A 57,671-nucleotide genomic window follows, 5' to 3' on the forward strand; every position below is an offset into this window, starting at 1 on the left:
TCGAGTACCGAGCCAGCTTTGACATAGCGCGGATGGGCTAATTGCTCAGGCGTTACGCCTGCGGCCAGCAGTTGCTCATCATCAAAAAAGCTAATGCCCTCGGCTCCAGCACAAAGCTGCTGCCAAAAACGATCAGGATCGGCAGCGCCAGCCCAGCGCCCCGCTAAGCCCACCACAGCAATATCAAAATTGCCATCGGTTTCATCATAACTCATCGACATATTCCTCTCTGCTAGCGGCGGCGACGTTGGCGTTGCATGGCTTGGCGCTGCTGCTGTGCTCGATTATCGCGATCAACAAAGGTTGAAGCTTGGGTCGATTGTTCGCTGCTCAAGTAAACCGCTAAACTTTGAATAGTTGGATATTTGAACAAATCTAAGAGCACCAACTCGCGGCCTAAAAGCTCTTGCAAGCGGCTATGCACCTGCACCATTGCCAGCGAATTGCCACCAAGATCGAAGAAATTGGCTTGGGTGCTCAGCGCTGGCACGTTTAATACTTCTTGCCAGAGTGTGGTTAATGTTTGTTCAAGGTTGGTTTGGGGTGCAGCATTAGCACTCGTGGCTGGATTTAGGTTGGGCGTATGCTCGGCTAATTTGCGCTGATCGATCTTACCGTTGGGCGTTAGCGGCATGCTTGGCAAGACCACGAAGGCACTAGGTACGGCAAATGCTGGCAGTTTTTGCTTGGCATAGGCTTGTAAATCTGCCGCTAAATCGTAGCTTGCTGGGGCTTGGCTGGTGGCTGCGGCGATTTGCAGTTCGCTTAGGGCATTGCTGCTGGTGCTATTTGCCACAACATAAGCAATCAGCCGCGCCGTGCTGCTGGCTTGATCGTGCACCAACACCACGCTTTGCTCAACTGCTGGATGCGTATTCAGCAGGCTACTAATTTCGCCTAGCTCAATCCGATGGCCGCGTAGTTTGATTTGCTGATCGATCCGTCCAACGAACTCTATTTGACCATCAATGCGATAGCGGCCTAGATCGCCAGTGCGATACAGGCGTTGGCCTAGAGTTGAGCTAAATTGGTTGGGGATAAAGTGCTCAGCGGTCAGATCAGGCCGTTTGAGATAGCCGCGGGCCACGCCAACCCCGCCAACATAGATTTCGCCAATCACGCCAACTGGCACAATTTGCTGCTGTTGATCGAGCAAATAGACCTGTAAATTGGCTAGTGGGCGACCAATCGGTGGCGTACCTGTCAAATGTGGCTCAAGCTGAGTTAGGCTCGCGCAAACTGTGGTTTCGCTTGGCCCATAGGCATTGATCAAGTTGCGATCAACCGCCCAGCGTTGTACCACCTCGTTGCTCGAAGCCTCGCCAGCGGCAATGACCGTGGTCAAGCTAGGGGCTTGATCAGCTGATAAGACTGCCAATAACGATGGAGGCAAGGTTGCCACACTAATATTGTGTTGGCGAATTAGCGCTAATACATCGGTACCGGCGGCTAGACCACCTGCGGGCATCAGTACTAAGCTTGCGCCTGAAGCCAAAGCCATGCCAATTTCCGAGATTGCTGCATCGAAGCTGAACGAAGCAAATTGCAACACTCGGCTTTGCGCCGTTACCCCAAAACCAGCAATTTGGGCTGTTACCAAGTTGGTTAGGCCTTGCTGGCTGACCATCACGCCTTTGGGCTGGCCAGTTGAGCCAGAGGTATAGACGACATAGGCCAAGTTGCTGAGCTGAACGGTACTGGTAAGATTTTGGCTTGGCTCACTGCCATCGCACATTGTTGCCAGATCAAGCACGGTTAAATCGGCATGCTTGAGTTGTTGCACTTTTTCAAGCAAATGGCTTTGGGTCAAAACCAGTGCTGCTTGTGAATCGTTGAGCATCCAAGCCAAGCGCTCGTTGGGATAGGCTGGATCAAGCGGGATATACGCGCCGCCTGCTTTGAGTGTGGCCAACAACCCAATAACCATCGCAATTGAGCGATCGCAGCAGATGCCAACCAAACTTTCAGGACCAACGCCTTGGGCTTGCAACCGATAGGCCAATTGATTGGCACGGCGATTAAGTTCGTAATAGCTGAGTGCCTGATCTTCGCCAATCAGGGCAATTGCCTCAGGTGTTTTGGCAACTTGGGCCTCAAATAGTTGGGCAAATGTAAGCTGATCAGGGTAGGCTTGGCTGGTATTGTTCCAAGCGTTGATAATTTGGGTTTGCTCAGCCGCTGTGAGCATAGCCAATTGTGAGATTTTGGTTTGCGGTTGTTGATTGATGCTGTTGAGTAATGTGACATAATGTTGGCTCATACGCTCAATCGTGCTGGCATCGAACAGATCAACGTTGTATTCAATCGTCGCGCGTAAGCCCTGCTCAAACTCAAACATCGACAGTGTGAGATCGAACTTTGAAGGGCTAGCCACATCTTCCAAAATATCGAAGGCTGAATGCTGACCACCCATCGAAACGTTTTGCAGCACAAACAACACTTGAAATAGCGCTGAACGGCTGAGATCGCGGGTTGGTTGCAGGGCATCGACCAACATTTCAAATGGCAAATCTTGGTGGGCGTAGGCTCCCAGCGCCACTTCACGCACATGCTCCAGCAAATCGAGGAAGGTTGGATCATCAGCACATTTGACGCGCAGCACCAAGGTATTGACGAAAAATCCAATTAGATCTTCCAACTCACGCCGATTGCGGTTGGCGATCGGCGAACCGACAATGATGTCGTTTTGGCCGCTGTAGCGATGCAATAAGCTGACCCATGCGCCGAGTAAGAGCATAAATAAGGTTGCTTGATGCTGCTGGCTAAGCTGATTGAGTTGATTGGTCAGCTCAGTGCTGATCCAAAAGGTGTGGCGACCGCCCTTGAAGGTTTGAATGGCTGGACGTGGGCGATCGGTTGGCAAAGCCAGCACTGGCAATTCACCAGCAAGCTGATTTTTCCAATAGCTGAGTTGTTGATCGAGGGTTTCGCCTTGCAGCCATTCGCGTTGCCAAGCAGCAAAATCGGCATATTGCAAGGCCAATGGTGCAACTTGCGGTAACGGCTGCTGGTTTTCCAAGGCCGTGAAAATCGCCTCAAATTCTTGGATAAAGATCTTGACCGACCAGGCATCAAAGGCAATGTGATGGATAATTAGCAATAAAAGATGCTCGTCGGGGCTGATGCGCAGCAAATTGGCCCGAAACAGTTGATTATGGCGCAAATCAAAGGGGCGTTCAGTTTCAGCTTGCATAAACTGATGCACTGCTGCTTCACGCTCGTTTGGGGTTAATTCACTTAGATCAACAATCGGCATTTCGACGCTTTCCAATGCCATAATTGATTGCTGGGGAATGCCATCGACCATGCTGAAACTGGCGCGTAATGGCTCATGGCGTTGGAAAATCGCGGTCAAACACTGCGTCAAGATGCTGGGCAATTCAGGGTAAACGCCGCGAATCAGAATTGGAATTGAAATGTTGTATAAGGCCGCGTTGGGCTGAAGTTGCTCAATTAGCCAGAGCCGTTGTTGGGCAAACGACAACGGATAACTGCTTTGATCAAGCCGTGGCTGAATCTGTTGGGCGGCTTTATTGGCTTTGTCTTGAATTTTTTGCAAAAGTAAGGCACGTTTGGCTGGCGAAAGTGCCGCTAAACGCTCAGAATAATCACTCACAATCAAACCTCAACTACACACAAAACTATATATGTCCTCACCCCCAACCCCTCGCCCACTGCGGCGGGCGAGGGGTGTTCCAATGTTCATGCTGGGGTGGTTCCCCCTTGCCTCGCGTGCGGGAGAGGGGGCTAGGGGGTGAGGGCATGAACATCGACACGCATCCCACCCAACTATTGTTAAAACCTACCCTTGAAAGTGCAGGGGGTTTTAACCTAATCCTGCTTCAAGTTCGGCTTCTGATAATCCTTCAAGCTCGGCTAAGAGTGCATCCATCTCGGCTGAATCGATTTGTTCAAGTTGCAGTTCGGCGATGCAATTGGCCAGTTCGGCGATGGTTGGCGCGGCGAATAGTTGATACAGCCGCACTTCAAGGTTAAAGCTGTCGCGCAAACGTGAAACAAGCTGAGTTGCTAGCAGCGAATGGCCGCCCAAGGCAAAAAAGTTGTCGTGAATGCCGATCTTGGGCTTGCCGAGAATATCTTGCCAAATGCTGACCAACTGTTCTTCGATGATATTGGTTGGTTGATCGAGCGCGGTTGGTTGGTTGGTGGCATCGAGTTGGCCTAAAGCAGTTAGATCAATCGCCCCGCTGTTGGTGCGCGGCAATTCAGCAACACGATACCATTCCAGCGTGGCCGAGCCAAAATAGCTATTGGCCAGTTGGCGATAACGATCGTGGCTGAGTGGACCATGCTGATCCGTTGTATAAAGATTGATGCGTTGTTGTAAGGGTTGGCTGGCTGCCAGATCTTGGCGCAGCGCCGGGCTATCAGCATTTAAGCCAATCATTACTAGCGGATATTGGCGTTGGCTGATGCCCGTTAAGAGTGATTGCAAGCCTTGTTGTAAGCCAATCACGTTGTAGCCGCGCTCGGCAGAAAGGTTGCGAATTTGCTGCGGATTATTGAGACTCATCCCAATATTGTCCCATTGGGTCCAGTTCAAACAGAGCGCTTTGGGATGTGTGGTTTGGCGTTGATGCAGTATAAAGCTATCGAGAAAGCTATTGGCTGCCGAGTAGGCGCTAAATGTCGCTCCGCCGAAAAAGCTATTAATCGATGACATCGCCACAATTGGCAGTTCTGGGCGCTGGCTCAAGGCCTGTTGCAAGGCCCAAGTGCCATAAACTTTGGGCGCGAACATCATTTCAAAGGTGGCTAGGCTTTCGTTGGTAATCCAGTGGCGATCCATCACCGTCCAGTGATATGCCAAATTGCCAGCCCCCGCAAAGTGGAAAACCCCCGCCAAGGGTTGATTCCAGCGCTGTTCTGCATCATTAATTAAGCGAGCCAATTGATCTGAATCGGTGATATCCACCGCTTGGTAATGCACATCGTTGCTAATATCGATCAGATCTTTATAGGCACGTAAACGTTTGCCTAGGCTGCTATCAGCGCCCAGCTGCTTGGCCCAATCGCTGCCCAATGGCAACTCAGTTGAGCCTGTGATCAGCAAACGGGCGTTGTAGTTTTGCAGCAACCAGCGGGCAAATTGGCTGCCAATGCCGCCCAAGCCACCAGTCACCAAATACAGCCCACCTTTGACCAGCGGCGATTCGACTGGGCTTGATTGCGCGATCTCAGCTTCGACTAACTGTGGCACGAAGCGTTGACCAGCCCGATAAGCTACCTCGGCGTTGGGCTTTGGCTGAGCCAGTTCGTGGTAAATGTGTTGGCTGTTCGTCGTTGCGTCTGCTGCATCAAGGTCAATATGCTGGCAGCTGAGCCAATCAATTTCCAAAGGCACGGTTTTGAGCAAACCATGAAGTGGAGCCGCCGCGTAAACCACCTGATCGCTGGAGTTAATCGCATGACTGCGTTGTGAAACCACGGTTAAGCTAGCTTGGCTGAGCTTTTGCTTAGCTAAGGCTTGGGTTAGGAACAAAATACTATAGGCTCCACGATATTGGGCGGCGGCCAAATCGCCAACTTGCTCGATCGTGCTAGGCAGATCGTAGCTATACAAGTGAACATAATCGTGAATATTGGCGGTAGCAAGGGCGGCAGCGAGTTGGTGATAATGCTCAGGCTCGTGCAAATTAATCGTGTACTGTTGACCCTGCTGACTGAATGTGTCGCCAGCGCTGATCAAAACCCAAGCACGATTCTGCTGTTCGAGCAAAGCGATTAGCTCACGAGCTAGTGCGCTGTCGTCGCTGAAAATTGCATAGCTTGGCTTGAGCAAGACCGGATTATGGCGCTTGCTGACAGGCTGCCATTGCTTGCTAAAAAACCAGCGTGGCAAGGTTTGCTGGTTGGCTAACGCTAAATCGATTGGCTTGGTGATGCTGCTAAATTCGCCATTGATAAAGCGCTGGCTCAATTGCGAACGCTGAATCTTGCCAATTGCTGTTTTGGGAATATCGTGCTTGGCAACTGGTAGCACATAGCTGGGGTTGATGCCAATTTTTTGCACGACAACTTCGCGAATCTGGTTAATTTGGGCTAGCTGTTGATCAAATTCAGCAGATTTTGAAACATAAAAAATCACCAGCGATTCAGTGCCGCCCGTATGTTTGCTTGGCACGCTGCAAGCCGCCGTGTAGGAAACTTCCACGCCTTCGAGCGTTTCAACCAAGGCTTCGATTTCGTGGTTGTGGTAATTGATGCCGTTGATGATGATCACATCTTTTTCACGGCCAGCAATTGTCAAACGACCTTGGTGCAAAAAGGCCAAATCACCAGTCGTAAACCAACCATCATCAGTAAAAACTTCGCGGTTAAGCTCGGGGTTGCGGTAGTAGCCAGCGGTGATCGTTGGGCCTTGGATTTGCAAACGACCAATCAGATCTTCGCTGAGTAATTGATTGTTGCTGTTGACAATTCGTAGCGAAACCCCGGGCAATGGTGCACCAACTTCGACGAATGCTACGCCAATGCTATCGGCGCTGGCTGGCTGAATCACCCCGGTTAATGAGGCTTGGTCGAGTTCGTGAAAGCCAGTATTTGCTCCAAGCACCAGTTGATCGGATGAGCTAATGCCCGATGAGGTTTCTGACATGCCATAGGCGGGGTGCATGGCGGTTGCGGGCAGGCCATGGGCTTGCAACAAACCAAGAAAATTCAAGGCAGTTTGTTTATTGATGCCCTCGCCACCATTCAAAATAAAGCGCAACGAGCTGAGATTGCGGCGGCGGCTATTGACCCGTTCATGTTGATCGTTGATCAAAGCATAGGCAAAGTTGGGTGACCAAGTAATCGTGGCGCGATACTGCTCAAGCAAATCCAACCAACGCACTGGATCTTCCAGAATATAGTCGGTTTTGGCCTGAATTTGGCGACAGCCCAAGCATACATCATGAATGTGGAACATCACAATTCCACCAACATGATCGAGCGGCATCCAATTTAATGAAACATCGTTATGATCAAAATGATTATGCTGAGCGCTGGCTTTGGAGCGACTGATAATATTGTGATGGCTTAATTCGACCCCTTTGGGAAGGCCAGTGCTACCCGAGGTAAACAACAACAACGCTGAATCGTGTGGCGAGAGTTGTTGATGCTGCTGATCAGGTTGATATTGGCGCAACTGTTCGGCGGTCTGAATCGCTGGTTTTGCCACACCCAAGCCATTAAAGATCCGCTGCAAGTGGCTCAAGCTGGCTTGTTCACTGACGATCAGCGGTTGTTCTAAGGTTTGCCAAGTGTTGTAGAGCTTGCTGACGGCGGGGTTATTGGGATCGCTGCTGTTCGGCAAGGCCAAGGGAACCGCCGTAAAACCACCAAGCATACAAGCCCAAAATGCCACGACAAATGGCTCGTTATGGGCAAATTGCAGTACCACATGCTGGCCATGCTGCAAGCCTGCCGCCCGCAAACCAGCCAAAACCGCCTCGGCATCAGCCAATAATGCAGCATACGATTGAAACAACGCTTTACCATCGGCTTCGATATAGCTAATGCCATGTTCAGGATAATCTTTGGCTGCCAGCACTAAGGCCTCGGCCAAGGTCAATGGCGTTTGCTCGGCCTTGATCAACGGTGGGCCAACTGCCAACGCTGGCTTGACCTGAGTTGACAATGCTTCGATTGGTTGCTCGCTGATCGTGCGTTGCGGTGTGCCAAAATTACCAGTTTCGACCATTGGCACCAAATCATCGATGTGCAATGGTGTTGTGGCTTGGAAGATCGGCTGAGCTACTACCGCTAGCTCTGCGCCATTGGCCGCTTGTTGTAGTTGGGCTTGTAAATCAGCGATTTGCTGGCTATCGAGCAGGCTAGTTTGGGCTAATTGTTGACGATCAAGCTGGCCATCGGCAGTACGCGGCAGGCGATCAACTTGGATCAGGCCGAGGCTTGGGAGTTGGCAATCAAGCTGAGCTTCAAGGTAGTTCAGGATGTCGCTTGGCTCAACTTGCTGCTTGGCGACCACAAAGCCTGTTAATTGCTCGGTATTGCTCAGGGTTGTGCGCCGCACGATACAACATTCAACAATTGCCGGATGGTTTTCGAGCAGGCTTTCTAATTCTTGCAACAAACTAGACATTCCAGCCAGTTCAATCGCTGCATCAAGGCTGCCACTAATGCTCAGCCGCCCATCATCTTGCCAACGGGCCAGATAGCGCGTTTGGTAGAGTTGGGTATCGGCAGCAAATGGGCTGGCGATAAAACGCTCGACATTCAATTGGGCCTGCTCAAAGCCTGCAAAAACTCCTGCGCCAGCCACATATAACTCACCAGTTAAGCCGATTGGCGCGAGTTGTTTGTGTTGGTCGAGAATCAAAGCTTGGGTATGTGGTACAGGTTTGCCGCTATGAATTTGGCTGGAAGCTTGGGTTTGAGTGTTTGCCCCAACCACGGTCAGCAATTGAAAGGCTGGGAACCCATAGTAATTGTGCCAAGCAGTTTGTTGTTGTTTGAGTTGTTGCTTGAGCGCTTCGCCATCGAGTAAGCCTTCGCCGCTGCTCAGAATATGGCGCACTTTGGGCAATTCTGGCTGTTGCGCGAACAATTGGCCCAACGTTGAAAGCGTCAAAATCAAGGTTTGAGGCTGCTCAGCGGTGGTTTGATTGAATGTTTCAAGTGCGCTAAACCGCAGCGTGCCGCCGCTGGCGAGGGTCGCCAAACTCGCAAAGGCGCTAAAATCATTGAATTCCGGGCCTAGCCACAGGCTTTGCTGGAAACTGACCTTGGCTTTGCTCAGATTAAAATCGATAAAACTCAGCAGATTGGCTTGGCTGAGTTGGCCTGCTTCAATCAAACCGCTTGGATTCGAGGCCAAACTCAAGCCGATCAGGCTTTCGGCAGTCGCTGAATGAGGAGTGATTTCCGCCAGTTCGCTATTAATAAGTTGCTCAAATTCGATCTGGTTAGCAGCTACATTGTTGCTAGCCATTGAACCAACCAACACAAATTGCTGACGGGCCAAGACCTGTTGCAACCGAACTTTGGCTAAATTAGGGCTGAGCAAGGCATAGCGTGCGCCCAACAGCAACGTTGCCAAGATCGTGCTACAAATATCAATCGGGTTGGTTAGCAAAATGGCGACATGTGTGCCAACTCCAACCTGTTTGGCAGCTAGGCCGTTAGCAATCCGTTGGGCACGCTCAGCCAGCTCACGATACGAAACTACTTGGTCGTGATAACGCAGCGCCGCTTGGCTCGATCGTTGTTCAACAGCAGTTGCAAAACGTCGCTGGATACTCTGAAAATCCATTTCCATTTCACCCTTTGCACACGTAACCAAGGGCCGGCCTGAACCAGCCCTTGATCGACGTAGATCTAGAACAAATCGTAGTCGTCGTCGTTTCCTTGCGACCAGCCGCCGAGCAGCCGTTCTTTTTCTGCCGAACTGACCAACGAAACTTGGCTGATGCGTTGTTGTGGATCGGTGGTCATGCTGGTGAGCAGTTGTTGCAGTTGCTCGACCATTCGGCCAATTGTGGTTGATTTAAACAGGTCGGTGTTATATTCAATCCAAGCGTCGATGCTTGAGCTATTGTCGTAGAGCACCAAACTTAGCTCAAACTTAGCCGAGTTGGTTTCAACGCTGCGCGGCGCAATCTGCACCTCCGCCAAATCGAGGTTGCTGCTCTGCGAGGCGTTTTGCAGCACCAACATGGCTTGGAAAATTGGCGAACGATTGGCTTGGCGTTCGGGCAAAAGCTCGCTCACCAACAGATCGAAGGGCAAATCTTGGTGGCTATAGCCATTCAGCGCGGTTTCACGAATCCGCTGCACTACTTGTTGAATGGTTGGATCGCCAGTTAAATCGGCGCGAATGGCCAAGGTATTGGCGAAGAACCCAATGATGGCCTCGAGCTCTTGGCGGTTGCGGTTGGCAATCGGCGTGCCGATGACAATATCGGTTTGGTTGCTATAACGATTGAGCAAAATCGCCCATGCCGCCATCAGCAGCATAAACATGGTTGCTTCGTTATCTCGCGCCAATTGATTGAGCTTGCGATACAGTTCTGGCTCGATGCTCAGCATTTCGTGTGCGCCATTGAAACTTTGCACGCTAGGCCGTGGATAATCCAGCGGCATTTCGAGCAACGGCAATTTGCCACTCAATTGCTGTTTCCAGTAATTCAGTTGATTTTGTAAAACCTCGCCTTGCAGCCATTGACGTTGCCAAGCGGCAAAATCGGGGTATTGCAAGGCTAGTTCGGGTAATGGCGAGGCTTGATTGTTGGCAAATGCTTGGTAAAGCTTGGTCATTTCATTAAACAAAATGCCCTGAGACCAATCATCAAAGGCAATATGATGAATGCTTAGGCTGAGCACATGCTTGGTTGGGGCTAGTTTGATCAAGCGCCCGCGCAACAGTTGATCGCGATCAAGCTGGAAGGGTTGATTAATTTCCTGCTCCAATACTTGGTTGATCGCTGTTTCTTGAGCTTCGCCAGCTAAATCACTGAGATCATGAATTGGCAGTTGAATTGCTTGAGCCGCTTGCACTTGCTGAAGGGTTTGGCCTTCGTGGCTCACAAATAGTGTGCGCAAGGCATGATGGCGCTGTATAATCTCGCTCAAGGTGCGCTCTAAGGCGGCAACTTGCAAGGGGCCAGTAATTTCTAAGGCCACAGGTACGGTGTAAAAGCTACTGGTTGGATCAATTTGAGCCAAGAACCAAATGCGCTGCTGAGCATAGGAGAGTGGCAAGCGTGCTTGCGGATCAGCTTTGTGAATCGCGATGATTGGCGTTTGCTCGGGTTTTTGGTTGGCTTGCTCGATAACGCTGGCTAAGCCCTTGATCGTTGGATTGAGGAAGAAATCACGCAAGTTGAGGCTGACATTAAACACCTCGCGCACCCGTGAGATGACCTGGGTTGCCAACAATGAATGCCCACCCAAATCGAAGAAGTTATCTTGAATGCCAACTTGGGCTACACCCAGCAAATTGCTCCAAATGGCGATTAATGATTGCTCGGTGACGCTGGTTGGAGCGGCGATCGGCTGGCTGCGCTCAAGTTGTTTGGTCTGTTGTTGGCTAGGCAAAGCGCGATAATCGATTTTGCCGTTGGCGGTCAGTGGAATACGCTCAAGCATAATGAATGAGGTTGGCACCATATATTCTGGCAGTCGTTGCTTGAGAAATGTGCGCAATTGGCTAAAGCGTGGCACTTGATTGGGCTGGGTCACCAAATAAGCCACCAAGCGCTGATCATCAGCTGAGATCGTATTGACCGCCACAATGGCATCGCTGATCGCGGGGTGGCTCATCAGGGTGGCTTGAATTTCGCCTAGCTCAATCCGGAAACCACGAATTTTAACTTGGTTATCGCGTCGGCCTAGGTATTCGATCTCGTTGTTGGCCAAGCGTCGCACCAAATCGCCAGTTTTATAGAGGCGGCCTGTTTCGGCAAATGGATGCTTGATAAAGCGATCGTTGGTTAGTTCGGGCCGATTCCAATAGCCGCGAGCCAAGCCCGCGCCGCCCACATATAGTTCGCCAGTAATTCCCAATGGCACTGGCAAACAATGATCGTCAAGCACATACAGATCCAAATCGGGAATTGCTGTGCCAATCGGGCTACTTTGGGGATTTTCAACATCGTGCACGCTCAGCGGTCGGTAGGTCACATGGACGGTGGTTTCAGTAATGCCATACATATTGACCAGTTGCGGGCATAGATCGCCATGGCGTTCGAACCATGGTTGGAGTGCCCCAACATTCAGCGCTTCGCCGCCAAAGATGACATAGCGCAAGGCTAACCGTGAGGGTAAGTCATGTTCAGCATCGCTGATAATCAACTGACGGAAGGCCGAGGGCGTTTGGTTGAGCACGGTTACGCCTTCATCAACCAGCAATTGATAGAAGCCAGCGGGATTGCGAGTGGTCATAAATGGCACGACCACCACCCGACCGCCATACAGCAAGGCTCCCCAAATTTCCCAAACCGAGAAATCGAAGGCAAAGGAATGGAACAAACTCCAAACATCGTGGTTGTTGAAGTTGAACCATGCTTCGGTTGAACTAAACAGTCGCGCCACATTGCGATGGGTGATCAATGCGCCTTTGGGTGTGCCAGTGGAGCCTGAGGTGTAAATCATGTAGGCTAAGTTATCGAGCTGGGCACTCGCTGGCGGATTGCTGGTTGGCTGATTGCTTAGCGCTGAATCGGCGGCATCAAGCACAATCAACTGCAAGCCAGCCTGCGGCAATTTATTGACACAACGCGCTTGAGTGACGACCAAGCCCACCTTGGCATCTGCCAACAACCAAACAATTCGCTCTTGGGGATGCGCAGGATCGATCGGCAGATATGCGCCGCCAGCCTTGAGAATCGCCAAAATCCCAATGATTGTATCGAGCGATGGCTCAACACACAGCCCAACCAAGGTATCTGGGCCAACCTCAAGCGCTTTGAGTTGATGGGCCAGTTGATTGGCGCGGCTATTGAGTTCGGCATAGCTTAGTTGGCTTTGCTCAAATCGCAGCGCAATTGCTTGCGGATTGGCCTGAACCTGCTGCTCAAAGCGTTGGTGCAAGGGCAACAAGCTTGCTTCGAGCGATTTTGAGGTTGGCAGCAATTGGGCCAGTTCGACCTTGCTCAGCATTGGCAAGCGCGAAAGCTCCAAATCGGGTGTAGCAAGCGTGGCTTCGAGCAAATTTTGGTAATGTTGGGCCAAGCGTTCGATAGTTGCTGGATCAAACAGATCAGTTTTATACTCGAAATTGAGGTTAATCTGCTGATCAAGCGAGACTGCTTCTAGGCTTAGGGCAAACTTGGCTGTACCAGTTTCAATTGGCAATGGCTCAACCGAAAGCTCAGGCAGCTGAAAACTATTGACTGTATCGCGCTGAAACACAAACAAGCTTTGAAAAATCGGCGTATGTGCCAAATTACGATCAGGCTGCAAAGCCTCGACCAATTGCTCAAACGGCAAATCTTGATGCTCTTGGGCCGCCAAATTCGCCGCTCGCACTTGATCCAAAAAGCTGCGAAAACTCAGCTCGCCAGCGGCTTTAGTGCGAATAACCAAGGTATTGACGAAATAGCCGATCAAGGCCTGCAAATCGTTGTAATGGCGATTGGCGATCGGCATGCCCACCAGCAAATCGGTTTGGTTGGTGTAACGGAAGAGCAGGGTTTTCCAGATTGTGAGCAAAATAATGTTGAGGGTATAGCCTTCGTTACGGCTCCATGTCACCAAGCGTTGTACCAAATCGGCGCTCAATTGCACTCGATAATGTGCACCGCGCGACGATTCAACTGGTGGATAAGGCCGATCGGTCGGTAATTGCAGAATTGGCAACTCGCCTGCAAGTTGTTCCTTCCAATATTGAAGTTGCTGCTCCAATACCTTGCCTTGCAGCCAATTACGTTGCCAAATTGCATAATCGGCATATTGAATTGGCAACGCTGGTAAGCTGCTTGGTTCACCAGCATAGGCCGCATTCAGCAAATGATTCAACTCGGCGATAATCACCCCAGCCGACCAACCATCAAAGACACTATGATGCACGCTGACCAATTTGATATATTCGTGATCGCGAATTTGCAGCAAGAGTACGCGCAATAATGGCCCAGTTTGCAAATCAAACGGCAGCTGGGTTTCGGCTTGAATCTGCGCTTGGATGGCTGCATCGCGCTCAGTTTCGGCCAGATCTCGTACATCAACCATGCTAAACCCTGGCTTAAGCTCAGCATGGATCTGCTGGTGAGGCACGTTATCAACCAGCAAAAAGGTCGTGCGCAACACTTCATGGCGTTGGGCAATTGTGTTAAAGCCTGCTTGCAAGGCTGCAATATCGAGCTTGCCACGGTAGCGCACCCCATAAACGATGTTATAGAGTGGGCTGGTTGGGTCCCACTGATACAACACCCATTGGCGCTCTTGGGCAAACGATAACGGCAGGGTATTGGTTGTTCGTGGTTGAGCAACCAATGCTGGTGGCTCGTTGGCTGCTTGTTGCAGGCGGCGAATCAACAGCGCTTGTTTTTCTGGTGGTAATGCAGCAATTTTTGCAGCAAAATCAGTCATGTGAAATCTCCATACCTCACCCAACCAGACGAGATTTAGCCTCATCAGTGGAGAGTTGTTCTAATTCAGCAAGTATTTGAGCGATCTGATCGTGATCGCTTTGCTGTACTTGTTCAAGTAGCACCTGAAGCGCATCATCGCGGGTTTCAGGCGATGCAAACATCTCCGATGATAGTTCTAGGGATAGTTGTTGATTGACATTGGCAACAATTTCATCAATGCTGGGACCCTGAATCAGATAGGCAACCGACAAGGTTACGCCAAGGTTTTGGCTTATGCTGGTTTTGAGTTCAATTGCCATAATCGAGTCGAGGCCGAGGGTATGGAGTGCTAGTTGACTGTCCAGTTTTGATGGATCAAGCTGCATAACCTTGGCAATCAAGTGTTTGAGTTGTTGAGTTATCAACGCTTGACGTTCGCTGGGCTGGGTCTGTAAAACCCGTTGGCGAAATTCATGCTCTTGGCTTAGGTTGCTGGCTGGTTGAGCAATGCTGGCTGACGGCGCGAGTGCCGCAAAAAATGCTAAATTTGCGACAACCGGATTACTTTTGAGCCACATTGCCCAATCGATTTCAGCAATCGTCGTCTGAATTGCTTGATCGTTGATCAGTTGCTCCATTGCAACTAAGGCTTGTTGAGGTTGCAGTAGTTGCACGCCATGGGCTTCAAAGATGTTGGGATTGAGCTTGGCGGCCATCCCTACCTCGGCCCATGGCCCCCAATTGATGCTTAGCCCGGCCAAGCCTTGGCTCCGACGATAGGCTGCAAGGCTATCCATAAAGCTGTTGGCGGCGGCATAATGCGCTTGACCAACCGAGCCAATGCTGGCCGCCAGTGATGAACAGAAGATCATAAAATCAAGTGGTTCTTGGCTGAACACTTCGTGCAAGGCCCATGCGCCAGCAACTTTGGGGGCAAAAACGCTGGTCACAGCACTTGATTCCATGCGATAGAGCATTTGATCATCGAGCACCCCCGCAGCATGCACAATCCCACGAATGGCGAGGCCAGTTTCGGCGCGATATTGCTGCAAAAACTCGGCCAAGGCAGCCTGATCAGCCACGTTGATTGCGGCATACCGCAGATTTGCCCCAGCTTGTTCGAGTTGGCTGAGCGCATTCACGAGCTGCGATTGTTGCTCGGATACAGCGTTATGGCTTGGTTGCAATGGTCGGCGGCCAAGGATGATCAAATTGCTCGCGCCCTTTGCCAACATCCAATGGGCAATCTCCAAGCCCAAACCACCGCTTCCACCAGTAATTAGATAAGCCGCTTGGTTGCTTAGTTTGAGTGTGGTTGGCTTGGAAACTGGGCGTTGTTGCAAGCGAGCTATCAACTGCTGTTGATTGCGCAAGGCCTGTTGATGCTCATTGGCGCGTTGCAACAACGTCTTGGCGAGTTGGGCGGCTTCGTTGCTTTCAGCCATCGGTGCAAGGTCGATTAAGCTCGGTGTTAGTTCGGGGTGTTCTAAGGCCGCGCTGCGCATCATGCCCCAAAGTGGTGCTTGCGCCAGATTCACAACCTCGTGATCGAGCACTGCCTGTGCTCCGCGGGTTATACACCACAAGCGCGGCGTGGCGCTGTCTGAATCGCTGAGCGTTTGCAACAGCGTCAACATTGCCAAGCTTTGCTGGGTTGCGCCAGCGACTGGCGCGTGATCGTTGCTGGTGGTTAGTGGCCATAAACAAACGATCTGGTGATAATTGGCTTGCAACTGGGGTTTGAGCCAATCGCCCAATCCAGCGGTTTCAATTGATTGTTCGCGGCAATCGACCTGCTGGCCATAGGCTGCCAAGCTGTTACTCAATTGCTTAGCAAATTGATCGTGGGTATTGGCCAAAATCAGCCAGCGCTCAGCGGGATGTTCAGCAGCTTGGATTTCGATCGGTTGCCAGCTATAGTCATACAGACCTTGCTCGGGTTTGTTGGTGATCCGAGCGGCGGCCACTTGGAATAGCTTCAAGCCAGCAATTTCTACCACGACCCGCCCTTGGGCATCAGCAATCACCAAATCGGCTTCATAGATCAGGGTTTCATCGGCAGGGGCCGAACGCAACACCGCATGACACCAAGCTTCAGCTGGAATCCGATCAAGCACATTCAAGCGCTCAATCGCAATTGGCAAGTAGGTTTGATCGTTGGTGTGTTGGGCAAGAATCACCGCGACGAGCTGGAAGGTGGCATCGAGCAAGGCCGGATGCAACTGATCGTGCTGAGCAAGCTGGCCGATGGCTGGAGCTAGGTGCAATTGAGCTAGTGCCTCGGCTTGGCCGCGCCAAATGTGGCTGAGCGATTGAAACGCTGGGCCATACACCAATTGCACCGCTTGCATGCGAGCATAATGCTCACTCACCGCGATGTTTTCGGCGCAGCGGGCTTGCAATTCGGCGAGGGCGAGATAGGCTGAATGATTGGCAATCGTGCTATTATCAAGCGCCGTAGCTGTGGCATGCAATTCCCAAGGGCTATTTGGCTCGGTGGCTTGGCTCAAAATTTGCAAACTAAAGCCATTATCCTCAGCATTGCATACCAACTGGACAGTGCGCTGGCCTTGATTTGGCAAGATCAATGGCTGTTTGAAAACCAAGTTATTGATTGTGACTTGGTGTTGGCCGCGGCCACGCAAGGCGGCCACAATCATCTCAACATAGGCCGCGCCAGGCAACAACACCTGTTCTTGCACCACATGGTCGGCCAAATAAGCGGGATAGTTGGCGGCCAAATTGGTTTGCCAGAACTGGCTTTGATTGACCGCCGAGGCGATCGAAATACCGAGCAATGGGTGCTGAGCGCTGGGGGTAGTCTGAAGCTTGCCTGCCAAGAGCGCTGGCACAAACCCACCACGGGCCGACGTTTGATTACTGGTTGCTGGCAAAAGCTGATCAAACCAATAGCGTTCACGTTGCCATGGATAATTGGGCAAGGCGCTGCGCTGGCGCGGCTCGGGATAAACTTGCTGCCAATCGGGGCTATAGCCAGCCACAAACAAGCGCCCAAGCGTCTCAAACAGCAAATCTAATTCAGCTTGATCGCGGCGCAATGAGCTAAACACTTGGGCTGACTGCTTGAAATGTTGGATACTGCGCAACATCGATTCGCCCAAAACCGGGTGTGGGCTGACTTCCAAAAATGTATCGAACCCTTTGTCGAGTAAACTTTTGATCGCAGTTGCAAACAAGAATGGCTCGCGTAGATTACGGCCCCAATAGCCCTCGCTGTAGAGTGCTTGCTCTGCAAACGTGCCAGTCACGGTTGAAACCAAAGGAATCGTGGGCGCTTGTGGTTTGAGCTGAGCCAAAGCGGCGTTTAATTCAGGAACTAGTGGCTCCATCTGTGGGCTATGAAAGGCAATATCAACCCCGCGCACCAAGCGAGCAAACACATCGTTATGCTGCAACGAGGCGACTAATTGCTCTAAAGTGCTGGGATCGCCTGCCAAAATACACGACGTTGGGCTATTGATGCCGGCAATTGCCACCTGTTGTTCGCGGCCAACCAACAGCAAACGAGCTTGTTCGAAGGTCAATTCGACGGCGGCAGTTTTGCCTTTGCCAGCAACTTGCTTCATCAAACGACTGCGATGATAGACCACCTGTACCGCTTCATCGAGCGTCAGCACGCCGCTAACATAGGCCGCTGCAATCTCGCCCAAACTATGCCCAACAATCGCGGTTGGGGTAATGCCCCATGATCGCCAAAGCGCCGCGAGACTGACTTGCAAGGCAAAAATGAGCGGCTGCGCTCGATCAGTTTGGTTAATCTGCTCAGCAGTTTGATCATCGCGCAAGGCTGCGATCAACGACCAACCAGCATACTTAGCAAAGGCTTGATCGCAAGCTTCAAGAGTTTGGCGAAAGACTGGTTGTTGTTCAAGCAGACCGCGACCCATGCCAACCCAGTGCGAACCTTGGCCTGAAAAGACCCAAACCAATTTGTGGGCTTGCGAACGATCTTGGGTGATCAAACCAGTAGCGGAGCGGCCTTCGGCAAAATCGTTGAGCTGCTCGGCGAGCAAGGCTGGGCTAGCAGCAGTTGCGGCAAGGCGATGATCCAGTTGGCTGCGACCAACGCTAGCGCTATAGCAAATATTGGCGACTTCGCTCGGGCTGGCGGCGGCAATTTGGCTAGCATAGCGGACAGCAAGTTGACGTAAGGCTGGCTCACTTTGGGCTGATAACGGCAATAACAAAGGCTTGGTTTCGTTGCTACTAGGGCTTTGGGTTTCGCGAATTGGAGCCGATTCGAGTACCAGGTGGGCGTTTGTACCCCCAAAACCAAATCCACTGACCCCCGCCAACAATGGGCCGCTAGCATTTGGCCATGGCCCACGTTGCGCTTGAACTTGCAAGCCGAGTTCTTCAAACGGAATCATAGGATTGGGAGTTTCAAAGTGCAAACTTGCAGGCAAGATTTGATGCTTCATTGCCAGTGCGACCTTAATCACCCCAGCAATCCCAGCCGCAGATTCGCTATGGCCGATATTAGTTTTGACCGAGCCGATCGCACAGGGTTGTTCAGCTGAACGCCCGACTGCTAAAACTGAGCCAAGCGCTTGGGCCTCGATCACATCGCCAAGGCTTGTGCCAGTGCCGTGGGCTTCGATATATTGCACTGTCGCGGGGTTAACGCCAGCACGGCGATAGGCTTCTTGCAGCACAACCTCTTGCGATTGGCGGTTGGGAGCCATGATGCCATTGGTACGGCCATCGCTGTTGACGGCACTGCCGCGAATTACTGCATAAATTGGGTTGCCATCAGCCAAGGCTTTTTGCAAGGGCTTGAGAATTACAATGCCTGCGCCGTCACTGCGTACAATTCCATTGGCGCGGGCATCGAAGGTTTTGCAGCGGCCATCGGGCGATAAGGCTCCAGCTTTGGAGAAAAATAAATTGCCATCAGGCAGCAAACTCGCATTAACCCCGCCAGCCACCACCAGATCGGCTTCGCCAGTTTGCAATGCTTGGCAGGCCATATGAATTGCGACGAGTGATCCCGAGCAAGCAGTATTGATATTGATGCTTGGGCCTTGCAAATTCAGCACATACGACAGCCGATTGGCCAAAATGCTGTGAGCCGTGCCTGGGCCAGTGTAGGCATCGATAATTTCGGGGTGGCTGAACAAAATTCGGCCATAATCTTCGCTGACCGAAGCAATAAAGACCCCAGTGCGGCTGCCCGCCAGCGCTTGCGGCGATTGACCAGCATCTTCAAAGGCTTCCCAAGTGCATTCCAACAACATGCGCTGTTGCGGATCAAGGTGAATCGCCTCGCGTGGTGAGATGCCAAAAAAGCCTGCATCGAAATAATCAGGCTGATCAACAAAGCCACCCCAACGGGTGTACATCGTGCCCGGTACACTGCGATCGGGATTATAAACGGCCTCTAAATTCCAGCGCTCGGCAGGAATTTCCGTAATTGCATCGCGACCGTTGATTAGTAAATCCCAGTACTCAGCCAAATTACGAGCGCCAGGAAAGCGGCAACTCATGCCGATAATTGCAATTGCATCAGCATTTGGGTCTGAATCAGCCACGACCTCGACTTCTGGTTGCTCAGTGCCGACGAGTGCTGGAACCAGCGTTGCAATGCTCGGATAATCCCAAAGCAATGTTGGTGAGAGCGAACGCCCCAGAAACTGCTCAAGCTTACTGATTAAACTAAGTGCTTGGATTGAATCGATGTGATAGTGCGCAAACGGCAAGCGCACATCAATTTCAGCGGGGGCAACATTTAAATAGGTACAAAAGTGATTTATTAACCACTCAGTTAATATTTCTGCGGTTGTTTCGATTGTTTCAGGCTTGATGCTATCCGTTCCAGATGGTAGGTTGTTCATAGTCATCCTCTGTAATGTAGCATTGTGCGATAAGGTTTAATCGAAGTTGTGAGCATCTATATACTGGAAGTTACATCAGATTGAAATCGGTCTTTATATGTATTGAACTGTTAAATTTCTGCTACTTGCAAGCAGTATCAGAATTTATTCACCTAGATCGATCGAAATCTTATCTATAAATCAAATCGATTTTAATAGAATAAAATTTCGAGCTTATGAAAATAAATAAATTAATAATGAATTGATTAAGTAAAAATTGAATAAATTTACTCGATATAAATTATAAATAATTAATTGAGAATAATTTAGTCTAATAAAATTGTATTGATCGGTATAATATTGAAGTTTATCCTGATCAATAATCTAATGCTGTAAAGCTATTCGAGTTAATGCATATTGTACAAACTATCTAAAAAAGTTTTCACGAGTTATTGTGCAAACTATCCAAATCAGCTGTTGCTATATACATTTACATCGTTAAACAAAAAGCTTGGGTATCTGTTATCTTGGTAAAGGAGTAGGATGAAATAGGAGGATTTACCTTGATTAAACAGGAGAATTTGCTATTTATAATGAGCTTATTGTGAAGCCCTAAACTGTACTATTTTATTTGTTAAATCGGGTTAACTTGAGGTTAAGAGATTAACACAAGCCTAGCTCGATCAACGATTTTTAGCACAACTGACTTACAACGCGCCTATTATAGTTAAACCCCATTAACATTGTCAAGGCGAATTAAATATATCTAGACATGCTTGCGATTTGATTGAGCATGTATATACAGTGGATTTGGGGTTCTTGCATAATTTATTTTCTTAGGTTATTATCCACGCTGTGTGCGAAGATTCGTTAAATTTAAGCTTAATTTGTTGATGTATCGCCACCAACATAAATCAGCCCTAAGACTCATTAATTTTGCGACTATTTGCCAGAAGTCATCCTAAAATCGATCATAAAAAATCTTCCAAGTAGTTGCTGATCAATTAAGCTTTACATTGTACGATTTAATCAGTTATAGATTGATTTATCGGTCTATAGACTGATGTGCAATTGCCACGATTCGCCAAAGCTGCATCACAAAACAACATTTTTGCCCCAGCTTGGGTTGTGATCCCAAATCCTGTCCTTTGGTTTTGCCACTGGCAGATCAGCAATTTGATGACGTTAGTTGATTTAGCTAGCCAATCGATTGAGGAGTAGCAACAACAGCATGAACATATTTGATCGATTAAGCATGATCGGGTTGGGTTTGCAGGCCACCAAACAACTTTTTGCCCTAAGCGAACATGCAACCGTTGATGATAGCGCACTAGAATCAACTGATGTTGCCGATTTGCTGCCAGTTGGCGCATTGTTGGTGCCAGTTACCGACAGTTTTTCCAAGGTGGCGGTGCTGTATGGGCTGAGTGGCCTCGCTGCATTGATTAATACCAACCCAAGCGAATCCGGGAGCAAGGCTGGCTGGGGTGCGTTTCAAAAATCGCAGCTTAATTCAGGCCAGGTTTGGCGAATTCTCAGCTATAGTTTGGTTCACCCTAGCTTCGCTGCGGCTCTGCGTGAAGGTGCTGCCGTCAGCATTTTAGGCACAGCCATCACCCGCTTCCAATCGTTTAGTTTGGCCTTCTCAGCAGTACGGCTGGGCATTTTTGTGCCCTTGCTGGTAACTGCGCCCCAAGCTGACGATGATGCTGTGCTGACAAATATGTCTGGTTCTTCCTACTGTTTGCTGGGGGTCTTTTTGGCCTCGTTGGCAACCGACCGCGATCGCCTGACCTTCCGTTCGCAACAAGATGTATTGGCGGCCACGGGCTTGGGAGTGCTTTGCTCTCAAATGTTGGTTGGGCTGTTGCAATCAAAGGGTCAAGTGCGTAAGGCTGGCTTGGCCTCACTGGGTGCGGGGGTCATCAGCACCTTGATTATGCAGATTGTCCGACGCGTTAACGCCAATCAACCTAAATAATCCCAAAGCCTAGTTTGGGAAGTAACTAGGGTGCTAGCTATGCAACGAAGCCGACGCTAGCGCCATGAATATGCTTGCGCCATCTGCTGCCTCATCTCACCCCTGGCGTACTAGCAACCTGAAATGCCAGGTTGCTCGGTGAACAATTGTTTTAACTAAACATAACGTTTGCCGCCAATTCCTCGTTCCATCATGCGGTCGAGGCTTCCAATGCTGAAAACGGTTTATCACACATGAACCTCAACGGAGCAGCTTGATGATTATTCTTGAAACCAAGGAATTGGTCAAAAGTTTTCGGGTGCGGGGACGTTTAGTCGAGGCCGTCAAAGGCGTAACGATGAATGTTCAAGCAGGCGAGATTTTTGGATTTCTCGGGCCGAACGGGGCCGGTAAAACGACCACAATGCGTATGTTAACAACCTTGCTCAAGCCAAGCAGCGGTCAGGCAACGATCGCTGGCATCGATCTCTTACAACATTCGCGGCAAGTGCGCGAAAAAATTGGCTATGTAAGCCAAGCTGGCGGGGCTGAGAGCGCTTGTACAGCGCGTGAAAATTTGATTTTGCAAGCCCGTTTTTATGGCATAACCCCTCATGATGCTGCCGTGCGAGCTAAAGAATTGCTAGCAGCGCTTGATCTTGAGCAGATTGCCGATCGCCCAAGTAGCAGCTACTCCGGTGGTCAACGCCGCCGTCTCGATTTAGCTTTGGGCATGGTGCACAAACCTAAATTGCTCTTGCTCGATGAGCCGACTGCTGCGCTTGATCCGCAAAGTCGAGCTTGGCTGTGGGCCGAGGTACGTCGTCTGAATGCCGAGGGCACAACGATTTTCATGACCACCCACTACCTCGATGAGGCCGATGCGCTCTGCCAACGCTTGGCAATTATTGACGATGGTCGGATTGTGGTTGAAGGCACGCCCGATGCCCTCAAACGTCAGATCGTCGGCGATACAATCACCTTGGGCTTGCAATTTCAGCCCGAAAGTGACCACAACGTTAAGGATCTCTTGCAGCAGCAGAGCTATATCCATTCGCTGGAATATGCTGAGCAAACCATTCGCTTGGTGGTTGATCGTGGCTCCGAGGCCTTGCCATTAATTCTGCGGCTAATCGATGAAGCCAATCTGCACGTTCAAACGGTCGAACTTTCGCGCCCTTCGCTGGATGATGTGTTTCTTAAGCAAACTGGTCGTTCATTACGCGAGTCTGCCAACTAGCTCGAGGATATTCAATGCAATCGCTACGTGATACATGGCTGCTGTTTAAGCATTATCTCACCATGACCATGCGCAACCCAGTGATGGTGATTGTCGGCCTTTTTCAACCAGTGGTGCAATTGTTATTATTTGCGCCCTTGTTAGAGCCAATTGCTGGAACTGAGGGCTTTCCCGAAGGCGGCGCAATTGGGGTTTTTACCCCTGGCTTGTTGGTGATGTTGGGCATTACTGGCTCGTTGTTTGTGGTATTTGGCTTTATTGCTGAGCTACGCGCGGGCGTGCTTGAGCGCATGCGAGTTACGCCGTTGAGTCGTTTGGCTTTGGTGTTGGGGCGTTTGCTGCGCGATGTCACGATGTTGTTGCTGCAAGCCTTGGTGCTGGTTGGCGTGGCATGGCTCATGGGCTTGCGGGCTGATCCAGTTGGTGTAGCGCTTTCGATGTTGATTGTGGTGCTGCTGGGCTTGTTGGTTTCTTCATGTTCATATGCAGTTGCGCTAATTTTACAAGATGAGAACACGGTTGCCTCGTTGCTCAACTTTTTGATCTTGCCAATTTTGCTACTTTCAGGCATTACCCTACCGCTCACCTTAGCGCCAAATTGGATTCGCAAGGTCGCGGGAGTTAATCCATTTGCCTATGCTGTTGATGCCTCGCGGGCCTTGTTTATTGGCCAGCTTGAGCATCCGGCGGTTTGGCAAGGCTTTGCAGTGATGGGCGTATTGTCCTTTTTGGGCGTTTTTTGGGCGGTGCGTTCGTTTCGTCAAGGCGTAGCCTAGTTGCACTCCCTCACCCCAACCCCTCTCCCGCCTGCGAAGCGAGGGGGAATCACCGAATCATGATCATTGGAACGCCCCTCGCCCGCCGCAGTGGGAGAGGGGTTGGGGTGAGGGATCTTAAAACCTACTCTTGAAAGCTAGCCCTCTCTCCCACCTAATGAGGCGAGGGGAAACCATGATAGGAGTATGATCGAATGGCGACGATTGTTATCAGTATGTTTCCCGAAGAAGGCCATCTTATTCCTAGTTTCAAGCTTGGTAAAAGCCTAAAAGTCCAAGGCCATCAGGTTTATTATTTGGCCTTGGCCGATTTTGAGGAGTATATTCGCAAGCAAGGTTTTGAATATTTGCCCTTGTTTGCTGAGGATTTTTCCAAAGGCTTTCGTGCTCAGCAAACTGAACGAATTGCGAACAGCCGTGGTCGAGCTTTTTTGAAAGAGGTTTCGCAAACTGCTTTTTATCTCAAGTTGTTTCAAACTGTGCGCGAAGCGCAAAATCCAATCAAACGTAGTTTGTTGGAAATTGGGGCTGATCTGTGTATATTTGATGGATTTTTGGCTCCGCTGAGCTTAATGGTGCGGCATGCTGGGCTGGAAGTGATTAGTCTGAGTATTAATATTAATCTTCCGCAGGCCGTCAATTATCCGCCAGTTGTCACTAACATTGTGCCCGATAACACGCCTGCCTCACTCTCCAAGGCCAGCATGGCTTGGAAATTTAGCGGGCTAGCGATCAAAATAACCAACTTTTTGATTGGCTACAACTTTCAGAAAAAGCTAACCGAACTGGCAACCCACTTTGGCTTTCCTGCCGATATGGTTGTGCCTGCGGCCCTATTTCCACGCTTACGCCCCCAACTCGAGATACCCGAACTCGTACTTTGCCCGCAAGTCTTTGATTTTCCACGGCCAAGCGTTGAGCAAGGGATTTTCTACTGTGAGCCGTCGATTGATCTTGATCGCCAAGAAGCGGCCTTTGATTGGTCACAGATTGACCCCAACAAGCCACTGATTTTTTGTACCTTGGGCAGCCAAAGTCATATCTACAAACCAAGTCGGCGCTTTTTTCAAACCGTGATCGACATCATGCGCAGCCGTCCCGATTGGCAATTGATTATGGCGCTTGGCCAGAAATTTCAAGCCCATGAATTTGCAAATGTGCCAGCCAATGTGCAGCTGCTGCAATGGGCTTCGGTCGAGCAAATTCTGCCACGCACCAGCGTGATGATTACTCACGGTGGGGTTGGCACAATTAAAGAATGTGTCTATTTCAACGTGCCAATGGTGGTTTTTCCAGGCAACCGTGATCAACCTGGCTATGCGGCGCGGGTTGTTTACCATGAGCTAGGGTTGATGGGCGCGATGGGCAAAGTTTCGGCCCAAGCGCTGGAAACAATGCTCAACCAAGTGATTCAAAATCCTAACTTTAGGCAACGGGTTACGGCAATGGGCGAGGAATTTCGCGCCTTGGAAGCTGCTAGCCCAGCGCTGGAATTAATTCAAAGTAAATTACCGAATACCCGAACTGTTGCCTCGTAAGGTTGCCCCTAGGCAGTGCCGCCTCTGGTGCTCAATTAAGGCTGATTCCTAGGTTATGTGTTTGCGATCAATCGAGGTGTTTGCTGATTGCTGTTGGCAGCGATGCCACTCCCAGCGAGCACCCCGTAAGCCTTGCTTTGTGCCAATGTGCTGATATTGAAGGTTGGACTGACCAACCATGAATTGATAAGGGAAAGATACAGCAGATGAATATTGCCCAGCATATTGAAAAAGCGCGACTTCACAGCCCCAACAAGCTAGCGCTGATTTTTGAAAATACTCACTATAGCTATCAAGATCTTGATCAATGGGCCAATCAAATTGCCAATGGTCTTGCCCAACTTGGCCTTCGGGTTGGTGATCGAGTCGCGCTTTTTTTGCCCAATATTCCTGAATTTATGGTTGGCTATCTTGGCATTATTAAACTCGGCGCAATTGCAGTTTCGTTGAATGTGCAACTTCAGCGCGACGAAATTAAATTTATTGTCAACGATAGCCAAGCTACCGCGATGATCACCACGCCAGAATTAGCCCAACTCGTGCCGACTGCTGAATGCCCAAGCCTCAAGCATGTGTTTGTGACTGGTTCAGTTGATGCATCCACAAGTTTAGCCAGCTTAATTGAATCAGCGCCCAAGGAATATCAAGCTCGGGCTATGCAGCCACATGATCCAGCTGCGATTGTTTATTCATCGGGTACGACGGGATTTCCCAAAGGCGTAACCCTCTCGCATCACAATATTATCTCGAATATGCAGGCTAAAAATCGCTATTGTGATATGCGCTCAAGCGATCGCTTATTGCTGTGCGTGCCACTTTTTCATTGTTTTGGCCAAAATGCGATTTTTAATAGTGCCCTGAATGCTGGAGCCACAATTGTATTACACCGCAGCTTTAATCTTGATTTAGTGCTACGTTCAATTCAAGCCGATCAAGTGACGATGTTTTTTGGTGTACCAACAATTTATCTCTTGTTATTGAATAAAACTGAGCCTGAGCAATTCCATGCTGTACGCTACTTTTTCTCGGGCGCAGCAATTTTGCCCGTTGAAATTGCTCAGCGTTGGTATGCAAAATATAAATTACCAATTCATGAAGGCTATGGTTTAACTGAAACTTCGCCATTTGCCGCCTATAACCATATTTCTGACTATAAACTTGGCTCGGTTGGTGTGCCAATTGAGCAGGTTGAAATAAAAATCGTCGATATTGAAACTGATGTCGAAGTCTTGCCCGATGAGGTAGGAGAAATTATTATTCGTGGCCCAAACGTTATGCTGGGCTATTGGAATAACCCAACCGCAACCGCGCAAGCAATTCGCAATGGTTGGTTTCATACTGGCGACCTGGGCAAAAAAGACCAAGCTGGTTATTTATTTATCGTTGATCGGTTGAAAGATATGATCAACGTTGCTGGGATTAAAGTGTACCCCGCTGAAGTCGAAAACGTGATCTATCAATTATCCGAGGTTGCTGAAGTTGCGGTCTATGGGGTTGCCGATGCGATTACTGGCGAACGGGTTGAAGCCCAAATCGTATTTAAACCCAATCAACAGCTGCCAATTCAAGCAATTATCGCGTTTTGTCGCCAACATATGGCGAGTTTCAAAGTGCCAACCGCAATCAAAGTCGTTGATTCGATTCCCAAAAACCCGACCGGCAAAGTGTTAAAACGGCTCTTACGCAACGAGGCTGGAGCCTAAGTTCGAAAGGTTTAGGACATGTTAGAGCGACTATCAACAAATTCAACGTTGGAAAACCACATGCGCCACCAAGTAACCCTAACAGGTACAGGCCTAACCATTGAGGACGTTGTTCGCGTGGCTCGCCATCATCACCCAGTTGGGCTAACCGATAACCCCACGATTTTGCAGCGAATTGAGGATTCGTGTGCTTATATCAACGATGCTGTCAAAGCCAGCAAGCCTGTCTATGGTGTAACAACTGGCTTTGGTGGTATGGCCGATGTGGTTATTTCGTCCGAGGAAGCTGCTGATTTGCAGAATAATGCAATTTGGTATCACAAAACTGGCGCTGGCAAATTGTTGCCCTTAGCCGATGTACGGGCAGCGATGTTACTGCGAGCCAACTCGCATATGCGTGGTGTTTCGGGCATTCGCTTGGAAATTATCCAACGTATGATGACCTTTTTGAATGCCAATGTCACGCCGCATGTGCGCGAGTTTGGCTCAATTGGGGCCAGCGGCGATTTAGTGCCATTGATTAGCATTACTGGAGCCTTGCTTGGCACTGATCCCGCTTTCCGTGTTGATTTTGATGGCGAGGATATTGATTGTCTTGAGGCGTTGGAACGGCTAAACTTGCCACGCTTACAGTTGTTGCCCAAAGAAGGCTTGGCCATGATGAATGGCACTTCGGTGATGACTGGGATTGCTTCGAATGTGCTGCATGATGCGCGGATTTTGCTGGGCTTGGCGCTAAATATCCATGGGTTGATGATTCAAGGTTTGCAAGGCACCAATCAATCGTTCCACCCCTTTATTCATCAACATAAAGCCCATACTGGCCAGGTTTGGGCCGCCGACCATATGCTACAAATCTTAGAAGGATCGGCTTTATCGCGCGATGAGCTTGATGGACGACATGAATACCGCGAAGGCGATTTGATTCAAGATCGCTATTCGTTGCGCTGCTTGCCGCAGTTTTTGGGGCCAATTATTGATGGCATGGCCTATATCACCCATCATTTGCGGGTCGAAATCAACTCGGCCAATGATAATCCTTTAATTAATACCGAAGATGGGGCCAGCTATCATGGTGGCAATTTCCTCGGCCAATACATTGGTGTTGGTATGGATCAACTGCGCTATTACATGGGCTTGATGGCCAAACACCTTGATGTGCAAATTGCCTTGTTGGTTTCGCCACAGTTCAACAATGGCTTATCAGCCTCGTTGGTCGGCAACACCGACCGCAAGGTCAATATGGGTCTCAAAGGCTTGCAAATTTCGGGCAACTCGATTATGCCAATTTTGGGATTTTTGGGTAACTCGTTGGCTGATCGCTTTCCAACTCATGCTGAGCAATTTAACCAAAATATCAATAGCCAAGGCTTTGGTTCGGCCAATTTGGCCCGCCAAACCATCGAAACCTTGCAACAATATATTGCGATTGCTTTGATTTTTGGGGTGCAAGCGGTCGATTTACGCACCTTCAAGCGAACTGGTCACTACAACGCAGTTGAAACGCTGTCGCCGATGACCGCCAAACTCTACAGTGCGATGCGTGAAGTGGTGGGCAAACCGATTTCGCACGAACGCCCCTACATTTGGAATGACAACGAGCAAGCTTTAGAACAACATATCAGCGCGATTGTCAGCGACATCACCAACGATGGGATTATTCCCCAAGCAATTCAAGAAACCTTAGATAGCTTGCGCTCAATTATTGTATTTGCCTAATAACTACTTAAAAATATTAATTAAGCAGGTATGCCAATTCTAGCCCTGAATGCAAGAATTGGCATACCTGCTTTAATCGAGTCATTCAGCTACAAAAACTCCACAAATGTGCCCTAAAAAGCCGAGCTTTTTAGATTGTGTTTAGTCTAGCCAACGTGCATACTGATGCTGCTGTAACTTTTTTGTGGAGGGTTTATGGGTGCTGTTGTACGTTGGCTATTGGTTGGGGTCATGGTGGTGGGTTTGAATTTGCCTGCCGAGGCGATAAAGCTCCATACGACGTTTGTCGTCACAACAACGGATGATGATTTTATTGCCGATAATGGTACATGTTCGTTGCGCGAGGCGCTTTATGCCGCCAATAGCAACCAAGCCTATGATGCTTGCCCGGCTGGCGGCGCGAACGATACGATTCAGCTAGCGGCGGCAAGCTATCGTTTAACCCGTACTGGCATGAATGATGAGACTGGTGCGCTGGGTGATCTGGATATTCTGAGCGATTTAACGATTACTGGGGTGAGTTCGGCCACCACGATAATTGATGGCATGGAAAGCGATCGGGTGTTGGATATCTACACCGCAACCGTTACCCTGAACAATCTACAAATTCGCAATGGTTTTGTGGATAACGATGATGAGCTTGGGCGCTATTACGGCCATGGCATTTTGCAACGCTATGGCAATGTGCATATTCAATCGAGTTTGATTGAACGCAATGGTTTGCTGCGCTCGACGATGCTAGGTAATAACTATGGTGGTGGCATTGCTAGCCTGAATGGAACCCTCAGCATTGACGATAGCACGATTCGGAGTAATGTTTTACGCTCATATGTTGATGGGTTTGATGAAGGTAGTGGTCATGGAGCCGGCTTATACATCAGTAGTCAAGCGGTTACTATTACCAATTCGTTGTTTGATAACAATCAGCGTGGATTTGGACCTGCGATTTACATGATCAAGGGTAATTTAAGTCTGCTGAATAGCGTGATTCAGCATTCATCCGATAGTCACCAAACCTCGGCTGCGATCAATGTCCTTGGTGGTAAGCTTACGATAACGGGTAGTAGTCTGTTGAATAATACGCCACAGGGTTTGTCGGTGCGTGGAGCAAGCAGCGCCACGCTTGCTGATACAAGCTTTGTTGGAAATGGCTCTAGTGATCCGAATGCCCGTGAATGCTCGCGTGGTGGAGCAATTTATAATGCGGCAACGCTTTCGGTTAGCCGAAGTCGCTTTATTGGCAATTATGCTGATCTTGGCGGCGGACTCTATCAGCATGCTGGCAAGGCAACCCTGCTTGATAGTGAATGGGTTGAAAATCGTAGCAGTGGCGGTGTTCGCAATGAAGAAGAGTGTTTTGGTTATGGCGGAGCAATCTACCAAAATCTAGGTGTGGTAACACTCGATACCAGCACCATCGCCCATAATTACTCGTTTTATACTGGTAGCGGGATTGCCCAACTCCAAGCGACTGCGCTGATGACAATTACCAATTCAACGATTGTTTCTAATACCAATCGCTACTATGAACATGATCCAAAATATCCAGATATGCGAACAGCGGGTCTTTATGCAACTGGTCGCATGAGCCTTGGCAATACGATTGTGGCCAATAACTATAATACCAGTGTGGCTGATGCCTATGATTGTATGGGCACAATTCTCAGTCTTGGTCATAATCTGTTGGAGCATCCTCGCCCGCAAACAATGTATCCATGTAGTTTTCAAGCGCAAGCCAGTGATCAACTTAATCTTGACCCGATGCTGGATCAGTTTGATTTTCATTCAGGCACGACCCGTAGTTACAGCCTGAATCCGCTGAGTCCAGCGATTGATGCTGGTGCTAATTGTGGTCCGTTTGATCAACGAGGAATTGCCCGCCCGCAAGATGGCGATGGTGATACCCAAGCGGTTTGTGATATTGGTGCATTTGAATATAGTTTGCCTGCGCCAACCCGCTTTGTGCTGTTTGTGCCCTACATTACCCAATAGTTAAATGATCAGGCGGGGATGGATCACGCATCCCCGCCGAATTTGTGGCCTAAAATTGTTAGTTTGAGCACTTAGAGTTCATCACGTTCGAGCCATTTGGCAATGCTGGTGGGTGCTTTGAAATTTGTTACGTCATGCAATACTTGATCAAGCGTGCTGCGAATTGAAATAAAACGCCGATGTTCTGGAGCCACAAAACCCTCGCTGACCGCTCCTTCGATAAAGGCCAGCAGCGGGTCATAATAGCCTTTGACATTCCAGACCACAATTGGTTTGGCGTGGATGCCAAGCTGGGCCCATGTTAAAATCTCAAATAATTCCTCGAACGTGCCTAGACCACCTGGTAGCGCGATAAAGGCGTTGGAACGTTCGGCCATCATGGCTTTGCGTTCATGCATGCTGCGTACCACAAAGCGTTGCGATAAGCGTGGATGCGCCACTTCTTTTAAAAACAAGCCATCGGGAATAATGCCTTCGACATAGCCACCAGCTGCCAGCGCACTATTGGCCAAAATTCCCATCAAGCCATTCGAAGAGCCACCATAAACTAAGCCTAACCCCCCTTGGGCTGCGGCGATACCGAGTTCCCTAGCTGCGTCGCTATAGTCGGGCTGCGCTCCATTGCGCGAACCACAGAACACACACACATTAAATTCTGGTCGTTTCATCGTCATGCCAATGCTGCTCCTTGTGTTGTTCCCTGCGGCACAGATCATAATAGCATGGAACCGCTTATTGTTTTAGGTTCTGTCTGATAATTCCATGGTAGACTCTGTGGCAGGAGGTAGGTATGGCTCCCCATGAATTAACCGATGTGCAGTTTGCATTAATTGTACTGCTCTTACCGACCGGAACGCGTCGTGGCCGCCCGTGGAATGACCATCGTCGCGTCGTGAATGGCGTATTTTGGAAGCTCAATACCGGCGTTCCTTGGCTTCCCGATCGCTATGGGTCGTGGAAAACGCTGTATGACCGCTTTGTGCTTTGGTGACGTGATGGTACCTGGGAACGCATCCTCACCGCGCTGCACATCACCGTGGATGCCGATGGCCAGCTCGATTGGCAGCAATGGAACATCGATGGCACGCTCATTCGCGCCAGTCGTGCGGCAGCGGGCGCACGCAAAAAAGGGCTTTGACGACCATGAACCCACCGACCACGCCCTCGGACGCTCCTGCGGCGGATTCGGCATCAAACTTCATATCCGATGGTCGCGGCCACCCATTATGCGCCTGTCTTACGCCCGGGCAGACCCACGAAATTACGGCGTTCAAAACCCTAATGCACCAGGTCGTCGTCCCCCAGCATCGCGGACAACCCCGCACCCGTCCGCACCAACTCGCGGGTGATCGCGGCTACGATGCCCGCCGTATCCGCCAGTGGCTTCAGCATCATGAGATTCGGTCAGTCATTCCGCCACGCCGCCGACGCGGGGTGCGCAAGGCTGGTCGTCCTATCGGCTATGACCCACAGGCCTATCGTGCCCGCAATGTCTTCGAACGCACGATTGGGTGGCTCAAAGAGTGCCGTTCGGTCGCCACGCGGTTTGAGAAACTGGCGCTGAACTATCTCGGATTCGTCCATTTGGCCTCTTGCACCATCAATACAGCTATCCTGAATTATCAGACAGAGCCTATAAGGTAAAATAATTTATATATGGATATCTAGATTTTTGTCCGAAATGAAAATTCTCCTAACATAATAGTGAATCGCTTACTTAATTAATAGTATACTGTTTGTACGATATTAGGATGGTCATATTTAATCTAACAATAACCTAACATTGGGATGAATAAAAATCAGGGTTTCAGTAAATTGGATTAAGCCTTTTGTTTTGTACACTTGAAGGATTCCTATGCGTGAATTTAGTTTTTATCAAGGATTCTCATTACGACGAGAACGTCTTGCAGGAATGTTACAAGCTGTTGCTGCTAACTCAACCGCGTCTGATGAAGAAATTGGTAGACATATGGGCGTAAATCCTTATATGGTTGAAGGGTTTCAAGGATGGCTTTGTAAAACAGGGCTAGGGTCTAAACAACATAAAGATTATAAACTTACCCCATTTGGTCGGCTAGCCGTACAATATGATCCTCTATTAAGTGATCAAGGTACATCTTGGATACTCCATTTTTATCTTTCAACTCAGCATGATGAGCGTGCTGAAGTATGGTATCGCTTTTTTAACCAATTTATTGTTCCTCATCAAACATTCACTCGTGATGAATTAGCCGTTGCTATTTCACGAAGTATAGAGGAACCACCTAAAAATAAGGCTTCGCTAACTAAAGATATTGGTGAACTATTAAAAGCATATACAAATACAGACGCATTAGGTGCACTAGGTCTTTTACAAAAGAGTGGTAAGGAACATTATTTTTCTGGAAATAATTCTTTACCTCATGCATTAATTGGTGCGTTTATGCTATTTGATACCTGGAATCGCTATTTTTCTGCTACAGATACATTGCGACTTACTCAAATCAGCCAAGAACTCGAAATGCTGGGGAAAGTAATCATTGGGAGCCGCGAGCGGATTCAGTCATTAATAGGCCAATTACAAACGCTAGGCTTGCTCGTAATTGCAGATACCCAACATGAGCCTGTAACCCGTCGGTTTAAAGAGTCGCCTTTTCTCCTTTTAGAGAAGTATTATCAACAACTATGAATTCAAGGTTTGAAACTGCCAAAACTCAATTCATCAAATGTTGTGTCGATCAGCCGCGCTATCGAGTAGCGTGGCTGATTGGTAAACCATTGAGTGGTAAGAGTAAATTAGCTCAAGAATTAAGCACTATACTTAATTGGCACTATATTAACTATACAACCACCCTTGGCTATTTTGATTCTCTCCGGTTAACGATAGCAAGCTATCAGCCATTGGATTTCATTAAAGCAATTCAAAGTTGGTGCATGAACACTCAATCAGAAGTGTTGATACTTGACGAAATCGATGCACTTTTAGCGTGTTGGTCTAATGATCAACGGCGAGTTTGGATAAGCCAGATTGCACGTTTAACAGGACTTCCATGTGGTCTTATCTTGGTGTCTCATCTTGTTGATTATACGGTTTTAGGGGCATATATTCCTGACAATGATGGTCGTTATGTTGTGCAACTAGGAGAAGATAATGAATCAATTACCACTAAACTATGATGCTCTTGTTTCTGTAGAGGCTGGGTTCAAACCATCAGTTCAATTACCATCTGATTTTGACAATGAGGATATCAATAAGCGACTTATTAATAGCTATATTCCTACCACCCAAACCGTTGATATTTTTACAGAAATTGCTCGGAGCCTGAGTCCTCATAGTACTGAACGTGCCAGAATGTTGGTTGGAACGTTTGGAACAGGTAAATCTGATTTGCTGCTTATGCTTTGTAATTACTTCTCCCAACCGGTTGATGCAGTTTCGATGCGAACTTTTTATCAACGCCTTGAGTCTATTAACGAAAATCAAGCTAATACTATTAAGCAACGGCGTAATGAAAACAAACCTTTCTTGGTTGTTTTATTACAAGCCGATGCAGTAACACCATTTCCGGGGTTTGTATTGTATGGCCTTCAGCAGGCATTAATGCGGCAAAATCTTCAAGATCTTATGGAAATAACTAAATATCAAGCAGCTCGAGAACTGATTGAAACGTGGGAACGAGATCACCACCCTCGACTTGCTGATTTACAAACCTTTTTATATGAACGTGAAAGTCGAGAGATATTAACGCTAAAGGCAGATTTAGCTAGCGCCCAAGCCGATATGGCATTGCCAATATTTCAACGAGCATTTAAAGCGGTAACTGGTACAGAGTTCAACATCTATGGCTATAGCCAACCCCATGAGACCTATGCACGAGTTGCCAAAGCACTACGTGATCGGGGAACTCATAGTGGTATTTTGCTCATTTGTGATGAATTTACCGAGTTTTTACGCCGTTTTGAAATGGGACAAGATATTGGCGAATTAGAGTCTGAGACAAAAGCAATAGAGAATATAGCTGAGCGTAGCGCAACATCAGGGGCTAATCAGATCCATTTTCTTATAGCAAGTTTAGATAGTTTTGCAAGTGCCTCAATGGAGAGTAATAGCACACAAGCAAATAAAGCTCTTGAGCGGAGTGGTGGCCGATTTAAGCAACATTCGTTGGCAATTCAAGGTAGCGAAGAATTACTGCGAGGGGCGATTCAGCGAACCGAACAAGGCAAACAGCTTGTTTTGCCAAATCGGCAACGTGACGAATTGCTTAACATTGCCCATGAGCGCTGGCCGTCACCGTGGCATAAGCGCGAATGGGTTCGGGATGTTGTGATTGAGGGTACATTTCCGCTCCATCCGCTCACCACGTTTGCTTTGCCACTGATTAACCGCAAAGTTGCTCAAAGTCAACGGACAATGTTTTTATTCCTTAATAGTAATCAAGGGTTACGGGGGTTTCTGAAAACAACAAAACTTCAAAGCATGTATCCTGATTGGTTCAATTTAGTAACTTTAGATTACTTGTTTGATTATTTTTACGAGAGTATTGAAATTAAAAAATCTGATATCACTGAGGCTTTTACCCATTCATTACAGCGCCTAGGTACTGCTACAGTTGATATTCGTATCGTTGATTTAGCAAAACGGATTTTAAAAGTTGTTGCCCTTGGCGAAGTCATTAGTGATAGCTTTCCTGGATTAACTCGTCAGCTCTTGCGACAGGCACTCAATATGCCAGAGTCGGCCCAAGCTGATTTAATGATAGCTCTCGATGTACTCGATGGGCTTGAAGCAATTTATCCTCCAAGCGAGACTGATAGTGATACTAGCGGGGTTTATAGTCTGCCAATGCAGGGACGAGTTAGCTCAAGACATCTTAAACAACGGATTAAAGCTATTGCCCAAACCCTCACTATTACTGTGGACAGTTTACAAGCCAAGCATAAGGCTGAATCAGTTAAAACACAATCCTATAATACTAATTATGGTACGCACCGTGAATTAACAGCGTTTTACGTTGCTCTAGCCTCTCTCACTTCATCAAATAAGCTAAAGGCTGATCTTGAGGCATCAGCAGATGGGCTATTGTGGTATGTTATTGCAACAAGTGATACAGACCAAGTGAAGGCACGAAGCGAGGCGCGTGAACTTACGAAAAAGCACCCAAATCTTGTAATTGGTATCCCATTAATGCCGCTTACGATACTAAATGTCTTAAAAGATTATGAAGCGCTTGAGCGGCTGAGGAATGATCCACAACTAGATACTGCTGCTAAAGACTATTTAAGGGATACGGCACAGGTTGGCAAAAGCTATAAATTGGCTTTGGAAACTGCCCTTAGCAAACTCCGTGATCCTAAACAATGGGAATGGTTTGCAAATGGATCTAATCGAACGCTTCCGCTACCCGATCTTGTGAATGATGTTATTAGCAAATTATTCAACGCTACGCCTATTCATCATCTTGGACAACACTTTAAGCCAAAAGGGTATTCACCAGCACTTGATGAGGCTATTGGCCATATAATTAAGGGGAAGATTCTTATTGCTAGCAATGGTTCAAGATCCGCAGATATGATTTTGAAAACTGCTGTGGTTAAACTTGGGTTGCTCAAGCAAGGAACCAAACAAGGTGCTTTTGATAGTTATACAGTAATCGAACCAGATGGGGGGACTCCTAAAAGCCTGAATGTATGGGAATGCATGCGATCCCATCTAACAAGTCGAAAATTATGGGCAGATCTCGTTGCAACTCTGCGTCAACCTCCTTATGGTATGTATAATTCATTATTAAGTGTATTTATTGCAGCCTTTTTTAATTATTATAGTGAGGCTGTTGATGTGACCAATGCACACATTGGTAATCAAGGATTTTTGAATATTGATGGGTCGTTAATCAAAAAAATGCTTGATCAACCCCATAATTTCTCCGTGCGCTATCAGCCATTAGAACCTAGTGAGTCGCAATGGCTTCGTGGAATGTTATTCTGTGGGCTAAAACAAAGTCTTGAGCAGGGGGTCACGCAAGGTATGACCTTACGTGCTCATGTTGCTGACCAGATTCGCCAATGGATTAAGCGATTGGCATTTCCTATGTTTGTGGGAACCTTAGAAGCTAGCATCTTGAAGGGGTTGTACCCCAATGTGGATTCTCAGTTGATTAACGTTGTACAGCAGCTTATTCAATCGAAAACCTTTGAATCTGATGTGCTTAATATGATTCCTCATGATGTGGGAATGCCTACTGATCATACAGTTTGGGATGAAACAAGCGTAGAAACTGGCCTTCAACGCTTTGAATTGGTTTGTCGTATGATCGAAAGGCTACCAAAACTACTCCATGAGTATGCGATTAATCGGGTAGCTGCTATATTTGGTGCCGATCCTGTAGATCCTGATGCTGCTCCTACGAACTATGATCGCCGTTGGGATACTATCTATCGGTGGCGAATGAGTCGTAAGATTGTACAGGTGAGTGGGTTGGCTCACTATCCTCGTGATTTGTTTCGGATTACAAATAGTTCTAATGGTTTAATTGAGACTAAATTGCTTGATGAATTTGCCCGCACCATTTCTGATGTGAATTCTGATTATCAGCGTTGGACTACATTTGATAAGCTGGAAAGAGTTATTGACGAAATATCAAAGGCTAAAAAAATCATTGATGAGCAGTGGGCGCAATCTGCATCAGTTGAAGAAGTATGGCTTGATGGGATTGCAACAGCTACATTAGGTCGTAAGACCGTTAATGTTAAAGATACTGCGGTAGCACGATATTTGGCAGAGTGGGCTACTCGTATTTCATGGCCAAGCTGGATTCATAGTGTTACTCCAAAGAGCATACAAGGAATTTACTCACACTTAAGTGAGCAACAGTCTCAAGATCTTCTGTATATGCTGCGCCGTATTAGCTATGATGCGACCCAATGGCAGAGCGAGCTTGCGACTACTTTGCCGAATCAGTTTGGCGCTGAGTCGTGGCATAAAGCTGATGTCATAAAAGCAATTATACGGTTTGAGGAAGCTATTAAGCGTGCAAATGTAATTGATCTTAAGGCACAAGAGCATATTATTAATGCTATTACCCAATTATTTGGTAGTGATGGTGATGGTAATCCAAATGATACTATTACTGAATGGCTCTTGGCACATCCGGTCGTTATACAGACCGATATTTCAGTAGAAGCCCAACAATTGCTCAAACACCTGAATGACAAGAATAATAATGATTTATCAACCTTGATATTAACTACTCTACCTCAATCATTGCCTCAAATTAGGAAGTCGTATCAAGAATGGGCTGATTATACAATATTTGGTCACTATTTTAAGCTGATTCAAGGAGTCATCCATGAAATTGCGACCTATATATCGGTTAGTGAAATAGAGTATCAATGGTTAACTGGAGTTGCATCTGCGTTTTCAAATCAACCTTTTAGTACCGATACACGCGATAAATCTCGTCTAATTCCATTAGTTTATCAAAAGTTGCTTGCTTGGCGTGATCAACAACAACTTCCAAGTTTTATTAATACTTTAGAACAAAAAGATTTGAATTTGATTATTGATCCTGCTAGCCACCATATGATTGATTCGATCTTATTGGTCTTAAAAACTAAAGCTAGAGATATAGATTTAATGGCAGAAATATTATTAGTCCGGCTGCCAAAATCTCTTCAAACTAGCAATAATAAACCAGAATTATTGGGTGAAGATATACAATCGCTTTTGGGAGATTTAGATCGTGTTTGTATGCTAGCTAGTCAAATTTCTAATAAATTTAAGCAGCTGATTTATAAGGAAATAGAAAATATTTTTGGGTTTAATCAAGGAGATTTTATAAAAAATTTATATACTTGGCGTGATGCACATATTTTGTTGTCAAATGATTCTATATCTACTCAATCCAAGCAATTCTTTAATATACTTCATGCTAATGGAGATCTTATGCTTGCATTATTGAATCAGATTCCAAAAATATTCCATAAAGTAGGTATTCCCTATAATCAATGGCCTACCTGGAATGTGTATGATACCTATATCGAGAACTTACGTGCTGCTGTGCAAGAAATTGAACAATATGGGGAAATTAAGGATTCTACACCAGCAGCAAATGAAGTTTGGAATATATTTAAGCGAGAATTTGATATGCTTACTATTGAAGAACAACGCTGGCTTATTAATAAATTTAATCAAGAGTTACGTGGATGATCACTATTACTGTTGACCTTTACAATTTCAGCGACCCACCATCATCTGCAATTCTAGCACAACGCGTAGAAGATTATGTATCTGTACGACAAAGGATACGATTAGCACTTGATATGCATCAAGTGCTAATCGTGTATGTGACCCATCGTACTGTATTGCACTGGTTTGATGATTTTCATCAATATCCAAGTTCAGTAATTCAGTGGCGATATGTTGATCCAACCCAAAAATATATAGATTTATTTGGGGTTGAGTCTCCTTCTGTATTACGTTTGGATTTAATAAAACAACTAGATCTTGACTCATTGCCAAACCCAACGCCTGGTACAACTGTCGATCCTATTAGCTGGATTTTAGGCCATAGATTAGATCAGATATGGAGTGATATACATGGTTCCCAACAGCATTTTGCTGAGTTGATTGCAACTATTTGTGAGCAGTATTCGCCATATCCTGATAGCTTATTGCCCTTAATCGAATTGAAACTTGGATCATGGGCTACATATGATCCAATTTATCAAACGCTCAATCCGCATACTCTTGTAAAAGATGCCCAGCGGCTCATCAATCGATGGGTGTTTCGCAATTATAAACAAGAATTTTTTGCTAATGATTATCGTGAATATATTAATGCTCCTTTGATGACAATGGGGCATACTCAAGCATCTCGGTATATAGCTGTAGTGCATGCACAAACGGATTTTATCAAATCCTATTGGAATAGCTGGTTTGTTGAGAGAGGGCAGAATAAAGAATCCTTAGATGGCGCTCTTCATGATATGTCTGGGTTGAGTTCATTAGAATTAGCTGCTATTATCCAGGTTCTTGATAAAAAGCCCGAATTGCTTGATTCATCACTATTAAGTGCAATTAAGACGAAATTCTCATTCCTCCCCGCTGGAAAGATTCATATTCGGGATTTGGCGAAGCGTATTCCACCTGATGAGCCGCAAATTCCAAGTCAGGAGTGGACTGAAGAGCGTTATCTTCAATGGGTTACGCAAGAATATATGCCTTATTTCAGTTGGGTTATTCGACATAAACAAAACCGTGAATATCAGCAGCAATGTGCTAATACGTTTAGTGACTGGCTTCTCGATCACTATCCAGCTTGGCTTAATAGTGCTAATTCTCCTGTGATAATGAATAACTATGGGGTAATGAGCCAACTCTTGGAGGATGATCCGAATGCGATAGTTCTTTGGCTAGTAGTAGATGGCCTGACATGGTGGCAAGGGGCATTGCTCTATGAAGTGTGTGAGTCCCATGGCTTATGGCTACAGATGAATGTCCCTAATATTGCAATACTACCCTCGATAACCACTATTTCTAAACGTGTATTGGTTACAGGCGTTACTAATGCTGATCCTAGTTTATCTATTGTAAGTGTGGCCCGATTGCAATTTAACAAGAGTCGAATCGAGCATTTCATCAGTGCTAATCGTGATGATCTGCTGAGAGAATTTAGGCAGCAATCCTCAAGATGTTATGTTCTATTAGATAATATGATTGATACGATTGCTCATCAAGGAAGTAACTTTACAGATAATCGTGCAATTAAAGGGCATTTGGAAGATCTCGCACAGTTGGCTGGAGATCTATACCAAATTTGTGAAACGAATGGCCAGAATTTTCATCTCCTTGTTAGTAGTGATCATGGCAGCACGCTGCTACCCTCAGAGGCAATAATGCTACCTTTGCCACGAAATACTAATGCGATCGATGAAGTTGATGATCAAGATATGCTATCCGTAGGTCAATCACGGAGTACAAGAGCAGCTTCGATTGCTGATCTTGGCCAACTGCCAAGCTATGAACATGAACAATGGTATATTCTCCATAAAGATCGCTACCAGTTGCCTGCCCATTATATTGTACCGCGAGGATATAACTATCTAAGCAGACGGCCATCCGGCTGGACTCATGGGGGTTTAACTCCAGAAGAAGTCGTTGTTCCTTTTATCCATTTGACATCGAATGTTCGCCATGTAATTCCACTAGAAATACAGCTGGTTGGTGGGTTACAGCTATCACAATCTAGTATTGTAAGGCTTGTGTTTACTAACTTCAATAAATTCCCATTTGAACGAGCAACTATGAGGCTCCCTAGTCTGAATTTGACTATCAATATAGATAGCTTTTCCTCAAATGGAAAAACTGAGATTTCCATCGAGTTTCCTTCGGTTAAGACTGAAAAGTCTGAAGTCGAGATTGCGTGGCGGCTTGATACAAGTTTGTTTGGTATACCTCATTCCCAAGAAGGCCAGACAACCATGCCGATTCGACGTTTACAAATCCAAGATAATTTTGAAGGCTTTGATATTTAGTATAGGTAGTTTATGACAGCACTTAACCCTTATGAACAAAAAGCACAGCAAGTATTTGGTGAAGTCTGTGTTAATAAAGCTTTAGTCCAACAGGCTGGGTTTGGAACACGCAGTATTCCTACCTTTGTGAGTGAATGGATTGTGACAAGGCATGCTCCTGATGGAATACTTGATGATCTTGCGCGAGACAAGATTCGGAACTTTTTAAATAAACATTTACCTACACGCGACCAAAAGCAACAACTGAAAGCACAACTTAAAAATGGCGAAACCCTCACAATTCTTGATCAGTATAATGTGGCCGTTGATCTTAAAAAAGATCAACATGATGTAACCATTCCAAGTTTAGATGAAAAAAAAGCCGGAATAGTAGAGCATCTTCTAGAGTTATATCCATTGTTGCTTGGTGATGGTGTATGGGGGGTGGGGAAGCTGAATTATCAACCACCGGATAAAAGTAGAGACGGGCAAATTATACTAAGTGATTTTCGCCCAATGCAGAATTCGACCCTGGATCTTGACTTATTCTGTGAACGACGGTCAGAATTTGCCCTTGATGAGTGGCGTGATTTATTGATTTCGAGTATGGGCTACAACCCTGAAAAATATAGTATTCCGCAGCAAATGCACCTATTAACTCGCTTAGTCCCTTTAATTCAAGAACGCGTTAATATGATCGAGCTTGCCCCCAAAGGAACTGGGAAATCATTTGTTTTCCTTAATTTGTCACGCTATGCTCGGCTTGTTTCGGGTGGCAAGGTTACTGCCGCTGGGTTATTCTATAACAATAATACCCGCCAAGTTGGCCTATTGGGTAACTATGACCTCGTAGTATTTGATGAAGCACAATCGCTTTCATTTGATAATCCAGGTGAGATCATTGGTGTTCTGAAAGATTATCTTGAATCAGGAAGCTTTTCACGAGGCGGAACCCAGAAGATTGAGGCTAGTGCTGGTATCATGATGCTAGCGAATATTCCACTTGATGAATACCAACGCCCGCGTCATCGGAATCTTTTTTCGGAATTACCAGCATTTCTGGGAGAAACAGCCTTTATTGATCGTATCCATGGGATACTGCCTGGCTGGGAGTTGCCAAGGATTAAAAATTCGCTTATTGCAACTGGTATTGGCTTTAAAGCCGATTATTTTGGTGATGTTCTCCATGGTCTGCGTCATAGAGCAGGATATGAGCAAATTGTCATTCAACATAACACTATTTCTGGGACAAATGATACACGCGATACCATTGCTATTACACGATTGGCTAGTGGTTTTTGTAAATTGCTGTTTCCGGATGGGCTGGTTAGTCCCGAAGATTTTCGAGAATATTGCCTTAAACCTGCGGTTCAACTTCGTCAACGAGTTCGTGATCAGCTGAGCTTGCTTGATCCTGAATATTCAGATGTAAGTATTGGTTGGTAGCCATTCGAAGAGCCACCATAGACGAGGCCTAAACCCCGTTGGGCTGCGGCGATACCGAGTTCCCTAGCTGCGTCGCTATAGTCGGGCTGCGCTCCATTGCGCGAACCACAGAACACACACACATTAAATTCTGGTCGTTTCATCATCATGCCAATGCTGCTCCTTGTGTTGTTCCCTGCGGCACAGATCATAATAGCATGGAACCGCCTGAGCTTATCGCAATAGGCTGAAATTCATTTTTTGCCACTCCACAACGTTAGATTAATAGCCCACAAAATTAACCCTTGAGCAGGCTAGGGCGGTCTGCTATGCTGCCCAAGCCGTTGCGAAATTAAAAAAGGAGCAGTGCATGGCTTTTCACTCTGATCAAACGTTGCCGACTATGCGAGTTGCTCGCCGAATTATTGCTGGATTATTGTTGTTGGCTTTGGTTATTGGTTTGGCACGAGTTGGACGGCTTGCCCATTCCCAACCAGCCCAACCAAACTCTCTCCGGGCAAGCGATTGGCACACCATCAGTCAGTTGCTACCACCAAGCCAACAAGCCTATCTCAAGGCCTCGAATACTGATATTGGCGATCTGTTTAGCTCAAGTGTGGCGCTCGATGGCAATACAATTGCGATTGGTGCTCCCAACGAATCAAGCTCGGCCAGTGGAATAAATGGTAATCAACAGGATAATAGTGCAATTAGCTCAGGCGCAGTCTATATTTTTGTACGGACTGGGACAACATGGAGCCAGCAAGCCTATATTAAAGCCTCAAATACCGATTTCAACGATCAATTCGGTCATAGTGTGGCGTTGTCTGGTGATACCTTGGTGGTTGGGGCACGCAATGAATCAAGCAATGCCACCGGAATTAATGGCAATCAAACTGATAATAGTGCCATGAATGCTGGGGCGGTCTATGTGTTTGTTCGCAGTGGTACGACCTGGAGTCAGCAAGCCTATCTCAAGGCTTCAAATGCCGAAGCCTTTGATCAATTTGGCTGGAGTATCGCGCTTGATGGCAATACCCTTGCAGTTGGGGCTAATCTTGAATCGAGCAATGCGACCGGGGTTAATGGCAACCAAGCCGATAATAATGCTGTGCGTTCAGGCGCAGCCTATATTTTTGTGCGCAGTGGTACGACCTGGAGCCAACAAGCTTACATTAAAGCTTCGAATACCGAAGCCCGCGATAATTTTGCGATGACGCTTGGCTTAAGCGGCGATCGCTTGGTGGTTGGGGCAGTCAATGAAGATAGCGCCGCCACTGGGATCAATGGTGATCAAGCTAATAATGCTGCAAGTGATTCAGGCGCAGCTTATGTGTTTGCCCGCAATGGCACGAGCTGGAGTCAACAAGCCTACTTCAAAGCCTCAAATACCGAGGCAGGCGATTTCTTTGGCGAGAGTGTAACGATTGATGGCTCCACCGTAGCGGTTGGGGCATGGTGGGAAGATAGCTCAGCCACAGGTATCAATGGCGACCAGAATAACAATAACACCACACTTTCTGGGGCTGCCTATGTCTATACGTTCGATGGAGTGAGTTGGAGCCAACAAGCCTACATCAAGGCTTCAAATACTGACACTGAAAATTATTTTGGTCATGCATTGGTGTTGAGTGGAGATCGGCTGATTGTTAGTGCTTATGCTGATAATAGCGCAACCACTGGTATCGATGGTGATCAACAGAATGCTGATGCTAGTGGTTCTGGAGCGGCTTTTGTCTTTGAACGTACTGGCACAACATGGAACCAACAGCATTATCTGAAGGCCTCGAATACTGGAGCCGAAGATTTTTTTGGCTATACCATGGCAACTGATGGCATAAGTTTGGTGGTTGGTGCAATGTATGAAGATAGCAATACAACTGGAATTGACGGCAATCAAGCTGATAATAGCGCCGATGTTGCTGGGGCGGCCTATGTGTTTAGCCTATCGCCATCGATTGCAAGTAATGTCTATTTGCCATTAGTTTTTAAACGAATGACAACCCTGCTGGCCACGATTAATCCAAGTGCGATCCCGATTCGCCCGATCACTGCGCAAGGTGAAACCTTTTTGAGTGTAACCTTTACGTTGCCCAGCGATTTGCCGACAACTGGTACTTATTATCTTTCGGCTAGCCCAACTAGCGTTGCGCCAAGTTTGGTTGATGATGCGGTGGTGGTGTATGCTAATAGTACCCAAATTTTTCGCCATGAATATTCAACCCCTAATTCGGCAATTGTAATTGTGCCCTATACAACCCTCGCGCCGTATGCTGGCCAATCAATCACTGTTCAATTTAATGATGTCTATGGCAGCGTGGTGCAGGCCTCGCCAATGTATCTGATTTGGGTTCCGTAACATCAGTTGCTATGGTAGGCTGGTAGGGCGATTGCTAGCTAGAAGGAACAATGATGGTTAACCCTGAGAAAGTGCTCCAAACTTTGCAAATTTTACGTGAACGCTTTGGACCACGCGTCTTGCACACCCAGCGTGATCCGCTTGATGAGTTGGTTTTGACGATTCTTTCGCAAAATACTTCCGACCGCAATAGTGGGCGGGCCTTTCGCGAACTCAAAGGGTGCTATCCAACTTGGGCGGCAGTGCTCAACGCCGAATCAAGCGAGCTAGAGCAAACAATTCGGGTTGGTGGGCTTGCCAAAATTAAGGCCGCACGGATTCAAAACACCTTGGCGGTGATTTTAGAACAGCGCGGCGAATTTAGTCTCGATTTTCTGCGCGAGCTAAGTTTGCACGAGGCCCGAGCTTGGCTAACCGCATTGCCAGGGATTGGCCCCAAAACTGCGGGTTGTGTGCTCTGTTTTGCTTGCAATCAGCCTGCCATGATCGTCGATACCCACATTCATCGCGTTGCCAAACGGGTTGGCATGATCGGCCCTAAAGTTTCTGCCGATGCCGCCCATGATTTGCTTGAAGCGGCTGTGCCAGTTGATCAAATGTATCAGTTTCACGTCAGTGTATTGCTGCATGGCCGCCAAATTTGCCATGCCCAACGCCCAGCCTGCGAACGTTGCCCATTAACTGAGATTTGCGATTTTTATCAAGCAAGTTGAACGTGCTTGCTGTGCTTGATGTAGGTCGATTAGCACGAATGTGATCAACAAAAACGATTGCGCTCAGCAGAAATCAGCCGCTCTAAGCAGTTTGTTCGCCAATAAAACATATTCTTGTAAGCGCTAGCATGTTTTAATCATCTTGCTAGCGCGATTGTTGTGAAAATAGGCGAAACCTGCTAAAATCCGCTTTGAAACCGATTCCAAATATGGGTTTTATGCGATATCAAACCAAAAGCTGCATTGCCAAGCGCACCAACCTACCGTACAATGGTTGGTGTGGGGCAATGCAGCTAGAGTATGCAGACAAAGCATGTCTGCAAGGAGTACTCCGGCATGACTCAGCGTGCCTTTCCTTCCGATTTCCTCTGGGGTTCCGCCACATCGTCGTATCAAATTGAAGGCGCTGCGTTTGCCGATGGCCGTAGCGAATCGATTTGGGATCGTTTTTGTAAACAACCAGGTGCTATTTTAGATCAAACCAATGGTGATATTGCCTGCGATCATTACAATCGCTATCGTGATGATGTAGCCTTGATGGCGCGTTTGGGCCTGCAAGCCTATCGTTTTTCGGTGGCTTGGCCGCGCGTGTTGCCCAATGGGCGTGGTGCGATCAATCAGGCTGGCCTCGATTTTTATCGACGCTTGGTTGATGAACTGCTGCAACATAACATTCGGCCATTTGTAACGCTTTACCACTGGGATTTGCCGCAAATTCTCGAAGATGCTGGCGGTTGGCCTGAGCGGGCTACGGCTGAAGCCTTCGTTGAATATGCCGATGTGGTCAGCCGTGCGTTAGGCGATACTGTCAAAGATTGGATTACCCACAACGAGCCATGGTGTGCAGGTATGTTGGGCTACCAAATTGGCGAGCATGCTCCAGGTCGTAAAAATTGGAATGACGGCTTGAAGGCCAGCCATCATCTTTTGCTCTCACACGGCTGGGCCGTTGATGTGATTCGGCGCAACGTGCCACAGGCTAGCGTTGGGATCACCCTGAACTTTACGCCTGCGATGCCTGCTTCACGCAGCACCGAAGACCTGAATGCAACCCGCCACTTCGATGGTTTCTTCAATCGCTGGTTCCTTGATCCAGTCTATGGCCGTGAGTATCCCGCCGATATGGTGCGCGATTACACTGAGCTTGGCTACTTGCCCAATGGCCTCGATTTTGTCCACGATGGCGATTTCAAGGCCATGGCCGCAACCACCGATTTCTTAGGCGTAAACTACTACAGTCGGGCGGTGATTCACGATCCTAAAACTGGAACCGCGCCCAAGCTTGATTCTGAATATACCGATATTGGCTGGGAAGTCTATCCCCAAGGCTTGGGCGATTTGCTCAAGCGCTTGGCCTTTGCCTACAACCCGGGCAAAATTTATGTAACCGAAAATGGGGCTAGCTACAACGATGGCCCCGATGGTCATGGCGAAGTCAACGACACCCGCCGCACCCAATATCTGCATGATCACCTGAGCGTTTGCTCCGAGGCAATTGCAGCTGGTGTGCCATTGGCGGGCTACTTTGTCTGGTCGTTGATGGATAACTTTGAGTGGGCCAAGGGCTATAGCCAACGCTTTGGCGTGATTTGGGTCGATTACGAAACCCAACAACGCATCCCCAAGGCTAGCGCTCATTGGTATAGCCGTGTGGTCAAGGCCAACGCCGTCCAACCATTGGAAGTTTTAGCCTAAGTTTTCGTTCGTAGCGGCGGATTTGCGCTTGTTGCTGATCCGCCGCAACCCATAGCACGCCCCAATTCCAACCCCTAACCAAACGCCAATTCCTATCAATGTACGCCACGGCCAACTTGCCCCATGCAAGGTTAATGGTTGGCGATATTCCATGCGTTTGGCGGCAAATTGAGCACTAGCTTGGTCTTGATCTATCGCAAATCGGACAAGCGCCTGCTCGAACATATTGCCTTGTTGTGCTAAATCAAGTTCGTGATAGGTCATTTGCTGCTGCTCGGCCCAGGTTTGAGCCTGTTGATTCGTGCCAAATCCAAGTAAACGATCAACCTTCGTAGTTGCTGCTTGATAACGTGGAACAAGTTGCAATCCATGGGCCGAGCGAATGCTTGGTTCTGCGCCAAGTGTCCGAAAATCATAAACCCATGAACCTGTATAAACATCGAAAAAAGCCGCTAATGCTAGTTCGTCAACTCCTTGATTGAGCCAAATACCCAGCGTTTGCTTGGGCCAATAGAAGGCCGCATTCAGCAGATAAACGCTATCGCTAGCTGTTACGCTGAAGGGCTGCATTGTGGCATGTTCTAGGTAACTTTGGTCTGAATAATTGATCATTTGGGCCAACTGCTGGCTTATATCTGAACCATGAAATTTTTGCAAAAAATAGAGGGTTGCATCAATCCCCGAGGTTAATCCGGCTGTGGTGATGATCTGTTGATTTGTATCGACATAACGTTGATTATTTTGCCATTTAACCTTGGGATAGCGCTTTTGCAAACTACTAAGATCGGCCCAATGCGCGGTTGCTGGCAAGCCATCAAGCAAGCCGCTTTCCGCTAAAACCTCAGCACCAGTACACCACGACATCACCATATTGGCTGCTTGGGATTGTTGGCGCAGCCATGCCAAAACTGGCTGATTTTGGCTGGCCTGAATATCGGTAATTGCTGGGACAATTACTAGGGCTGGTGGTTGCTCGAGCAGGGTTGCAAGGCTGTTAAACGAATAATCAGGCAGTAGATCAAGCCCACCGCTCAGGCTACGCACATTGGTTGTTTCGGCCACGGTATAGACATTATACAAGCCAGTTTTGGCTAATAAGGCATAGGGTGCCAGCACATCGGTAATTTCGCTAACCGTGTTGCCAAGCACAATCACGGCAGTTGGTTTTTGGGCATCATGTACTATTGGCTGTGATTGAATGTTGGGTTGATCCTTGCGGATACTCATCGCTACCTGCATTGAATAATAGCTACCAATACTGGTGGCCAACAGCAAAGGCAAACAAGCCACCAGCAAATAACCGAGGTGGGTCAGCTGACGTTTTAACATTGATTTGACTCCTGCGCATTCCGAGATTGAGTCGGATTTGTGCCAAAGTAGCGTTGCCAAAGCCGCCGAAAATGGCGGGCATCGCTAAACCCAACCTGCTGAGCGATGTGTTCAATGCTCCAAGCAGGGTTATGCAGCAAATTGGCGGCTAGCTCTAAACGTAACTGTTGCTGATAGCTGATGGGTGTTAGGCCGATCGTGGCGCGAAATGCCCGATTAAGCGAACGAACACTTAATTTGGCGATTTCTGCCAGTTGTTCGAGGCTGATTGTTTCGGTCAGATGCTCGGCAAGATAATCTTGAGCACGATGCACGCCGAGATGCAGATGGTTACGGTATTGCAGAAAGATGCTGTGCTGAGTTTGTTGGCCGCTGCGTCGCAGATAAAGTACCAATTGGCGAGCGATTTTCGCTACCAACAACGCATCATAATCTTGTTCAACAAGCGCCAAGGCCAGATCAATGCCTGTGCTAATTCCAGCGCTGGTGATAATCCGCTCAGCTTGAATATATAACACATTTTGGCGAACCTGAGCCTTGGGATAGCGTTGTTGTAATAATTCCAGCGCTGACCAGTGAGTTGTGCATGGGCGGTTATTGAGCAGGCCTGCCTCGCCAAGCACAAATGCCCCACTACAAATTGCCGCAATTCGGCAGCCAACAGCAGCAGCGGCATGCAGCCAACGTATGATCCTTGGATCAACTGGGGTGTTTAGATCGGCATAATAATCGAGCTGCACCCCAGGAATCAAAATCGTGGCTTCTGGTTGGATTTCGGGCAAGCCCGATTGAGTTTGCAGCACCAAACCTTGAGCGCTTGTGACAGTTGAATCTATACCACAAAATATTAATTGATAGTTTGCACCTTGTCGCCTTGCCTCAAAAAACACTTGGCTTGGGCCAGCGCAATCGAGCAATTGCACATGCGGCAAGAGCAATACATAGATTGGCCTGATCGATTCAAGCATGGCAACTCCTTCGGGCTAGTCGGCAGAATCTGGTCATAAGCATAATCAGCAATAAACCGTGCTACAAGGCTTAATCGTGCCAATAAGCGGACGGATTTGGCCATTTGATCCACGAAGGACACGAAGCGCACGAAGGGGTGAGGGGTCAGGATTCAGGGACAAGGGGTCAGATTTGCATTATCGATCCCAAGCAGTAATCCTGATTTTAGCCACAGATTGCCACAGATTTGTATGATTATTCTGCTGTGCCACATGCCTTCAGCCTAACCTCTGAACCCTGATCCCTGAATCCTAGCCCCTTTTTTCCTTTTACCTTTTGCCTTCTGACTTATCTCGGCCTACTTGACGAAAGTATATTGCATCGTTTACAATCATTTCTGTAAGCGTTTGCAAGAATAAAAAACTAAACAAGCCTCTCTAGGTGCAAAACCCCACAACCGTTCTGTAAATGCTTACAATTCACAATCCAGTTCGCAGATGCAAAGGCGCAAAAACGCGATGAGCAAAAAACTCGAACAACCAACCCAAACCCTAAAAACGCCCCGAGGCCGCCGCCCGAATGGCAATGGCCTGAGCAGCACCACGATTATGGATGTGGCGCGTGAAGCTGGTGTTTCGTATGCAACTGTCTCGCGAGTGGTCAATAACAAAGAATATGTTAAATCGGATACTCGTGAACGGGTGCTGAAAGCGATTACAAGCTTGGGCTATGTCGTCAACCAGCAGGCCAGAAGTTTGGCTGGTGGGCGCTCATATGCAGTTGGGTTGTTGGTGCGCGATCTTGGCTCAAGCTATATGGGTGAAATTGTGCGGGGGATTGACGAGTCGCTCAGTGCTGCTCAATACAATCTCATGCTCTATACCACCCATCGCCGCAAAATCAAAGAACGGATTTACGTCAACAATTTGATCCAGGGGATGACTGATGGGCTGCTCTTGGTTTTGCCAGAAAACCTTGAAGCCTATTTAGAAACCCTTGATCAGACCAACTTTCCCTATGTTCTGATCGATCATCAAGGGCTTGACGAGCGCACTCCAGTGGTGATTACCACCAACTGGCAGGGTGGCTATGATGCCACGCGCTACCTGATTGAGCTTGGTCATCGACGGATTGGGTTTCTGACGGGCATGATGGATATGCGTAGCTCGCAAGATCGCCTGAGTGGCTATCAAGCAGCGCTGCGCGACCATGGTTTGCCAGCCGATCCACAACTCGTGTATGAAGGAACCTATTATCAACCTGAAGGCTACGCTGGGGCACAAAGCCTGTTGCGGCTACCAGAGCCACCAACAGCAATTTTTGCCTCGAACGATGTAATGGCCTTTGGGGTGATGGAAGCGGTTCGCGATGCCGGATTGCGGATTCCAAGTGATATCTCGGTGATTGGCTTTGATAATATTGCGCAAGCCTCGCAGGTAGCACCGCCATTGACGACGGTCGCCCAGCCATTAGAACAACTGGGGCGCGAAGCTGTTCGAATGTTGCTCGCTCGGATCAATAATCCTGAGCAACCGATAGCGCGGACCATTTTGCCAACTACCTTGATTATTCGCCAATCGTGCGACGTTCCTCGGAACGTGTAACGCGACAAAGTTGTCGCCCGCCTGTGACGTAGGGCCCACTGAGCAGCGCGGGTGTGTGGATAGAACGATCTATCGCATACAGAAAGGGTATCCACCATGAAGCTACGGTTTCCTGCGTTGATGTTGCTGGTTATTATCTTTACCAGCATGTTGGCCGCATGTGGTGATGCGTCAACCCTCACACCACAAGCAACTCAAGCACCAAGTACAACCGCCCCAGCCGCTACTGCAACAGAAGCTCCTGCCACGGGCAGCACCGATCCAACCGCCGAACCAACTGCTGCGGCAACCACAGATACCGGTTCCACGAGCAGTGATGGCAAAGTATTTTTGACGGTTTCTGACCAACAACAATCAACTTGGGTGCGCAACTTCAACCCATTTGCAAGTGATAACCGCTGGCCAACCGCCGCCGGGATCTACGAGCCAATGTTTATTTACAACATTGCTACCGGTAAAATCGAGCCATGGCTCGCAACCGAATGGGCTTGGAATAGCGATAACACCGAGTTGACCTTCACTATCCGCGATGGTGTGAAGTGGTCAGACGGCGAGCCATTTAGCTCAAAAGACGTTGCCTATACCCTCAATTTGATGAAAGAAAACGAAAAGCTGCAAGGCAATGGCCGCGCTGCAATGCGTTTTGTTGATAGCGTCGCCGCCGATGGCAACAAAGTTGTCGTGAAGTTCAGTGAAGTTTCAACCATCGCCTTGTATGATATTGGCCATCAAATGATTGTGCCAGAACATATCTGGAGCAAGATCGCTGATCCAGTTACTTTCACCAACGAAACTCCAATTGCAACCGGTCCATTCACCGAAATCATTCGCTTCCAAGACCAAATCTGGGAACTTGGCAAGAATCCAAACTACTGGCAAGCTGGCAAACCATACATTGATGGCATTCGCCAACCAGCCTACCCCAGCAACGATGCCGCCAACTTGGCAACGATCAATGGTGAAAACGACTTGGCTAGCAACTTCATCCCTGATGTTGAAAACACCTATGTCGCCAAAGATCCTGAAAACAACCACTACTGGTTCCCACCAGTCAATGCTCCGGTGATGTTGCTCTTGAACACCACCAAAGCTCCATTCGACGATCCTAATGTGCGCAAAGCTATCAGCATGGGCTTTGATCGCCAACAAATTACCGAAATCGCTACCTACAGCTACAACGGCCCCTCAGATGCAACTGGTTTGCCTGAATCATTCGCCGATTGGAAGAACCCTGAAGCGGTTGCCGCTGGCGATTGGGTCAACTTTGATGTTGAAAAAGCCAACGCAATGTTGGATGCTGCTGGCCTGACCCGTGGCGCTGATGGGATTCGGGTATTGCCCGATGGCACCCCAATGGCCTACGATATCAACGTAGTTTCTGGTTGGACCGACTGGGTGACTACCGACCAAATCATTGCTGAAAGCTTGAAAGAAATCGGGATCAATGCCACCACCCGTACCTACGACTTTAGCGCTTGGTTCGATAAAGTTCAAAAGGGCGAGTTTGATATGTCGATTGGCTGGAGCAACAATGCCCCAACCCCACTCCAATTCTATCGTGGCTTGATGTCAGGTGAAACCGCCGATACCCCAATTGGCGAAGCCAACGGCGACAACTGGCACCGCTATGGTAATCCAAAGGTCGATGAATTGTACTCACAATTTGTCAAAACCTCAGACCCAGCCGAACAAAAGAAAATCATGAACGAAATTCAGATGATCTTTGTTCAAGAAGCCCCAGCTATCCCAATTATGCCAAACATCTATTGGGGTGAATACAACACCAAACGCTTTACCAACTTCCCGAACGAAGAAAACCCATATGTCTTGCTTTCATCGTTCGCTCAACCCGACCGCTTGATCCTCTTGACCAACATCAAACCAAAATAAGCTGTGTCTGGTTTGGTCGTGTGCTGGAGCCAATACGGCTCCAGCACCAACCCGACCCAGGCGCGAAACCCTGAAAGGAAGAACCATGCGTTTCTTGTTGCGACGGCTGGGCTTTTACGCGGTCGCGGCTTGGGTCTCGCTTACCGTCAATTTCTACCTGCCCCGGCTTATGCCTGGTGACCCAGCCTCGGCTATCTTCGCCCGTTTTCAAGGCCGCCTACGCCCTGAAGAAATCGATTCGCTACGCAAAGCTTATGGCCTAAGCGATGCCCCTTTGCTTGAACAATATTTCACCTATTTGAGAAGTTTGAGTCGTGGAGAGTTTGGCATTTCAATCAACTTCTTTCCAGCCCAAGTTACCGATGTGATTTCGACTGGATTTACTTGGACGCTCTTGCTGGCTGGTTTGGCCACCGTGATTAGCTTTTTCTTGGGCAATGTCTTGGGGATTATCGGCGCTTGGCGGCGCAATGGCATCCTCGATTCAGTCGCTCCACCCTTACTAACCTTCATCGGCGCATTTCCCTACTTCTTCTTAGCGATGATTGCGCTGTATTTCCTTGCATTTCAAGCAGGCTGGTTCCCATTACGACACGCTTATAGCGATGCGCTATCGGTCGATTGGGGCAGCCTCACCTTTATAAAGAGTGTTATCTCGCATATGCTGCTGCCAGCCACCTGTATTGTGCTGGCTTCGATTGGCGGTTGGATGCTTGGCATGCGTAATACCATGGTTGGGATTCTCTCCGAGGATTACATCACCATGGCGCAGGCTAAGGGTTTATCGCAACAACGAATTATGTTTAGCTATGCTGCCCGCAATGCCTTATTGCCCAATGTTACTTCGTTTGGGATGGCACTTGGCTTTGTGCTCAGCGGCTCCTTGCTCACCGAAATTATCTTTGCGTATCCAGGCTTAGGCTATTTGCTGTTGCAAGCAGTTCGCAACTTGGATTACCCCTTGATGCAGGGCTTGTTTTTGATGATTACGTTTGCGGTGCTTGGGGCCAATCTGTTGGTTGACATATTGTATGTGTGGCTTGATCCACGCACTCGACGCTAGGAGTTGTGCCATGCAAGCATCACCGGAGAAAACCTTGGCTTCAAAGGCAGCCGAAACTACCAAAACAGGCCGTCCATGGTTGGCACACTGGCCGTTGCTACGGGCATTCTTGCGCAATCGCAAGGCCATGCTCGGCGTAAGCATTATGTTCTTCTTTGTGATGGTGGCCCTATTGGCCCCCTGGATTGCCCCAGGCAACCCCAAAAAGATGGAAAGCCGTGCCCACTTGGCTCCAGCTTGGATCGCCGATAAACCTGCTCCAGGCGGTAAAACCTTCTTACTTGGCACAACTGGTCAAGGCCAAGATGTGTTTCGCCAGCTGGTTTGGGGTTCACGTTTATCGCTCACGGTGGGCCTGAGTGTCGGCATCGCCTCAACCATTTTGGGCACAATTATCGGCTTGACCGCTGGCTATTTGGGCGGTTGGGTTGATGATGTTCTCTCATTGTTGACCAATGTGATGCTGATTATTCCGGGCATGCCGTTGTTGGTTATTCTTGCGGCCTTTCTCAAGCCAGGGCCGGTGACCGTTGTGATGGTGTTGACCATCACCGGGTGGGCTTGGCCAGCCCGGGTTATGCGTTCGCAGGTGCTTTCGCTCAGGGCCAAAGATTTTATCGCGGCCTCGGTAGTGAGCGGCGAACGCACTCCCCGGATTTTGTTTAGCGAAGTCTTGCCAAATATGTCTTCGGTATTTGTTGGGAGCATGGTTGGTTCGACGGTGTATGCAATTGGCGCTGATGTTGGTTTGGCCTTCCTTGGCTTGACCGATGTTGGCACGACTAGTTGGGGCACGATGCTCTACTGGGCACAAAATAATGCAGGCATCTTGACCGGAGCTTGGTGGACATTTGTACCAGTCGGCATTTGTATTGCCTTGTGTGCCTTTGCCTTAACCATGCTGAACTACGCGCTCGACGAAATTACCAACCCTCGCTTACGTGCCGAAAAGGAGGTCACTCATGGCAAGCGCTCCCGTGCCAACGTCCTTGTCACCCCAGTCATCCGCAAGTAGTGCGGCTGAGCCATTACTCGATGTTCAGAACCTATCGGTCGAATACCAGACGTTGCGCGGCCCTGTCCAAGCGGTTTCCAACGTTTCGTTTAGCATCGGCCAAGGCGAGGTTTTTGGCCTCGCTGGCGAGTCGGGCAGCGGTAAATCGACAATTGCCCACGCAATTATGCGGATTTTGCATTCGCCCGCAGTGATTACTGGTGGTAATGTCTTATTCGATGGCGATGATGTGCTTGAAATGGATATGGAAGGCCTTGAGGCTTTCCGCTGGCGCGATATTTCGATGGTGTTTCAAAGCGCCATGAATGCGCTCAATCCAGTTTTGACCGTTGGCGAACAGATTATCGATGTGATCCAACGCCATCAGCCTAAAACGACCAAGCAACAAGCCAAAGATCGCGCCGCCGAATTGCTCGATATTGTGGGGATCGATGGCAAGCGGGTTGATGATTATCCCCATCAACTTTCCGGCGGCATGCGCCAACGGGTGGTGATTGCGGTTGCACTCGCGCTCAAACCACAGTTGATGATTATGGATGAGCCAACTACCGCGCTTGATGTGGTGGTGCAAAAAGATATTATGCAGCAAATCGAGTATCTTAAAAAAGAGCTTGATTTCTCGATTCTGTTTATTACCCACGACTTATCGTTGATGGTCGAGTTTTCCGACCGTATCGGCGTGATGTATGCTGGCGAAATTGTTGAAATGACTGCTGCTCATGAGCTATTCAACAAGCCGCTGCATCCCTACACCCAAGGTTTGATGGCTTCGTTCCCAGCCTTGGTTGGCCCCAAGGAAACCCTAACTGGGATTCCAGGTTCGCCGCCAAATATGCTCGAACCACCAAGCGGTTGTCGCTTTCACCCACGCTGCCCCAAGGCGTTTGCTCAGTGTCCACTGCAACAACCAACCCTACGCGAAGTTGAACCAGGCCATTTTGTGGCTTGTCACTTGTACTGAGGTGCATCATGACCAAAACTGTGTTAACTGCTGAGCAGTGGAAATTAGCTGAATCTCCCGATCCCGTAGTTTTGGAAGTGCGCAAGTTGACCAAGCGCTTTCCGGTGGGTGGCATGTTTCGAAGCAAAAACGTCCATGCCTTAACTGATGTTTCATTTGCCATTCGCCGTGGCGAGGTTTTGGCGGTCGTGGGCGAATCCGGTAGTGGCAAAAGCACCGCTGCCCGTTTGATCGCCCGCTTGATGGAGCCAACCAGCGGCGAGATTATCTTCCGTGGCCAAAATGTGCTGCAAACTGAAAAACGCGGTGCTTCGCTGAGCTATCGCAGCGGCGTACAGATGATTTTTCAAGATCCATTTGGCTCGATGAACCCAACTCACTCGGTGGCCCATCACATTATGCGACCGTTGCAAATTCATCATAAAGTTGAGCGACGCAGCGATTTGTTGCCTCGGGTGCATGAGTTGTTGGCGACGGTCGGCCTGAATCCACCAGCCGATATTGCCAATAAATATCCCCACGAGCTATCTGGTGGGCAACGCCAACGGGTGGCAATCGCCCGTGCTTTGGCGGTCGATCCCGAAATCGTGCTGGCCGACGAACCAATTTCGATGCTCGATGTTTCGATTCGGATTGGTGTGCTCAACTTGATGGCTAAGCTCAAAAAAGAGATTGGCATCGGCTATCTCTACATTACCCACGATATTGCCAGCGCTCGCTATTTTGCCGACCGGATTATGGTGCTGTATGCAGGCCAAATGATGGAAGGTGCCGATAGTGACGAGTTAATCGGTAATCCAGCCCATCCGTATACGAAATTATTGCTTTCCGCCGTGCCTAACCCCGAAGTGGCGCTTGGTCAGCGTGAAGTTGTGGCCCGTGGTGAGCCGCCATCCTTGATCGATCCGCCGCCTGGTTGCCCATTTGCCGCGCGTTGCCCACAAGTGAAGGATGTCTGTCGCAAAGTAATGCCGGATGTGCAGACGATTGCGCCAAATCACTGGGTTCGTTGCCATTTGTATGGTGAGGGCAGTGGAGGAACTGCGGCATGAGTGTGACACTGACTGCCAATGGTCTCGCAGTCAATGGTCAGGAAGTGCCGGTTTATTCCGGCACTATCCACTATTGGCGCTTGGAGCGCGACCGCTGGGACTATATTCTCGACCAAGCCAAGGCGCTGGGCTTTTCGATGATCGAAACCTATATTCCTTGGGGGGTGCATGAAACCGCTCCCGGTCAATACGATTGGGGCCAAATCGATCCACGCAAGGATCTAGCGGCCTTTATCCGATTGTGCCATGAACGGGGAATCTGGCTGATTGCGCGGCCTGGGCCATTGATCAATGCTGAATTGACCGACTTTGGCTTTCCCCAATGGAT

The 57,671-nt window shown here is 48.2% G+C and carries 32 protein-coding genes (2 of these 32 only partly in view); 24 read left to right on the forward strand and 8 right to left on the reverse strand.

The genetic code is table 11. From position 1 onward, the window contains the following. From ABEB26_RS13100 to ABEB26_RS13120, 5 genes are all read right to left on the reverse strand, one after another. A protein-coding gene (locus tag ABEB26_RS13100; RefSeq protein WP_345722468.1) for a type I polyketide synthase crosses the window boundary here: on the reverse strand, positions 1 to 215 show its beginning. It extends 3,694 nt beyond the left edge of the window; 215 of the gene's 3,909 nt are visible here — the first part of the coding sequence; it begins with the start codon at positions 213 to 215; its stop codon lies beyond the left edge, outside the window. Between the two features lie 17 nt (positions 216 to 232). Continuing rightward, on the reverse strand, positions 233 to 3,616 hold the full coding sequence (locus tag ABEB26_RS13105; RefSeq protein WP_345722469.1) for a non-ribosomal peptide synthetase: 3,384 nt from the start codon (positions 3,614 to 3,616) through the stop codon (positions 233 to 235). A 210-nt stretch (positions 3,617 to 3,826) separates the two neighbouring features. Continuing rightward, positions 3,827 to 9,277: an SDR family NAD(P)-dependent oxidoreductase gene (locus ABEB26_RS13110; protein WP_345722470.1), complete on the reverse strand. Its 5,451-nt coding sequence runs from the start codon at positions 9,275 to 9,277 to the stop codon at positions 3,827 to 3,829. A gap of 65 nt (positions 9,278 to 9,342) precedes the next feature. Continuing rightward, positions 9,343 to 14,052: an amino acid adenylation domain-containing protein gene (locus ABEB26_RS13115; protein ID WP_345722471.1), complete on the reverse strand. Its 4,710-nt coding sequence runs from the start codon at positions 14,050 to 14,052 to the stop codon at positions 9,343 to 9,345. Positions 14,053 to 14,068: 16 nt separating this feature from the next. Then, positions 14,069 to 19,888, reverse strand: coding sequence for an SDR family NAD(P)-dependent oxidoreductase (locus ABEB26_RS13120; RefSeq protein ID WP_345722472.1), 5,820 nt, complete (start codon positions 19,886 to 19,888; stop codon positions 14,069 to 14,071). A gap of 1,210 nt (positions 19,889 to 21,098) precedes the next feature. Between ABEB26_RS13120 and ABEB26_RS13125 the strand changes: the two genes are divergently transcribed. The 7 genes from ABEB26_RS13125 (at position 21,099) to ABEB26_RS13155 (ending at position 30,795) form a co-directional block, all read left to right on the forward strand. Then, positions 21,099 to 21,848: a hypothetical protein gene (locus ABEB26_RS13125; protein ID WP_345722473.1), complete on the forward strand. Its 750-nt coding sequence runs from the start codon at positions 21,099 to 21,101 to the stop codon at positions 21,846 to 21,848. A gap of 256 nt (positions 21,849 to 22,104) precedes the next feature. After that, positions 22,105 to 23,067, forward strand: a complete 963-nt coding sequence (locus tag ABEB26_RS13130) for an ATP-binding cassette domain-containing protein (protein WP_345722474.1) — start codon at positions 22,105 to 22,107, stop codon at positions 23,065 to 23,067. Between the two features lie 14 nt (positions 23,068 to 23,081). Beyond that, positions 23,082 to 23,843 (forward strand): ABC transporter permease, encoded by a 762-nt coding sequence (locus tag ABEB26_RS13135; protein WP_345722475.1) that lies wholly within the window; start codon positions 23,082 to 23,084, stop codon positions 23,841 to 23,843. Positions 23,844 to 24,037: 194 nt separating this feature from the next. Next, a complete protein-coding gene (locus ABEB26_RS13140) occupies positions 24,038 to 25,381 on the forward strand; it encodes a glycosyltransferase (RefSeq protein ID WP_345722476.1) in 1,344 nt (447 codons plus the stop codon). Between the two features lie 206 nt (positions 25,382 to 25,587). Next, complete coding sequence (locus ABEB26_RS13145) at positions 25,588 to 27,084, forward strand: class I adenylate-forming enzyme family protein (RefSeq protein ID WP_345722477.1); 1,497 nt, start codon at positions 25,588 to 25,590, stop codon at positions 27,082 to 27,084. A gap of 60 nt (positions 27,085 to 27,144) precedes the next feature. Further along, positions 27,145 to 28,803 (forward strand): HAL/PAL/TAL family ammonia-lyase, encoded by a 1,659-nt coding sequence (locus tag ABEB26_RS13150; protein ID WP_345722478.1) that lies wholly within the window; start codon positions 27,145 to 27,147, stop codon positions 28,801 to 28,803. Between the two features lie 195 nt (positions 28,804 to 28,998). After that, positions 28,999 to 30,795 carry a choice-of-anchor Q domain-containing protein gene (locus ABEB26_RS13155; protein WP_345722479.1) on the forward strand — a complete coding sequence of 599 codons (1,797 nt, stop codon included), beginning with the start codon at positions 28,999 to 29,001 and terminating at the stop codon, positions 30,793 to 30,795. Positions 30,796 to 30,866: 71 nt separating this feature from the next. Here ABEB26_RS13155 and ABEB26_RS13160 read toward each other — a convergent pair whose 3' ends face one another. Continuing rightward, positions 30,867 to 31,469, reverse strand: coding sequence for an LOG family protein (locus ABEB26_RS13160; RefSeq protein WP_345722480.1), 603 nt, complete (start codon positions 31,467 to 31,469; stop codon positions 30,867 to 30,869). A 116-nt stretch (positions 31,470 to 31,585) separates the two neighbouring features. Between ABEB26_RS13160 and ABEB26_RS13165 the strand changes: the two genes are divergently transcribed. From ABEB26_RS13165 to ABEB26_RS13210, 10 genes are all read left to right on the forward strand, one after another. Next, positions 31,586 to 31,786 (forward strand): transposase, encoded by a 201-nt coding sequence (locus ABEB26_RS13165; RefSeq protein WP_345722481.1) that lies wholly within the window; start codon positions 31,586 to 31,588, stop codon positions 31,784 to 31,786. Between the two features lie 152 nt (positions 31,787 to 31,938). Then, a complete protein-coding gene (locus ABEB26_RS26935; RefSeq protein WP_486348307.1) occupies positions 31,939 to 32,439 on the forward strand; it encodes an IS5 family transposase in 501 nt (166 codons plus the stop codon). A 211-nt stretch (positions 32,440 to 32,650) separates the two neighbouring features. Next, positions 32,651 to 33,463: a DUF4007 family protein gene (locus tag ABEB26_RS13170; protein WP_345722482.1), complete on the forward strand. Its 813-nt coding sequence runs from the start codon at positions 32,651 to 32,653 to the stop codon at positions 33,461 to 33,463. Then, positions 33,460 to 33,951 (forward strand): hypothetical protein, encoded by a 492-nt coding sequence (locus tag ABEB26_RS13175; protein WP_345722483.1) that lies wholly within the window; start codon positions 33,460 to 33,462, stop codon positions 33,949 to 33,951. The genes ABEB26_RS13170 and ABEB26_RS13175 overlap by 4 nt, the downstream gene beginning before the upstream one ends. Then, positions 33,926 to 38,983 carry a hypothetical protein gene (locus ABEB26_RS13180; RefSeq protein ID WP_345722484.1) on the forward strand — a complete coding sequence of 1,686 codons (5,058 nt, stop codon included), beginning with the start codon at positions 33,926 to 33,928 and terminating at the stop codon, positions 38,981 to 38,983. Before ABEB26_RS13175 ends, ABEB26_RS13180 begins: the two co-directional genes overlap by 26 nt. Continuing rightward, a complete protein-coding gene (locus ABEB26_RS13185) occupies positions 38,980 to 41,310 on the forward strand; it encodes a hypothetical protein (protein WP_345722485.1) in 2,331 nt (776 codons plus the stop codon). Before ABEB26_RS13180 ends, ABEB26_RS13185 begins: the two co-directional genes overlap by 4 nt. 12 nt (positions 41,311 to 41,322) lie before the next feature. Further along, the gene (gene brxL, locus ABEB26_RS13190) at positions 41,323 to 42,735 is read left to right on the forward strand and encodes a BREX system Lon protease-like protein BrxL (protein ID WP_345722486.1); all 1,413 of its coding nucleotides are present in this window, start codon (positions 41,323 to 41,325) and stop codon (positions 42,733 to 42,735) included. Between the two features lie 349 nt (positions 42,736 to 43,084). Next, on the forward strand, positions 43,085 to 45,073 hold the full coding sequence (locus ABEB26_RS13200) for an FG-GAP repeat protein (protein ID WP_345722487.1): 1,989 nt from the start codon (positions 43,085 to 43,087) through the stop codon (positions 45,071 to 45,073). A 50-nt stretch (positions 45,074 to 45,123) separates the two neighbouring features. Further along, positions 45,124 to 45,786 (forward strand): endonuclease III domain-containing protein, encoded by a 663-nt coding sequence (locus tag ABEB26_RS13205; RefSeq protein ID WP_345722488.1) that lies wholly within the window; start codon positions 45,124 to 45,126, stop codon positions 45,784 to 45,786. Between the two features lie 336 nt (positions 45,787 to 46,122). Beyond that, entirely contained in the window at positions 46,123 to 47,481 is a 1,359-nt protein-coding gene (locus ABEB26_RS13210; RefSeq protein WP_345722489.1) for a GH1 family beta-glucosidase, read from the forward strand. Here ABEB26_RS13210 and ABEB26_RS13215 read toward each other — a convergent pair. Then, complete coding sequence (locus ABEB26_RS13215; protein WP_345722490.1) at positions 47,473 to 48,810, reverse strand: DJ-1/PfpI family protein; 1,338 nt, start codon at positions 48,808 to 48,810, stop codon at positions 47,473 to 47,475. The genes ABEB26_RS13210 and ABEB26_RS13215 overlap by 9 nt on opposite strands. Further along, the gene (locus ABEB26_RS13220; protein WP_345722491.1) at positions 48,804 to 49,778 is read right to left on the reverse strand and encodes a GlxA family transcriptional regulator; all 975 of its coding nucleotides are present in this window, start codon (positions 49,776 to 49,778) and stop codon (positions 48,804 to 48,806) included. The genes ABEB26_RS13215 and ABEB26_RS13220 overlap by 7 nt, the downstream gene beginning before the upstream one ends. A gap of 498 nt (positions 49,779 to 50,276) precedes the next feature. Between ABEB26_RS13220 and ABEB26_RS13225 the strand changes: the two genes are divergently transcribed. The 7 genes from ABEB26_RS13225 to ABEB26_RS13255 all read left to right on the forward strand — a co-directional run. Beyond that, positions 50,277 to 51,362 (forward strand): LacI family DNA-binding transcriptional regulator, encoded by a 1,086-nt coding sequence (locus ABEB26_RS13225; protein WP_345722492.1) that lies wholly within the window; start codon positions 50,277 to 50,279, stop codon positions 51,360 to 51,362. Between the two features lie 96 nt (positions 51,363 to 51,458). Continuing rightward, positions 51,459 to 53,252, forward strand: a complete 1,794-nt coding sequence (locus ABEB26_RS13230) for an ABC transporter substrate-binding protein (RefSeq protein ID WP_345722493.1) — start codon at positions 51,459 to 51,461, stop codon at positions 53,250 to 53,252. Positions 53,253 to 53,337: 85 nt separating this feature from the next. After that, complete coding sequence (locus ABEB26_RS13235; RefSeq protein WP_345722494.1) at positions 53,338 to 54,315, forward strand: ABC transporter permease; 978 nt, start codon at positions 53,338 to 53,340, stop codon at positions 54,313 to 54,315. Between the two features lie 10 nt (positions 54,316 to 54,325). Beyond that, the gene (locus ABEB26_RS13240) at positions 54,326 to 55,330 is read left to right on the forward strand and encodes an ABC transporter permease (protein ID WP_345722495.1); all 1,005 of its coding nucleotides are present in this window, start codon (positions 54,326 to 54,328) and stop codon (positions 55,328 to 55,330) included. Beyond that, positions 55,278 to 56,291: an ABC transporter ATP-binding protein gene (locus tag ABEB26_RS13245; protein WP_345722496.1), complete on the forward strand. Its 1,014-nt coding sequence runs from the start codon at positions 55,278 to 55,280 to the stop codon at positions 56,289 to 56,291. Before ABEB26_RS13240 ends, ABEB26_RS13245 begins: the two co-directional genes overlap by 53 nt. Before the next feature lie 8 nt (positions 56,292 to 56,299). Beyond that, positions 56,300 to 57,343 (forward strand): ABC transporter ATP-binding protein, encoded by a 1,044-nt coding sequence (locus ABEB26_RS13250; RefSeq protein WP_345722497.1) that lies wholly within the window; start codon positions 56,300 to 56,302, stop codon positions 57,341 to 57,343. Further along, positions 57,340 to 57,671, forward strand: the beginning of a protein-coding gene (locus ABEB26_RS13255) for a beta-galactosidase (protein ID WP_345722498.1). It continues 1,687 nt past the right edge of the window; the window shows 332 of its 2,019 coding nt (coding positions 1–332); it begins with the start codon at positions 57,340 to 57,342; its stop codon lies off the right edge, out of view. The genes ABEB26_RS13250 and ABEB26_RS13255 overlap by 4 nt, the downstream gene beginning before the upstream one ends.

The organism is Herpetosiphon gulosus (assembly GCF_039545135.1).
GTDB lineage: Bacteria > Chloroflexota > Chloroflexia > Chloroflexales > Herpetosiphonaceae > Herpetosiphon > Herpetosiphon gulosus.

Bases quoted from the DNA above. Each gene is read 5' to 3' on its own strand.
- ABEB26_RS13230 (WP_345722493.1), top strand. From the start codon at position 51,459: ATGAAGCTACGGTTTCCTGCGTTGATGTTGCTGGTTATTATCTTTACC.
- ABEB26_RS13185 (WP_345722485.1), top strand. From the start codon at position 38,980: ATGATCACTATTACTGTTGACCTTTACAATTTCAGCGACCCACCATCA.
- ABEB26_RS13115 (WP_345722471.1), bottom strand. From the start codon at position 14,052: ATGACTGATTTTGCTGCAAAAATTGCTGCATTACCACCAGAAAAACAA.
- ABEB26_RS13135 (WP_345722475.1), top strand. From the start codon at position 23,082: ATGCAATCGCTACGTGATACATGGCTGCTGTTTAAGCATTATCTCACC.
- ABEB26_RS13200 (WP_345722487.1), top strand. From the start codon at position 43,085: ATGGCTTTTCACTCTGATCAAACGTTGCCGACTATGCGAGTTGCTCGC.
- ABEB26_RS13220 (WP_345722491.1), bottom strand. From the start codon at position 49,778: ATGCTTGAATCGATCAGGCCAATCTATGTATTGCTCTTGCCGCATGTG.
- ABEB26_RS13150 (WP_345722478.1), top strand. From the start codon at position 27,145: ATGCGCCACCAAGTAACCCTAACAGGTACAGGCCTAACCATTGAGGAC.
- ABEB26_RS13180 (WP_345722484.1), top strand. From the start codon at position 33,926: ATGAATCAATTACCACTAAACTATGATGCTCTTGTTTCTGTAGAGGCT.
- ABEB26_RS13140 (WP_345722476.1), top strand. From the start codon at position 24,038: ATGGCGACGATTGTTATCAGTATGTTTCCCGAAGAAGGCCATCTTATT.
- ABEB26_RS13160 (WP_345722480.1), bottom strand. From the start codon at position 31,469: ATGACGATGAAACGACCAGAATTTAATGTGTGTGTGTTCTGTGGTTCG.
- ABEB26_RS13165 (WP_345722481.1), top strand. From the start codon at position 31,586: ATGGCTCCCCATGAATTAACCGATGTGCAGTTTGCATTAATTGTACTG.
- ABEB26_RS13175 (WP_345722483.1), top strand. From the start codon at position 33,460: ATGAATTCAAGGTTTGAAACTGCCAAAACTCAATTCATCAAATGTTGT.
- ABEB26_RS13240 (WP_345722495.1), top strand. From the start codon at position 54,326: ATGCAAGCATCACCGGAGAAAACCTTGGCTTCAAAGGCAGCCGAAACT.
- ABEB26_RS13210 (WP_345722489.1), top strand. From the start codon at position 46,123: ATGACTCAGCGTGCCTTTCCTTCCGATTTCCTCTGGGGTTCCGCCACA.
- ABEB26_RS26935 (WP_486348307.1), top strand. From the start codon at position 31,939: ATGAACCCACCGACCACGCCCTCGGACGCTCCTGCGGCGGATTCGGCA.
- ABEB26_RS13120 (WP_345722472.1), bottom strand. From the start codon at position 19,888: ATGAACAACCTACCATCTGGAACGGATAGCATCAAGCCTGAAACAATC.
- ABEB26_RS13155 (WP_345722479.1), top strand. From the start codon at position 28,999: ATGGGTGCTGTTGTACGTTGGCTATTGGTTGGGGTCATGGTGGTGGGT.
- ABEB26_RS13125 (WP_345722473.1), top strand. From the start codon at position 21,099: ATGAACATATTTGATCGATTAAGCATGATCGGGTTGGGTTTGCAGGCC.
- brxL (WP_345722486.1), top strand. From the start codon at position 41,323: ATGACAGCACTTAACCCTTATGAACAAAAAGCACAGCAAGTATTTGGT.
- ABEB26_RS13130 (WP_345722474.1), top strand. From the start codon at position 22,105: ATGATTATTCTTGAAACCAAGGAATTGGTCAAAAGTTTTCGGGTGCGG.
- ABEB26_RS13145 (WP_345722477.1), top strand. From the start codon at position 25,588: ATGAATATTGCCCAGCATATTGAAAAAGCGCGACTTCACAGCCCCAAC.
- ABEB26_RS13110 (WP_345722470.1), bottom strand. From the start codon at position 9,277: ATGGATTTTCAGAGTATCCAGCGACGTTTTGCAACTGCTGTTGAACAA.
- ABEB26_RS13205 (WP_345722488.1), top strand. From the start codon at position 45,124: ATGATGGTTAACCCTGAGAAAGTGCTCCAAACTTTGCAAATTTTACGT.
- ABEB26_RS13215 (WP_345722490.1), bottom strand. From the start codon at position 48,810: ATGTTAAAACGTCAGCTGACCCACCTCGGTTATTTGCTGGTGGCTTGT.
- ABEB26_RS13235 (WP_345722494.1), top strand. From the start codon at position 53,338: ATGCGTTTCTTGTTGCGACGGCTGGGCTTTTACGCGGTCGCGGCTTGG.
- ABEB26_RS13170 (WP_345722482.1), top strand. From the start codon at position 32,651: ATGCGTGAATTTAGTTTTTATCAAGGATTCTCATTACGACGAGAACGT.
- ABEB26_RS13250 (WP_345722497.1), top strand. From the start codon at position 56,300: ATGACCAAAACTGTGTTAACTGCTGAGCAGTGGAAATTAGCTGAATCT.
- ABEB26_RS13245 (WP_345722496.1), top strand. From the start codon at position 55,278: ATGGCAAGCGCTCCCGTGCCAACGTCCTTGTCACCCCAGTCATCCGCA.
- ABEB26_RS13225 (WP_345722492.1), top strand. From the start codon at position 50,277: ATGAGCAAAAAACTCGAACAACCAACCCAAACCCTAAAAACGCCCCGA.